Consider the following 57,671-nt stretch of genomic DNA (forward strand, 5'->3'; position numbering starts at 1 on the left):
GTGAAGGAAGATATTAGCCTTAATAGTATAATAAAAGCAGATGTTGATGTTGCCGTAATATTCGGTAAGTCATGGTCACTACATGCTACTGAAGTCCTAAAGGTATCTAAGCAAGAAAATTTAGATATAGTATATGATAGTATTAATTATTTGAAATCACATGGTCTTAAGGTGATATTTGATGCGGAGCATTTCTATCAGGGCTTTAAAGAAGATCCAGAATATGCCCTCGAAGTAGTGAGAACTGCGGAGTCTGCTGGGGCCGATGTAATTACTTTAGCAGATACAAACGGTGGGACTCCACCATTTGAGGTTTATGATACAACAAAGAAAGTTAGAGAAGTACTACACGTTAAGTTAGGTATTCATGCTCACAATGATATAGGATGTGCAGTTGCTAATTCTTTGATGGCTATAAAGGCAGGAGTTAGGCATGTCCAAGGAACAATAAATGGAATTGGTGAGAGAACTGGTAATGCTGACCTAATACAGATAATACCAACATTAATGTTAAAAATGGGATTTAATGCATTAAAGGGTAGGGATAGTTTAAGGAAATTAAGGGAGGTTTCAAGAATAGTATATGAAATACTAGGATTACCTCCTAATCCCTATCAACCTTATGTTGGCGATAATGCTTTTGCACACAAGGCCGGCGTTCATGTTGATGCAGTAATGAAGGTACCCAGAGCATATGAACATATCGATCCTTCATTAGTAGGTAATGATAGAAAGTTTGTGATTTCAGAATTGTCAGGGACTGCTAATCTAGTCTCATATTTACAAGGAATAGGAGTAGTAGTAGACAAGAAAGATGAGAGGCTTAAGAAGGCTTTAAACAAGATTAAGGAACTTGAGGCTAAAGGATATAGTTTCGATGTTGGTCCTGCTTCTGCAATATTGATAGCACTAAAGGAGTTAGACATGTATGAGAATTATATAAATCTAGAATATTGGAAAGTAATAAATGAGAGTAATGGTCTTTCAATAGGGATAGTTAAAGTTAATTCTCAGCTTGAAGTTGCTGAAGGGGTAGGTCCAGTAAACGCGATAGATCGAGCGCTAAGAATTGCACTTCAGCGGATATATCCAGAAATAGGCGAAGTTAAGTTAATAGACTATAGGGTTATATTGCCTAGTGAAGTTAAGAATACCGAGAGCGTTGTTAGGGTTACTATAGAATTTACCGATAATAAAATGAGTTGGAGGACAGAAGGAGTGTCTAAAAGTGTTGTGGAAGCTTCAGTAATGGCATTGGTAGATGGACTTGACTATTATCTACAATTAAAGAAGACATTAAAAACATCTGTGGATAATTATATTGCGTGAGTTGGGACCCTGGCGGATTAAACAAGAATACTAAAAATAAATTTTATGTTATTTTACGATTCTTAAGGATAGAACAGACTTTCTTTAGTTTACCTATGGCCTATTTAGGAGCTTTCGTTGCAATTAGAGGAGTTCCTCCAATTTCAACGTTAATATTGATTTTTTTAGCTTTATTTTTCTTAAGAACTGCTGGGATGACTAACGATAACTTAGCAGACGTGGAGATAGATGCGAAGAATCCCAGAACCAAGAATAGGCCTTTAGTAACTGGTGCGATAAAAATAAGCGAAGCAAAGGCTATGATTACTATTTCTCTGATTTTATTCTTTATTACTTCATATTTTGTTAATATCTGGGCATTCATCTTATCTCCGGTCGTAGCGGTAATAGTAATGTCATACCCTTATATGAAAAGATATACTGCACTAGCTAACTATCATCTGGCATCAATCCAAGGATTAGCAGTATTTAGTGGTGCTGTAGCCGTATTGGGATTGTACTATGATTCTCTGGTTCAGATTCTTTTAAAAGTCCCATGGTTTTTCGTAATTGGGACAATTTTGTGGGCTGTAGGGTTCGATCTTTATAATCATATACCCGATGCCGAATTTGATAAGGAGATGGGTTTACATAGTTTTGCTGTAGTACTAGGGAAATGGGCGTTAATATTTGCTGGTCTTAATCAACTATTCTCTGTAATACTCGATCTTCTAGGTGACCTATATTATGGATTAGGTCCAATAGCAATATTCGCAACTATCCTTCATGGTGTTATAATGGCATATGCGTATTATTTAGCATCACAGAAAAATGATTTCGGTAGAGCATTCTATTATAATATATATTCATCTATTGTGTTAGGACTAGGGGTTGATATAGATATCGTTCTAGGTATTCCATTTTAGGAAAAAGTTAAAACCCCCTAATACAAAAAATAAAGTAGAGGTATCCAGGGACCTTAGGATAGATGAGAGGAACCCCTTGATATTTCCCCCCAGGGTCCCTGGATATCCTATAGGTTGTAAAGTATACCCATCTTTCCCTTTCTTAAAATGTAATATCTTTCTATAAATCTCTTCATCATTGCTCTTAGTTTCGATACTTTTACACTTTCAAAATTCCCATTCCACGGAACATTAGACCTTATATGTATAGCTTCTCCTCTACCAGTATCGATAATGTTAATGAAAAGAGGCTTAAAGCTTTCATTAATTTTTTTAGATAGCAACCTGCCTACATATATACCCTCTCTCATTGCTAACTCTCCTAACTTTGGATAATTCTTTATCATATCTCCAATTACGAAAACATCGTTCTTATATTCTAATTTGTCATTTATGGGTAAGAACTCTCCAATTACCTCATTAGGTTCACAAGCAGGAATTATATCATCAGATTTTTCTGAAAGTCTTATTCCATGCTTCTCTAATAATTCAAGAACTTTAGTACTTACTTTTTCTCCTAACCATTTTAGGACCGGGCCGCTATAAGAGACTTCCTTATTCAGCTTTCTTAAATAAAAAGCCAATTGAATTCCAAGATACTCGTCTAGATAATTTTCTACACCTATGCTAACTCTATCCTTAACCATGATCTTTCTTATAACGTCTAATTGATGTTCTCTTTTGCACCCTAGAGCTAGGATTAATTTATACCCCTGAATCTCTGTGCCATTTTCAATTTTTACTGTTTTTCTTTCTAAATCAATTTCCTTCACCGTGCTTATTATGCTTGGTTTTATACTAGCAGTGTATCGAATATTTTTACCAAATACGAGCTTTTGGAGATATGCAGTATAAAATACAAATTGTGCTTTATCAGCTATTAGTGTTTTATCTATATGTCTTGCTAATTCATAATATGCATTAAGCCCTGAGTATCCAGCGCCTACGATTACGACTTTTCTGGTTTCCATTTCGGTTATTAGTATAATCTTAATATTCCCTTTTAAAAGATAAGTTAAAATAATGGTTCAATAAAAGTTCTACTATGTGAGGCTACGTCTAGGATACACGAATGAGAAAGAGTTAGAGGTTATAGGACCTCTATTAAGCAATGAAATCAATAGAAGTGTGGAATTAGAGCCTATGCGTGTTAAAGAAGACGAATTAAAGTTCAAACTTAAAGAGTTAGACTTAGCTTTTATACCCTTACCCTTAACACTTTTTTATGAAAATATAAGATTTATAAGTAATGGTGCATTTGTAACTACTAAAATTGGATTAAAGGTTACAAATAATAGATTTGATAGGTTGTGTATTAGTAGCTCGAATTCAACAGAGTATTATTTATTTAAAATACTTACAAACTATAAAAACCCAATAGAGATAGTCAGAAGCGAGTCGTGTACTAGCACTGATGTATTAATAAGTTATGAGGATTACAATATTTCTTTAGACGAACTTTGGAGAAAGAACTGCGGTGATCTTCCAATAGTCATAAGCTTAATTGGTTCGTTACTTCTAGATGAGCAAACTCTATCTAAAGTTAAAGTAATTATTAGAGAAGCTGCATCTTTACAAGAGTCTAGGAGAAAAGTCTCACAGTATAGTAAAGAATTAGGCCTTAAAGGAAGACAAGCAGTAGAGTGTTTCTTCCAACTCTGTTTAAAAAAGGGTTTATGTAGGAGTATGATTTCTCCTCAGATTCTATGAAAATTCTTAGTTTTTCTGGTTAATACAAACATTGCTGCAGCTATGAAAATTGAGTTAACAGTTAATGCATATTGTAGTGCCTCATTATTTATTTTGATTGAAAAAAGTGATATTGATAACAAGATGAGTGTTATATAGATGAGTAGTGTAACTTTCATATTTAATTATATGTAGAATCTAATATAGAGTAATCTTAGGTAAGTCCTAATATTACCTTATGCCTAGATAACGATAAGAATATTAAACGTCAAACTTGTATTACACTTAAGTTGAGTGAGATAGTAAAGTTTTTGGCTACTGTATTATATTACGTGGAAAAGAAGAATTTTCCTTTAGCAGTTGCATTTAAACGAGCATATCTATACAACAAGCCAAGGAAGATAGATTCTAATCTTTTATACGATTATAGTAAAAGGTTAATACTATCGTACTATGCCTTACCTCAAGGCAAAAGGTCATTTAAGGTAAGATATTGGCTTGAAAATAAGGAAAATATCGAAATTAAGTTTCCTAACTGGATGGAGGAGAAACTATCCACATTATTAGATATTAAAGCTCTAAAGGGAAAATTAAAGGAAAGATGGGTGTGGGCTCGTATAAATCTCCTCAAGACCGATATTGATAAAATATATAGAGAGTTGGAGGGTAAAAATATAGAATTTGAGTCCGATAAGGATTTTTATTATATGATAAAGATTAAAAAGTCATCAGTGAGATTATCTTCTTTGAGCATAGTTAAAGATTGTAAATTAATAATTCACGATAAAGGTAGTTCTTTAGTGGTAGAGGCGCTTAAGCCAGAGATTGGTGAAAAAGTGGTTGATCTATCTTCAGCACCAGGGATTAAAGCTTCTTTATACATGATGCTCACGGAAAACAGAGCTGAAATTTTCCTAGCGGACGTTGATTTTAAGAGGTTACTGAAAGAGTATAGTTTGTTAAAACGATGTGGAGTAGATTTAAGTAAGATTCATATAATATATCAAGACTCCACAAAAAATAGTGTCATAAGATCAGATAAGATATTGTTAGATGCACCATGCTCCTCCTCCGGGATGATAAATAATGATCCTTCTATTTTATTGAAATTATGGGATAATGAAAAAATAGAAAGATTTGCTAAATTACAGAAATCTTTACTAAGTGAATCATTAAAGATTACTGCAAATAAGCTTGTTTATGCAGTATGTTCGTTGTTTCCAGAAGAGGGTGAAAAAGTAATAGAAGATTATTATGAAATTGCTGAGAAGCCATTCTCTAATTATCAATCCGGTTATTCATTATTTAAGGTAGGAGAGAAATCTAATAGGACTTTTCCTCATACTGATTCGACTGAAGGGTTCTTTATATCAACTTTAAATTTGACCAAATTATAAATTCACCTTGCTCTCCGTATTTTTATAAAGGATTAAAAAAGAATGTATGGAAATTCCATATTTTATACATTATCAGAAATTAGATTTAAATTTTATCTCAAAATTTAATTGTTGGTTTGAATTAAAGGATGACGATTACGTCCAGTTGATGTGTAACGTTTTACGTCAACCATCAATTACTATTAATGAGTCTGGAATAAAAATGAGTGATAATAAATGGATTTACAGAAAGGGCAACTTTCTCGTTATGGTTGAGGACGATAAGGAGACGATAATTAGGAAAGATGAAAACGAAAACGTAGTAGATTATATTATGTATAATGATAGTGAATTTTATCCAATCTATCTAAGGGGAAGAAAATATTACTTGAATGGAGAAGAGTATGAGAAATATGTATCTTATCTAGATAAAAAAATTTTGATAGGGAAACATAAGCTAACCATAATATTAGGAAACAAACAGCTGGATGTGGATCGTGGAGACCAAATATATGTTTCAAGATATTATATTTCTGTAACATATGATAGCGGTACTAAAGTTATTGATAGGGAAGGTAATGCATTATATTTTAATTTTAAAGGAGATTATCTAGGTTTTATTCAATCCTATGGTAATATATATAGGTCAAGTGAAGGAATAATAGTCTCTTCTAAGAAAGGAAATATTGGAATATGTATCGATAATGCATATTTAATTGGAGAGTTTTCTGGAGGATTGCTAATTTTGTGTGGTGAAAGCTTGAAGCAGTATTATAATACTGGTTGGAGAGAGATTGAGAGAAATATAGAGTCAGAGTTATTCGTTAACTCAAATAAAAACTTGCTTGGAATTCTAAAGAATGGTAAACTTTATATTTTTGATAATAATTTTCATAAAATATCCATTTTTGATAATGTAATTTCATTCAATTTTAACTCTAAAAGGATTTATCTGGTATCTAGTGATGGAATTATTGGAATAGCCAAATTCGAAGGGAATTATAAACCGATCAAAATTATAAATAGAAACAATAGTATCCAGAATCCAATTATTCTACAAGTTGACGAACATTATTTCCACAATTTTAATATAAAAAATGGAAAGGTATTAGATATTAAGGTTAGTGAAGATAAAAGGAAAATTGTATTAATAGAACCTTTTGAATATACTAAAGGTTTGCTAGAAATCTCTGCTGGAAATTTATTCTTCTCTTTTATGCATACTATTCCTTATACTTCTCAACTCCCAAAAATCGAATTCTCCGATGTGAAGATACTTGCAGCAGATGAAGGGGGAACATTAATTGGCAATCCAAACAAGAATGCGTTATTAGTGTTTAATATTAAATATTCCATTCCTACTAGATCTCAAATAACGTTTACAGTAGAGGCTCTAAGTCAAACATTTAAGTTTACTACTATGGAAAATCATGGCGAGAAATTACTTGAAATACCGCTAAGTATTAGTAATTTAAAGCTCCCAGATGTTCAGGTTAAGGTTTACGTTAATGTAGATGAGCGATTAGTTATGTCATTAGAATTTTTAGCACCTATAGAAATAGCTAGGAAGGAGGCTAATTTGAATAGAAGCAAAATTATAATTATAAATAATAGTATTGAGAAGGAAATTGCTATAGTAAAAAACGAAATTTTTGAATGGAAGGAGTTATTCGAATACCCTTTAGAATATACAGGGATATTATTTGGAAAAGTAGGTGAAGAAATTGAAGTTGATGGTGAAAAGATAATCGTAAAAGACGGATATAATTTGATCAAGATTGTAAAAAATAGTGGAAGTTATGTTAGAGAATACTTGTTAATTGGTGTTAAAAACCCCATTAAATCAGTCAACGCTGAGTTGAAAGGAGATTATCTAATAATAAAAATAAATATGGAGCCTAATATTCCTTTTGAGTTATTTTACGGACCTCACTCATTTAGGGGTATATCTAAAGAAGTAAATCATATTGTTTTTCCGATAGAGCCTACATATAATTCAATAAAAATCAGCGCTTATTCGTATGGTTTTAAGTGGGAGTCACGATATGATTTAGGTAATATTATTAACTTATCAATCTCTATAGCTTTAAGTGAAGCAATGACTATTAAGGAAATTTTGAGTAATTTCGGTATTGTCTGAGTGTATTTTTTCGTATCATCAATATTATGAATATTCTTCAAGAGTATTCTGTTCTAACTGCTAAAGTTATTATATATGAGGATAATGGAATTGGTTATTATAAAGTAGAGGAACCTAGCCTAGATCAGAAGGAAATTGAACTACTTAATTCTATACTAGAATATATCTATTCAACTCCTAATTTAACTAATATAGAAGAGACAGTAATTAAGATACTTAAAAATAAAGGTATCAGCGATCAAGGAATTATTGAAAAAATGATCTATCATTTGAGAAAAAGGTTAGCTTATGATGAGTTAACGGTTCCACTAGCAGATCCTTATGTTGAAGAAGTAGAATGTAAGGGGTTCTCATATCCTGTGACTGTAGTTCATAGAATTGTTACGAGATTTCCAAGATTGTATACCAACATAGTCTTTGAACAAGAGGATCATGTATTAAAGGTTATTGAAAAACTTGCAAATAAAGCAGATAAACCAGTCAGTATTGCTAAACCATACCTTGAATTTTCGCTACCTGAGGGTCATAGAGTTGCCGCTACGGTATCTCGTGAAGTTTCATTACCTGGCTCCACGTTTGATATAAGAAAATTTCCTTTGAAGCCAATAAGTCCTATATTACTGATTAAAAACGAATCGATAAGTTCACTAATGTTAGCTTACATTTGGTTTTTGCTGGATTATAAACCGTTCTATTTAGTAATTGGTTCTACGGGATCTGGAAAGACTACTTTGCTTAATTCGATACTTAGTATGGTTAATCCTTTCTTTAAGGTAATTACTATTGAAGATACTCCAGAAATAAACATAGTTCATGACAACTGGATAAGGTTTTTTGCTAGGCAATCAATTTCTTCCCAATTTGAAGTATCGTTAATGGATTTAGCTAAACTATCATTAAGATATAGACCTGATTATCTTGTAATAGGTGAGATTAGAGGCAAGGAAATAGAGGCGTTAGTTCATGCGTCAGCTTCTGGTCATGGCTCGTTGGCTACATTTCACGCGGGAAATCCACAGGAAGCTCTAACCAGATTAATTAGTCTTTTAAATAAGGATGTCGCTAAATTGTTTTTACAAAATCTATGGGGTATTATAGTTTTAGGAACGTTAAGAGATCGTAATGGAAACATAAGGAGGATTATAAGGTCGATTTATGAAATAGTTTACGTTAAAGGTAAATTAAGATTCAGACCAGTTTTCAAGTGGTCTTTTTCCTCTAACACATTCTTACCTAACAATGTTAATGATTTAGTTAAAAAATCCTATAGGATTAATTATATATCAAAAACATATGAAATACCAATTTCAGAAATAATTAAGGAGATTAGTAGCAGAGTTAAAATCCTAGAGAACTTAGTAAACAATGATGTCTTAGATCTAGAAGATTTTAGCATTTATCTAAAGAAAATAACTCAAGGTGGTCAAGTTGAGACAAAAGCTATTTGAAAAAATTAATTTATTTAACTTAATGGCTACAAGAATAAATGAAAATATTAAATATTATGGTGATGACATAGAAAAGCTCCGTAGAGAATATACTAGGATACTGTTTTTAATACCTATTATCTCCATTATCTCCGTTATCTTCTATTTGAAACTTAATCCATATTTTTTACTATTAAATATAATGAATTTTTTCATTTATTTTTATCCCGTATTGATTACTCAAATTAGAAAGGACGAACAAAGAAAGATTATAGAAAACGAGATACCTATTTTCTTACTATTTGCATATGTTAATAGCCTTTTAGGTAGAAATTTATATAAAACGTTTGAGGAAATAAAGAACTCTAAGGTATTTAAAGGTTTAAGAAGAGAGGCTATGTTACTACTCAAAGAGGTAGAAGTTTTAGGGAAATCCTCTATCTCCGCAATGGAGAGTAGAGCTAAGGTTCATAGAAGCGACTTCTTAGGTAAGATTTACACAACTTATACGAGTGGCGAATCAATAGGGATTTCTATGTCTGAAAGACTAAAGGATCTTTTAAATGAAACAATTGATGACTTAAATCTGAATTTTGAGAGCTATATTGAAAAAGTAAACGAAATAGTCGAGATCTTATTCATGCTGTTTTTAGTGACTCCAATGATTTTACTAGCTTTTCAGTACATTTCAGCATCTATAGATATTTTTGAGCTTATATTTCCTCTTTTACTCTCTCCAATTATTTTCTTTTATATCTCACTGATACAACCAAATATAGGATATAATATAAAAATTAATATCGAAGAGATTAAAAGGTCATTATATATAATCCCTATTCCTTTCATATTTATGTTTATCTTTCATCTCAATTTAGAATATAAAATATTACTATTTTATTCGATGTTTGTAGTGTTCTCCTTTATTATATATCGTAAGATATCAGATGCTGATAAGATCCTTAATAATTTGCCATATATATTGTCAGATATTGCAGACTATTTGAGAATAGGCTATAGTATAAAAAGTGCAATACTGAAACTTAATGTTGATAGTACAGAATTTAGGAATTTTTTGAGGGAGCTCGCTACAAAAATTAGGAAAAATGAAGCAATGTCTAATGTAAAAACAAATATCTGGATTATAAATGCTATTTTAGAACTTATGGAAAATATTGATAAAAAAGGTTTTGCTGACACCTACACTTTCAAAGATTTGTCGTTAATTCTTAATAATTATATTTCATTACGGAAAAAAGTATTGCAGAATCTTCGCATGTTCAATATTCTAGCAATCATAACTCCCATAATATTCTATTTTGCACTAGGGATAATGACTAAGATTAAGGCAGTGGGTAACCTAGATTTGATTATCGTTCTATATTCGATAGCGCTTAGTATAATGTACGCTAAAATATCTCGCTTTACTATTTTTAACTTCCCATTACTTGTTTTGGTTTTAGTGAACTTGATACTGATCCTATTTTTCGGAAACGCTATCCTAACCTTTATCTAGCAGAGGTAATATTATTTTCGATGTTCTCTGGGTAAGATATTTTTTGATATAGAAAATGATGAAAGGAGTTAATAATTTAAAAAAGAGAAAAGGTCTTTCATCAATTTTAGGTACGGTAATAGTATTAGCCATAACTCTGGTGCTAGGCGGTTTACTCTATGCCTACTCAAATGGTTTATTTAGCTCATTAACACAAAATACAAATCTTCAGACTCAACTAAGTATCTACGTCAATCCTAATACTGGACAAGCATATTTACAATATTATATCTCAAATACAGGGAACACGCAGGTATATCTAAACAGTATTATAATTCTCAATGGGACTAAAAATATTCAAATATCACTTAATAACGACCTCCTACAACCAGGCCAGTCAATTCAAAATATAACATTAATTAATGGTAAAATAACTGCCGGCCAGTATTATACTGTCGAAGTTGTTGGCAATTTACCTAATGGAAAACCATATAGTGTTGTTCAGAACGTGCTAGCTTCGATAGCATAAATAAGGTGGGTTTGTTTGAAAGCTATTTCATCTATTTTTTCAACATTAATAGTGGTTATGATTACACTCTCACTAATTGTTCCATTATACTTATTTTTCGTGCAGAATTATTCAACTAGTTCAATCCAGGCTAATAGTGAATACGATAGTTATCTAAACAATGTTAATGTAAAAATAAGTGTAATATATTTAGGGAATTCTACTAATACCACTTTCGTATATAACTATGGAAGTATCCCTGTCATGATAAATAAAGTTATAGTTAATAACGTGTCATACAACGTAAAATATGAGATATTACCCGGTAACTTAGTTCCATTAAGCGTAATAACAAATAATAACATACTCATTAATGAAAACGCTACAATAATTTTACAGATTAATGGAAACTACTACTATTTTAACTTTGGATCAGATTAGGTTTTACGAATACATGTAATTCATATCCCTTTTTTAATCCTTCAAGTATTTCTTCTCCTTTTTTAGTAAGTCGAAACGCCTTATGTGATCCCTTAGAGTATATTGGCTCTATTAAGCCTAATTCCTCTAAAATATGGAACAGAGCTAAAACCTCATATCTAGGTAGCCCAGTTTTGATTACTGCATCTCCAGGATTTACAGCACCTTCCTTTATTGCATTAAGAACTATCTCTATTTCGTACATCAAATAATAACTTAGCTTAAGAATTCCTTATAAGCTGAGTTGCTTATTCAAATTCGTGAATTGTACTCCCGAAATAGTTTATCGTAAACTTTCCGCTATCTATACTATAAAAGAGGAAGATTATATTGCATATTATGTCTGGCTTAAGACTAGGGATTGTTTCAAAGTACTTGTAGCCACTATCTTATCTCAAAATTCTACGGATAAATCAGCACTTAAAGCCTATTTAGAGTTGGAAAAGAAAGTTGGCGTTAGTCCGGAAAAATTATCCGGTGCAGATTTGAGCGATATAGAAATTGCATTAAAAATATCAGGTCTTTATAAAACTAAGGCCAGAAGGTTAAAAACAATCTCAAAAATAATTCTTGATAAATATAATGGATCGATAGACATTCTGTTAAATAGCACTAATGCGAGAGAGGAATTATTAAAATTCGAGGGAATAGGAGAGAAAACTGCAGATGTAATATTGCTAACTTGTAGGGGATACAAAGTTTTCCCCGTTGATACTCATATAACCAGAGTTAGTAAAAGGTTAGGGATAGTTCCCATGAACGCTAAATATGATTTAATATCATCTACTTTTAAAGAACTTTTTTCAGCTTATGATCTTCTCCATCTTCATCATTTGTTAATTGCACATGGAAGACTAACTTGCAAGGCTAGAAAACCTTTATGTAATTCATGTATAATTAAAGAATGTTGTGAGTACTATTCGCATAGAGATGGAGAAACCCGAAAATCTAATACCTCATGAGGACATAATACTTGATAAAGTTGCTAATATTTCTTTAGAAGTGCAGAAAGTAAGGGCTATAAAACCTATTATAGTGGATGAAAAAACACATGTTATCTTAGATGGTCATCATAGGTTTACTGCTGCTTTACGTCTTTCACTACAAAAAATACCTGTGATTTATGTGAATTATAATTCTACTTCTATTAACGTTAGTATATGGTATAGAAGATTTTCAAAGCCCTCTGTTGTAAAGAGTATATTATCATCAATTTACTCTAGTGGTGGAATATGTGCTAGATTTGATCATATCCGTATTTGTGACGATAGTTTGTATAAGCTTTATTGGAAACTAGAAAAATTAGAAAGTTTTCTACAGTCGATAGGGATAATTGTCGAAAAGGATACAGTTGGTCATTTAGAACCACCTTCGATATATAAGGAAGATGTTATAAGTATTGCTAATAGGGGCTTAAGATTTCCACCTAAGACTACAAGACACGTATATGAATTTATTATTCCCCAAAAGGCAATATCAATAGATGATATTTAACATTTTACTTAATCTTGCGATATTCATAATACCTTCTCTAGTAGTTTGGAATCAGATAATTTTCTATATTTATGGTAAGAATGATAATCTAGTTAATCTAGTTTTACATGGGAACGAGATTAGTTTACCTAAATTATCAATTATAGTACCGACGAAGGGAGAACGAATAGATGTGATCCAAGGACTAATTAATAATATATATGAGGCTGAGTGGGATAAAAATAAGTTAGAGATAATAATTGTATCAGACGATGATCAAGCATATTTTGATAAATTACTATCAACTTTAGTTATTCCTCCAGGATTAGATGTAAAGATATACAGAAGAGAGAAGAAACTTGGCTATAAAAGTGGTGCACTAGCATTTGGCTTACAGAAAAGTACTGGTGATTTAATTCTAACATTAGACGTAGATGCTAGGATCGAAAAGGATTCTTTAATAAGAGCTTACTATCATATGTTAAATTTGGGTTGTGATGCAATTACTATGGAATGGCACGGTTACTCTAATGTTAGCACATCTCTAGCAAGAGCGTTAATGGTATCAACGTTACTTACTAGTAGATCTATACTGAGAGGAAGGTATAAATTAGGGTTAAAAGTATTGCCAATAGGATGTGGAACAATCTTTAAGCGTAGTGCGCTAGAGGCGGTAAACGGATGGGATTATACTATGATTCAAGACGATTATGAACTTGGAACTAGACTAATAAATAGGGGATTTAGGATTTGCGCATCTTCATCCCCAGTTTATGTGGAAGTTCCAGGTGATCTAATAGCGTTTTACGTTCAGCAGACTAGATGGGCAATGGGGACAATGGAGGTTCTTTTAAGGAGATTTAAATATATTGTTAGTAGCAATATGAAAATTTGGCAAAAAATAGAGATTATAGCTTATCTTTCTCAATACATTCCAATTCTACTAACATTTATAAGTGCTACCATTTTTGCAATAGCTGGTTTTCTAGGTATTAGACTTAGTATGAGTTTGCCAATGTTTGTTCTATGGGCTATAACATTATCAACTTATGCTATTATTTTTGTCAATAGTGCTAGGAAATCCGGATTGAATGCTGTAACAGCTATAAAAGCACTGGGAAGACTATCCGCTTACACTGTTGCAATTTCACCGTTTTTACTTATTGGTACTCTTAATGCATTCAAGAAAACTAGGACATATATTGTTACTCCAAAAGGTAAGAAGGCTAAGAGCAACATAGGTTATCCAATTTTAGCTTTTGGTGTTCTCTTTGTTTTGTCAGCTTTCCTTTATATGTTTAGAGGCGACTTTCTAACCTTTATTTGGCTAGCTTATTATTCGATAGCTTACCTTTACACCTTTATAGCATATATTAAAGGATTATGAAAGAAATATTTTTTAAATCATAATCTGAAAGGCACTATAGGTTGAGTGATACCTACTTTTACTCTGATGAAGAAATATACAATTTACTTAGACCATATGTAGCCAAATGGTTTAAAGAGAAATATGTTACGTTTACTCCTCCTCAGCGAGCAGCAATACCGTTAATAAAGCAGAATTATAACGTATTAGTATCCAGTCCTACAGGGAGTGGGAAAACTTTAGCAGCATTTCTAGGAATTTTAGATTCGTTATTTGAATTAGGTGATAACAACGAGTTGGAAGATAAGGTTTATGCGGTCTATATTTCACCGTTAAGGGCACTAAACAATGATATGCAAAGAAACCTATTAGAACCTCTTAGTGAGATAAGGCAGATAAATCCAAAATTACCAGACGTTAGGGTAGGAATAAGAACTAGTGATACGACATCCTATGAAAAGCAAAAAATGTTAAAGAAACCTCCACATATCTTAATAACGACACCAGAATCTTTCGGAATCTCCATAACTTCGCCGAAATTTAGTCAGAAATTAACTGATGTGAAATGGGTTATAGTCGATGAAATTCATGAACTAGCTAATAGTAAGAGGGGAGCTTATCTTTCTGCAATGTTAGAACTATTTAGAAGCTTAGTTGCTAAGAAAGAATTTGTAAGAATAGGTCTGAGTGCAACTGTATCACCTCTTGAAGAAGTAGCGCAATTTCTTGTGGGTAAAGGAAGAGAATATAGAATTGTTGATGCTAGATTTGTAAAGCCTATCGATATTAAAGTGATTTCCCCAGTTAAAGATCTAGTTCACTCTTCTGAAAGCGAGGTAGATAAGGGAATATATAAGACTATCTTAAATGAAGTAAAAAAGCATAGGACTACTCTTATCTTTACTAATACCAGACATGCTACGGAGAGAGTAGCGTACAAGTTGAGAAAGTTAGCTGAAAGTGAAAAAGTCTTTGATGCTGATGCGATAGAAGCTCATCATAGTAGTCTTAGTAGAGATGTGAGACTGGAAGTTGAAGATAAGCTTAAGAAAGGAATTTTAAAAGTTGTTGTCTCTTCAACTAGCCTAGAATTAGGAATAGACATAGGCTATATAGATTTAGTTATTTTGCTAAGTAGTCCTAAGAGCGTAAGTAGATTATTGCAAAGAATAGGAAGAGCTGGTCATCATATAAGGAGTATCAGTAAAGGAAGAGTGATTGTCGTTGACAGAGATGATTTGGTTGAGTGTTCTGTATTAGCTAGGTTGGCTAGAGAAAGGAAGATTGATAGTATTCATATTCCTAAAAATCCATTAGATGTTTTATCACAAGTAATAGTGGCTGCTAGTTTAATTTCTCCGATAGATAAGGAAGAGTTATTTAATATTCTAAAGAGGTCATATAATTTCTCTGATCTTAGTGAATCTGAGTACTCTTTAGTATTAAGATACCTTAGTGGTGATTTCTTTGGAGTTGAGTTAAAAAACGTTTATGCTAAAGTAAGACTAAAAGAGGAGAAGATTATATATCCCAAGAAAGGTAGTAGATTAATATTTTATACGAATAGTGGAACAATTCCAGATGAGGCTATGATAAGCGTAGTTACTGAAAATAATAAATATGTTGGCAATTTAGAAGAAGAATTTGTTGAAATATTATCACCCGGCGATATTTTCGTATTAAGTGGTAGGACTTATGAATTTATTGGAAGTAAAGGTTCTAAAGTAATTGTAAAAGAGGCCATAGGTCAAAGACCAACGGTTCCGAGTTGGTTTTCAGAAATGCTTCCATTAGCCTATGAATCAGCACTAGAGGTTGGTAAGTTTAGAAGAGAGGTAGCTGACATGATCAAGAAAGGGGTAACACATGCAGAGATAATACAGAATATTTCTAAGGAGTATGAAATTGATAAACATGCTTCCACCTCAATATATACCTATATTTTAGAACAGTATCTTTTCACGAATGGAAAAGTTCCCTCTGATAATTTAATTTTAATAGAAATTTACGATGACGAAGAAGGAATTAGGAATTATATATTTCACGCACTATATGGAAGAAGAGCATTAGATGCTCTTTCTAGAGCCTTCGCATACATGCTTAGTGAAGAATTGAATACAGACGTTAAAGTTTCTGTTACTGATAATGGATTTATGCTTAGTGTAAAAAGAGACATTCCCTTAAATTATGACATTAAGAAACTATTTGAAAAGGTTAATCCGGATAACGTTTATGAGATAGTTACAAAGGCCATTATGAGGACAGAAATGCTAAAGAGAAGATTCAGACACTGTGCAGAAAGATCATTTATGTTATTGCGAAAATATAAAGGAAAGGAAACTAATCTAGAGAGAAGAGAGTTAAATTCTGAGACGCTATTAAAGGCTCTACGAGAAATTGAAAATTTTCCAGTTATTAAGGAAACTATTAGGGAAATTTTGGAAGATCATATGGATATAGTAAGGGCTAAGGAGATTCTCAGAAAAGTTGCTGATCATGAAATAGCGGTTGATGTATTTGGACCAACTACCATTCCTAGTCCATTCTCCCATAGTATAATACTTAAAGGGCATTCAGATGTAGTATTAGCTGAAGATAGAAGAGAATTAATGAAGAAGCTTCATGATAGAGTTGTAGAGTTCTTGAGACAGAAAGGAGTTAATATCGAGCTCGAGTATACTTCCGTTTGAATATAGTATACCTTTTATACATTTTTTAGATATAATGATCCAAGGTACGTTCCATATTTTCATTGATATGATATCTTTGTAGCTAGGTTCACAACTTTCCTCATGAGTGTGGACTATTGCTTGTATTTTGTTATCACATTCACTTTTTATAAGGGTATAAAAATCAGAGGGGTCACATATAAATTCATATTCTAGGCGACTTATATTTTTTAACTCATAAAAAGTATTATTGCAGATTATTCCGCACTTCTCTTTCAAGATGTCCACAAGCCTTCTAGGCCCGCAATAGATCTCAAAATATCTGTTCTGGTTACAATACCTACTGCTTTATTATTACTATCCAACACTAGTAATCTACCAACATTGTAAATTATCATTTTCCTAATTGCATCTAACAAATCTTCATTTTCATTTATACTTATTACATTGGTCTTCATATAGTCTGAGACTTTAGCTGTATAATTTCCTTCAAAGAAGGCTTTAATTATATCTGCTGTAGTTAGAATTCCTACAACTTTTTCGTCTTTATTGATAACAGGCGCACCTCTTATTGCCTCCTTGTAGAAGATCATGGAGGCCTCTCTTAAGCTAGTTTCCGGCTTTAACGCAATTAGTTTCTTGGAGATAAGATTTTTTACTTTCTCCTTTGGAATACTTATCATTCTTTTTACATCTACTACGATTTCTTTACTGTTCTCATCTAAGTGCAATACTAATCCTTCTATAACTAACCTACTATAGGGTGTAGGACCCAATCTTACGGCATCTCCTATTTTTAATTTTCGTAGATCTCCCTCTACCTTTAGGAGAACCCTATTTGCCGAAGGATTAGTAATATCAATTATTTCAATATTTTCTACTTTTATATCAGTTTCTATCATTCCTTTATAGAGATTTAGCTTATCCAGTATTGGAGTTAATGTAGGATTACTGATAATTTCATACGCTTTTAGTGTTGGCATATAGCCTCCATTAGGTCCTGGTTTAGATTCTACTAGACCTAATACCTTTAAGCTTAGTATAATGTTTCTAACCGTTCCCTCATCTTTTCCTATAATATCAGCTACTTCCTTACTTTTTATCATTCTTTTTTGCCTATTATAAAGATCTGTAAGGGCTAACAATATTTCCCTTTGTGTAGGCGAGAGATTCTGCATAACTCAATTATAATTTATTTAGTAGTTTAAAATATCTATGCTTATACCTTTATACCTAAAACCTTATTCAAAATCTTCTTATTTACGTTAAATACCTCTTTAGCTATTAACGCGACATAATTAGCTTTTGGTAAAGGATACTCAATACCTATTGATATAGCTATAGCCTTTTTAGTAGCAATATAAGTTAGCCTATCCCTCACTATTCCCTCAGCTATACCTTCTGCGAGCTTAAATGCAGTATAAAATCTTGAGAAACTTCTTGAAGTATGCTTTATTTCGTCCTTTTCTGAACTGTTTAGATTTCTTAGTGATTTATACATTTTATCTTCTGATTCAAAAGAAAATATTATTTTGGTAAATGTTGTTCTTAATGCTCTAGCTAATACCTCTTTGTTATTACCAGACTTCTCAAAGGCTTCATTTACATTTCCATTTATGATTAACTTTGAGATCTTATCGTAGTCTTCCTCTCTAGATAATAATTTATCAAATATTTCTTTATTATCTTCAAAAAGACCTAGTCCATATTTTCCTACCACAAACAAGCTTATTAGCTCCTTCTCATATAATCCATCCGCATTAAACCCTCTAAAAGGCTTAAGATTTTTCTTAGTGTAAGCATTTTTAACGATTTCAATAACATCTTCTCGACTCAATGATTCCCAACTTTGCATTAATAAACTCCAAATGTCAGTAAGTACTTTTATCCTCTCTCTGTAAATTTCCTTTACCATTCCTGACTACCTCGTTAAGTTTATGTGCACATTTCTTTATAAGGTATACTATATTAAGTAGTTTATCATGAGTTCAGAAACAGAGGATAATTTAAAGCCAAATATTGTGCTTCTTTCAACTTCTGATCTAGAGCAAGAAATAAGACAACTAACAGAGGAACTAAAGAGCATGAAAGATGATAATGAGGAAGAGCATAAAAAAATCTATGTTATGATCGATAATATAGCGAGAACTTTAAACTGGATTAATATAGCAAAATCTCAAAGCATATGGAAATCAAAAACCTGCAAACATGCTATAAACTTTGTATGCCAAGCATGGAATATAAGCGATGAAAATAAGCTTGGAATTCCCAGTGATGTAATAGTAGTAAATAATGATGGTACTAAAAGAGTTGTTGTATCTAAATTTTCAGAAATATGCATTGCATGCCCACTATACGAACCTAGAAGAAGTTGATAACACTTTATCAAATGCTTTGTCAAGTAATTTTTTAAGTTTCTGTACATTTTCATTTTCCAATATGTTTTCTATATTTACGTTTCCTAATAGTTCTAATAAAGCCTCACTTATATCATTGATTATTATTTTAACTATCTCATAATATTCCTCCTCATTAGCAATTTCAATACACTTCTCTATTATTTCATCACTCGGATGCGTAGTTCCCTTTAAGTATTTAGTAATTGCTGCTGGAGTTATACCAAGCTCCTCAGCAAGTTCTTTTTTGCTTCTGTTTTGCAAAAGAATGTGGATAATGTGTAGTCTAGCATCTTTCCCCAGATTATGAATTGCCTTTTCCATCGTAGAATGAATTCAATTATAAAATTTAATAAGCAGTAAGAGTTATGTCCCTTAAATGAAAGCTGTGGTATTTAATTTAGGTATTACAATAAATGATGTTCCAGAAAAACAAGTTAATAGAGATTATGTATTATTAAAGCCAAAAAGAGTGTTAGTAAATGGATTAGAAAACTCAATATATGTAGGGTTATTATGGATAGAACCAACTAGAATACTAGGTTCAACTGGAATAGGTAGAGTTGAAAGCGTTGGATTAGATATTGACAAGAGTTTAGAAGGAAAATTAGTTCTCGTCTTACCATATTCTCAGACGTACGGAGGGATTGGGACTGAGATAGATGGTATTTTGGCAGAAAAGGCTACCGTACCTTTAGACAGTATAGTAATCCTTCCTCAATCTAATTTCAATGAGAAATATGTACTTTATCCTTACGTGAGTTTTGCATTACAATTACCTAAATATATTAACAGTGGCAATACCCTAATAATAGGTAGTGGACTTTACGGAATAATCTCCGCCCTTTATTTAAGAGATATAGTCAGTAAAGTTGCTGTATATAGAGAGGATGGGATTAATCCACATATAGTAGGGGTTGAGGAGATTCGACATCTTTCTCAAGAGTGGGATAATATAATAATTACAACCTTTAGGTCTTGGATCAGAGCTTTCGTAGACGACATTTCTAAATCAAATACTAAGATAATAATGCCTAAGTTGATGAATACATGGCCAATAGTTTCATCTACCAAAGCGATATTTATTCCTCCTAAAGAAGTTGATGGTGTTCTTGAATTTATAGACAAAAAAATCACCGATAAATTATTTAACGAGATTGTATCATTTTCCAATGATCTTTTGGCTTCTTTTCCATCACCAAAGGCTGGGGTAATAATAAATGTTGAAGAAGTTTTTAAGTAGAGAGCTCTTGTTTTATTGTATCTCCTAATCTCTTAATTCCCTCTACTATCTCTTCTCTCTTAGGAAAACTGAAATTTATCCTCATGGTGTTCTTTCCGCTATAGTCGGCATAAAAGCTAGAACCCGGTACATAAGCTACACCTCTTTGTAAAGCTTTTTCTAGCATCTTAGTGGTATCTATTTTTTGTGGTAGCCAAGCAAATACAAACATTCCACCGACTGGCTTTGTCCACCTAGCATCCTTGGGGAAATAAGTTTCGATAGCCTCTAACATTATGTCTCTCTTTTCCTTATATACTCTCCTTATCTTAGGTAAATTATTTTGAATTATACCTCTCCTTATAGCCTCCATTGCGATATATTGTGATAATGAAGGTGTATGTAAATCAACATTTTGTTTGTATAATTCCATTTCCCTAATGAAATCTTCATGAGCAACTACCCATCCTAATCTTAAACCTGGTGCAAGTATCTTACTAAATGTGCTAGTATAAATTACTCTTCCTTCTTTGTCAAAGGCCTTAATTGGTGGAGGACTCTCTCCCTCGAACACTAAAAACCCATAAGCATCGTCCTCAAAAATTAGGAAATCATATTTTGATGCAATTTCCAAGAGTCTTTTCCTATCTTCTGTACTTATTGTCGTACCTGCTGGATTCTGGGCTGTTGGTATTACATACATTAACTTGATTTTTTTACCATCGTTATGTGTATTTCTTATTTTTCTTTCTAACTCATCCAGATCTGGTCCTCTTTCCGTTACGGTGACCGATATGAAATTCGGTTTTCTGGTTCGCATTGCATTTAAAGCAGCTAAATAAGTTGGTGCTTCGACTATCACATTGTCTGCAGGATCTATTAATATATTAAATAGCATGAAAAGTGATTCTTGGCTTCCTACCGTGACAAATATATTTCTTTCGTCTATTCCACCAATTCCCCTTAATCGAGATAAGTTCACTAGTTCTTTTCTAAATTCAGATATTCCAGAAGTTGCAGTATATTGTAATGCTTTATCAGCACTATTCAATAAAACATCATCTACTATTTTTTTGATCTCTTCTACCGGAAAAGTCTGAGGATCAGGTAAACCGCCCGCAAGGCTAATTACATTTCTACCTTCGGTTAACTTTAATAAATCTCTTATTTCTGATGTGCGTAAATACTTGGTTTCGTTGGATAAAAATCTCTCAAACATGAAGGTCAATTTTTAATTGGCCCCGATAGTTAATATTTTTATGGATTATTGGTTAGCGGAAATTATAACTATAGGTAATGAAGTATTAAGTGGAAAGACTGTAAATACTAATGCTTCACATATCGGTCGTAGACTTACATCATTAGGGTTCACCGTGAGAAGAATAACTGTAATTATGGATGATGCAGACGAAATTGCATCAGCCTTCAGAGAGGCAATAGATAGGAGGCCGAAAGTCATAATATCTTCTGGTGGTCTTGGGCCTACATGGGATGACAAGACAGCGGAAGGGCTGGCGAAGGCATTGGGAGTTGATTTGGAGTTAAATAAAACAGCCTTTAATATGATTCTGGAAAAGTATACCAAAAGAAATATTCCTCTTACGGAAGAGAGGAAGAAAATGGCTTATATGCCGTATGGCGCTATTCCCGTTGAAAATAATGAGGGAATAGCTCCTGGGATTTATATTTATCACAATAACATTGATATATTAGCTGTACCAGGTGTACCTAGAGAGATGGAAAACGTATTAGAGAATTTTATAAACAAAATGCTAAGGAATAAGCCTAATTTGAAATATCTGGAGGACTTCATATACGTTGAGAACGTGATGGAATCTGCATTGGCACCATATGTTAAGGAACTGGTGAAAAAATATGATATTTATATAAAAACACATCCAAAAAGTTATGAGTTGTCACGCCCTATACTAGAAATACAGATAGCGGGAAGCGGGAGAGAGGAGGAAGAAATTAAAGCAAAAATAGAAAAAGTAAAAAATGAATTAGTAGATGTTATAAAGAAATTAAACGGAATTATAAGAAATTCTTTATGATATCAGATAACAATGACGGATTCTCGAAATTAAGAAAGTGACCATAGCCTTCTATAGTTTTCAATTCCACATTTTTCATGTTATTCTTAAATACATTTATATTTGTTATTAATCCGTCATAAGATCCGTACACTAGAAGAGTGTTAACGTTTATTTTCTTGAGTTCGTCTGAATAGTCTTTTGCCTTCAATAACCCTTCTACTGCGTTTTTATAACCTATTGGCGTTGTTTCTTCATATACTTCTAAAAGAGAATTCCATGCATGATAGTTACTTACTAATGTATCTGCAAACTCTTTATGTAATCTTCTATATTCTGCTAAGGCTCTTAATCCGAAATTCACTGCTATTCTTACATACTTCTCATAAACTTCTGGGGATGGTGCTTTATATAAAGCACCAACTAATATTAATTTCTCCACTGGATATTTTAAAGCATAGTCTATTGCAATTAAAGAACCTATTGAATGTCCTACTAATATTGGTTTTTCTATACCTAGTTGAACTAATAAACTTCTTAAATCACTGGAGTGATCTTCGATACTATAAGGCGAATTTGGAGCTGAAGATCTGCCATGTCCTCTTAAGTCGTAGGCAACTACAGTACTATCTAATGTCAATTTTGGAATAACAAATTTCCAGCTCTTATAGCTTCCTGCTAAATGGTGGATTAGTACAAGCGGTTTTCCATTCCCTCTTACTTCATAATATAGCCGAATATCATTTGTAATTATAAAGGGAATTTAGTATCACCTCGTCTATTATCTTTGATTGTGAAGTTTTTTAGCTATTTGTGAAATACATAATTCAGCAATTACTGTAGGATATTCGATACCAAATTTTATTAATATGTCAGGGTTAACTTCACCTATTATTCCCATTTTTTCGTTCTCATAAACTATAGACGCTGAACGCCCTTCGATGAAAATGTTATTATTTTCTTCCTTATAAGTTACTTCCAAGCCTAAGGATTTTAGAATGTAATGGATTGGTGCTTGTATGTCCTCATAGCTTACCTCGTTGTCCATTATTGCATACGTAGCTCTTTTATCATTTCTAAATCCTGTATCTGTAGAAGAGTCATAAATTACCACATCTCCAGTCTCAAAAACTCTAATAGGGAATTTCGCATGTTGATTTTTAGATAGGAAATCTAATATTACCGGAATTAGCGAATCCCTTACTGCATTATATTCCTCAGTAATAGGATTGAGAATTTTTACATATTCATTACTGAGTAGCTTTCTATCTTTAATCAATACGAAGTTAAATATTTCTACAAATCCTGCTCCGATACCTAGTTCTCTTATTTTCCTTTCTACCAATGTTATGTAATCATAAGAACCGTAATTAATTGAAATATACTTATTAGGTTCTAGGTTATTATAACCGATACTCATTGCAATATCCTCTACTACGTCAATTTCATTTAGAATATCTACCCTATATTGAGGCACAGTTACTCTTATAACTCCGTTTTCTATGTCGCAATTCATTCTCATCCTCATAATATGTTTACATATCTCTTCTTCACTAATTTTAATTCCTAAAACTCTCTTTACATAGTCCTCTCTAACGTTCTGAATCTTATGTATAAGCAAGGGAGAGGATGATTGAGAAGAATTAGTAGATTTTAAAACTTTTACTCTTCCTATAGTCCCTCCTGCTTCTGCTAAGTTTGAAACAATTATATCCAGAGTTTGTGCAACGGCTTCAAATGAAGTTCCAGTTACATCTATAAAGAAATCCTCTGTGCTTTCATCCAGTTTGGTTTTATTAGAGTTGATTATTGGAGGTATACTCAATACTTCTCCATTTTCTTGGACTATAGCTGGGGATACTCCATTAGCTATTGAGATATTTCCATAAAGTTTTCCTTGCTCAGTTTTATCTAATATCTCGCTAATTGTGAGTTCTTTATTTCCATACAATGGAATAAATTTATAGGAAAGAGGAACTTCCTTATATTCTATCGTCTTCGTATCTACTTTCCTTAGATCATGTATACCTATTGCTACCTTTTTTCTCTTTCTTCCTATAGTACCATGAAGTTTTTCTTGAAACTGTATCAATTCTTCAAGGTCTATTTTAGCGTTATAGACTACAGCAGCTAATGCATAAGGCCTTGTTCTAACATGATCGACAATCAGAGTATATTCCGTATCTATAACATTATATTTTGCTTCGCCTAGCTCTTTTTCTAATAAACCTTTGATCGCTCTAGCTATTCCATCAGAGGAAAGTAGATCTAGTCGATCAGCGTTTATTTCTATTTCAATATTACTTTCATCGATAGGTTTCACTTCTGATTTTAAGTTAAACAATAGATCCTCTAGTTTCTGTTGACCAATACGTATTTTATCTAATAATTTATATTTATTTAATATTATAGTTACCATTTATATCACTCTATTTTCACTTTTACATCTCTTATATATTCTATATTATTCGAGTAAAGTAGTCTAATATCACTAATGTTCAGAAAACTCATAGCAAGCCTTTCAATTCCGATTCCCCAGGCTCCAGCCATGCTGTGTATTCCAACCGAACTTAATATTTCTGGCCTTAACAGTCCGGCTCCACACATCTCCACCCAGCCTAATTTTTCTAGATATCCGTAAACTTCTACGCTAGGTTCTGTAAATGGGAAGTATGCTGGTTTAAATTTAATTTCTTTAATTCCTAACCTATAAAATATTTCCTTCAGAACACCTAATAAGTCTCTAAACGTGAAATTATCATCTATAACTACACCATCTAATTGGTGAAACTCTATCAAATGAGTCGCGTCTATTGCATCTGGTCTGAAGACTTTACCTAAAGTAAACACTTTTTGAGGAGCCTTTGGTCTTGAGGCTAGGAGCCTCGCAGTAGTTGCAGTAGTTTGACTTCTTAACATTAACCTTAGCGTAATATCTTGTTTCCACTCATACTTCCAGAATTTCTCGTGAATCTCCTTTACATTATTTAACAACTCTTTATCCTCTATTTTTCCCAAACCTTCTACTGAAAAGCTATCGTGAATTTCCCTGGCGGGATGATCTTGCGGTTGGAATAGAAGGTCAAAATTATAAAATTCCATTTCAATATAACCTGTATTAATCTCTTTAAATCCTAAGCTAATCATAATATCCTTAACTTTTTCTAGGAATTCTTTAAAATAGTGTTTTTTACTAATAGTATAATAGGGAGGAAATGCTTCTACATTATACTTTCTAAGTTTATACTTTTTCCACTCTCCACTAACTATCATTTCTCTATTAAGATTTGAAATCCCTACCTCAAACTCTTTAGGTTCTTTTATTAACTCTATGTTTACTACTTTCCTTTCCTTTTCTTCTATGAGCCCCCTTTTTTTAAGCAAGTTTATTGTATTAGTATCAGCTTTTTCGAGATTTGACAGAGCAAGATACTCAGGTGACGTGTAAGTTTTTACTTTAGGTATTACTTTTCCTTCTTTTATCTCTATTAATCCTTTTCTCCTTGCCCAACTGATTGCAATATTAAAGTCCTCATCAAGAATATTTTTTATCTCGTTTAGATCTTTTTCTTGTCCATTTAATGTATTTATTAAAATGTCTTCGGGCAATCCGCTTTCCTTTCTTTTCCTTCCCTCTTCAGTCAATATGTAGTATTTTTCAGATTTTATCTCTGTTTTTACATACCCCTTTTCTCTCAGTAGCTCGATTAAACTTAATACCGAACTTTCTGGAATACCTATTTTTGTCGCAATTTCTAGAGAAGTTGCTCTTTTAAGATCCCTTAAAAAAAATAATATCTTAGCTTCGTTCTCACTTAACATCAATATCACAACGTTATAGTTTGACCGGGCTGTAGCACTATGGGATTATATCCTTTAGTTTTAACTAGTTTAACGAAGTCATTTACGTCAACTTTAATTAAATCCCAAGTATTATAGTGTATTGGTATTACGCCTTTTTTGGGCTTAATAAACTCGACGCTTATTGATGCTTGATAAGGATCCATCGTGAATCTTCCGCCAATAGGTAATAGTGCGTAATCAGGCTTAAATACTTCTCCAATTAATTTCATATCCTCAAATAATCCAGTATCCCCTGCATGATATACGGTAATTCCTTCTGCAGATACTATTGCACCAGTTGGATCGCTATGTGTGCTTGAATGTACAGCTTTAGTTAATGCTAGCTTTATTCCATCCACTTCTACAAATCCCCCTACATTAGCTGGTATAATGCTTTCCTCGGATATCTTGTAGGTCTCTGCCAAATATGCTTCTAGATCGTAAGTTGCATAGAGTTTTGCTTTAGGATTCATTTTTAATAACTCTACAGTATCTCCTAAGTGATCGTAGTGGTCATGAGTTACAATTATAATGTCCAAATTATTTTTAAAATAGTCTATTTTTACCGGGCTTAATGGGTTATTCTTTATCATCGGGTCTATTATTATATTCTTATTTCCAAATGTTAACAAGGTTGCAGCATGGCCTAACCATCTTAACTGTGCCATACAAAAGATTTTTATGAGAAAAAAATAAAGCTTATACCCCGAAAACTACATTCATGACTGAGGACGAACTTAATAAGCTCTTATTAGCAGGGAAAATTGCAGCTAAGGCAAGAGATGAGGTTTCCTTAAACATTAAAGCGAATGCAAAAGTTTTAGATATTTGTGAAGAGGTCGAGAATATAATAATCGAAAATAAGGCGTTTCCATCGTTCCCATGCAATATATCCATTAATTCAGAAGCAGCTCATTATAGTCCAGTTATAAACGATGAAAAGAGAATCCCAGAAGGTGCAGTAGTTAAGTTAGATTTAGGAGCTCATATTGATGGATATATTAGTGATACCGCCACTACAATCAGTTTAGATGCTAAGTATCAAAGGTTGTTAGACGCTTCTAAAGCCGCTCTTGAAGCTGCAATTGCCAATTTTAAGGCTGGATTAAGTGTAGGTGAGATAGGTAAAGTTATTGAAAGAATGATAAGAGCTCAAGGCTATAAGCCGATAAGGAACCTAGGGGGACATCTTATAAGGCGCTATGAACTTCACGCCGGCGTCTTTATACCCAATGTCCATGAAAGGGGATTTGGAGTTATACAATCTGATTCTGTTTACGCTATAGAACCATTCGCTACCGATGGTGGTGGTGAGGTAATAGAAGGAAAAGATGTTACGATATATTCTTTAAAAAATCCTAATGTAAAAGGCCTTTCTGCCAAGGAGAATGAACTTCTAAATTTTATATACACGCATTTCAATTATCTGCCATTTTCAGAGAGATGGCTTAAGGAATTTTCTACAAATGTCGACGAATTAAGAAATAATATAAAAAATTTAGTTAAAAAAGGTGGATTAAGGGGATATCCTATCTTACTTGAGATAAAAAAAGGCGTTGTTTCCCAGTTTGAACACACTGTTATAGTCAAGGGTAATTCAATTATAGTATCTACAAAGTCCCTTTGAAAAAAGTTTAATTAATTCGAATGAGTAAAGGTTAGCGATAAAAATGAGTTTAATTGCTTTAGCACAAACATCTTTAAATCAAGCAAGTTCTCTTTACTACGTTTTAACGTATGTACTATTCTTTGTTTTATTATTTCTACTATATTTACCTGGTGTTAATACAAGGCTAACTGTATCGATGCTAGCTAGAGGTATAGAAGGTCAGCTAAGTATGATTGAAAAATACTTGAATGAGTCCAAGAGTAAAATGGAGCAGCTATTAAAAGAAAGAGGTGTTCAAGATCCAAAACCATTTATTGAAAGAGTGTCTGAAATGTTTATAATAGATCCAGTAAATGTAGAGCCAACGGATATAATAAGTAGAATGAGATTACTACTTAGAAGTGGAGAAGATAAGATAAGAGACCTTATAACGCTTATGGTTCCAAATATAGACAATGTTAATAGAAGTAAATTGGAAGTCTCTGCAGAAGTAGTGAATTCGTTAAATCTAATATACAAAATAGTAAGGCATTACTTAATTTTAGCTAAAAAGCTAAATAGTGTGGTTCTCCTATATCAATTACAGTTTGTTGTTCCACAACTTGTCAAGATATCCGAAGCATACTCAAAGGCCATGAATACTTTCATAAGAGGAATACCAGTAGGGGATTCATTAGGTCCGTTAGTGGCGGCTTATCTATTTATGAAGGCTGATAAAAAATGGAATCCTAGTAGAGATACTGTTGCAGGAGAGGTAGAATTTGAAGGTAGAAAATTAGTTGTAATAAAGGCTGAGGGTCCAATGGCTACAGTAGGAAGACCTGGAGAGGCGGTGGAGAATGCTGTAGAGGAGTATAAAGGTAAAGTTACAAGAATCATAACCGTAGACGCTGCGTTGAAATTAGAAGGGGAAAACACTGGGGCTATAGCTGAAGGTACTGGAGTTGCAATGGGTGATCCGGGTCCAGAAAAGATAAGCATAGAGAGGGTTGCCGTAAAATATAACATACCGATAGATGCAGTAATAGTGAAGATGAGTATGGAGGAAGCAATTACCGAGATGAGGAAGGAAATTTATCAGGCTGCATCTAAGGCATTAGAATTAGTAAAGAAGATAATTCTAGAAAGAACTAAACCTGGAGATGTGGTGGTGGTAGTAGGAGTGGGGAATACAGCAGGGGTGGCTCAGTAAATGTCCTCTAACCAACAACAAACTGTAAACGTTTATACGGTAATAAAATGCGTTAATGGGGATTATGAAACGGAAAGATCTTTCCAAGATGGTGATTATGTTCTTAAATTAGTTGGCACTTGTCCAAAAGATGGAGGTAACTTGTATATAGTAGGTATATATGCAGTAGTACCAGAAGAAAAGAAGGGTAGTTAATTTTTTATATGCGTTATGATTAGTTTTTATTGCCCACCCGGCCACAGTGAGCGGGCAACACCCGGACTCATTTCGAACCCGGAAGTTAAGCCGCTCACGTTAGTGGGGCCGTGGATACCGTGAGGATCTGCAGCCCCACTAAGCTGGGATGGGCTTTTATATTTCTCTGATTTTAAGATTAGTCTGAGTTCAATGAAGAAAGTATATGACGAGATTTATGGTTATATTAAACTTGACGATAGAGAGGCGAAGATAATTGACATGCCTGAGCTTCAGCGCTTAAGGAGAATAAAACAGACAAGTTTAGCGTACTTAGTATATCCCGGTGCTACCCACACTAGATTCAGTCACACATTAGGGACCTTTTATCTCACCACAATTTTAGGTGAAAAATTCAAGCAATCAGGAGTAATAACTGATGAAGAGTCAACTTATCTAAAGTACTCTGCATTACTCCATGATGTAGGTCAATTTCCTTTTAGTCATAGCCTTGAGCCTCTATATCTAGAAAAAGGATTATCAAATAAGGATTTAAGATATATGATAATTTCTAAATCACCTAACCTTAGGGATTTTTTTGACAAAGAATCAATTGACTATAATAAGATAATAGAAATTTTAAATGGGAATTCTATGATTTCATCAATTATAAATAGTGATGTAGATGTTGATAGAATGGATTATCTAGTCAGAGATTCAAGGCACACTGGAGTACAATTAGGCAATATTGATTTATATAGACTTCTGGATACTATTTTTTACGGAAATAATAACGAAATTATTGTTCAAGATAAAGGTATATACAGTTTAGAAAATTTTTTCATATCCAGACTTCACATGTATCAAGCTGTATATTATCATAAGACGATAATAGGTTATGAGTTAATGCTAAGAGAAATTTTTAGAACTATTTATGATTGCTGCGATTCGTCAATTTTAAGCGTTAGGAATTTAAGAGATCTTATATACGACTCCTCAATATCGTATTGGGATGATGAATGGGTCTTCATGATTCTTTATACATATCTATATTCCTCTAACTCTCCCCTTTATTTAAAAGAGAAAATAAGGAATTTCTTGAATAGAAGAGGTCCCAAGGTGGTTTATGAAGAGGTTTCCTATAATAATGAGACGAAAGGAGGAGATATTGAAATTAAAGAGTTGGTTGAGAGATTGGAGAGAAATCAAATACCTAGAATTTCAATATATCCAATTGAAGAGAAAATAAAAATACTCAGTAAAGATAAAATAAATATAATTTCGAAGAATAATGAGATGAATATAATCAAGTATAAATCCACTTTAATTAATCACATACCAGAGACTTTAACTATTAGAAGAATTTATGTAGATTACGAATACGCCAAGAGAGCTAGAGATGTGGTTTCATGATAAAGTTAGTTTTAATGGATTTAGATGGAACGTTAACCGAAGATAGAAATTCTACGAGAATTGACCTACATGCGATTTATGCAATAAGGCTCTTGCAGAAAAAAGGTATTAAAGTAGGTTTAGTTAGCGGAAATTCTTATCCAATCCTTAGAGGGCTTTACACATATCTTTATTTGGATGGAGGATTAGTTGCAGAAAACGGATGTATAGTATTTTACAAGGAAAAATATAGGTTATGTAAACAAATGGAAAAGAGTTTAGTGATTGAATTTAAATCTCTCTTTAAGTTAAGGGATACATGGCAAAACGAGTATAGAGAATGTGATTATGGTTTCGTTCCCGCAAAATTAACTGATGAGATGATAAATTGGGCTAAAGAAAAGAATCTGTATATTAAAAGTAGTGGATACGCGGTTCACATTGCATATAATCCAGCTGGGAAAAGTGTAGGAGTGGAAAAGTTACTTCAATTACAAAGTTTAAAGAAAGAAGACGTAGCAGCTATCGGGGATTCGTCAACTGATGTAGAATTGTTTCAGCAAGTAGGATTTAAAGTAGCAGTGGGAAATGCAGATGATGAACTGAAAAATATGGCTGATTATATAACAAGAAATAAAAGCGGAAAGGGCGTAAGGGAATTTGTGGAAAAATTACTAAAAGGGGAACTTAATGGCATCAAATGACTTACGAGAGATCATATATAAATACGCTCTCCAGAACGCAGTAAAGCATAATGGTAAAGCTGAGACTGGCCCGGTGATGAGTAAGATAATAGCGGAGAGACCAGAATTAAGATCGAATGCAAAAGAGATTGTAAAGATTGTCAAGGAGATTATAGATCAAGTTAATTCATTAACATTAGAACAACAAATAGCTGAAATTGAAACAAAGTATCCGGAGTTGTTAGAAGAGAAGAGGCATGAAGAAAAAAAGAAAACACTACCACCCCTTCCTAATGTTAAAGGACAAGTAGTAACTAGATTTGCACCTAATCCAGATGGTCCTCTTCATTTAGGAAATGCCAGAGCTGCTATCCTATCTTATGAATACGCCAAAATGTACAACGGTAAATTCATACTGAGGTTTGACGATACAGATCCTAAGGTTAAAAGGCCAATTCTAGACGCATATGATTGGATTAAGGAGGATCTGAAATGGTTAGGTATTAGATGGGAACAAGAGCTTTACGCTTCAGAAAGGCTCGATATATATTACAAGTATGCCCATTATTTGATAGAAAAAGGATATGCTTATGTTGATACATGTGATAGCAGTACTTTCAAGAAGTTTAGGGATAGTAGAGGTAATATGAGAGAGCCAGAATGTTTACATAGAAGCTCTTCAGTAGAGGAGAATCTAGAACTTTTTGAAAAAATGCTAGGAGGGACATTTAAAGAAGGAAAAGCTGTAGTTAGGTTAAAGACTAATTTAATGGACCCAGATCCCTCTCAAATAGACTGGGTAATGCTTAGAATAATCGATACTGATAGAAATCCTCATCCACGAGTAGGGAGTAAATATTGTGTATGGCCTACCTATAATTTCGCTTCTGCAATAGATGATCATGAACTTGGTGTTACACATGTATTGAGAGCTAAAGAACATATGTCAAATACAGAAAAACAAAAGTACATTTCCGAATATATGGGATGGGAATTTCCAGAAGTCTTACAGTTTGGAAGACTAAAACTTGAGGGATTTATGATGAGTAAGTCTAAAATAAGGGGAATGTTAGAGAAAGGTACCAATAGGGATGACCCTAGATTACCAACTTTAGCTGGACTTAGAAGAAGGGGAATCTTACCAGATACTATTAAAGACGTAATAATTGATGTCGGAGTAAAGGTAACTGATGCTACTATAAGTTTTGAGAATATAGCAGCAATTAATAGGAAAAAACTAGATCCTATAGCAAAAAGAATACTGTTTGTAAAGGACGCCGAAGAGTTTACTATCGAACTACCTCAAACAATGAAGGCTAAGATACCTTTAATTCCTTCTAAACAAGAAGAAGGGGATAGAACTATCATTGTTACTTCTGGGGATAAAATTTTGATTGAATCTATCGATGCAGAAGATGATAGCATATTAAGGCTAATGGAATTGTGCAATGTCAAGGTTGATAAACGTAATCGTAAGCTTGTTTTTCATAGCAAAACGTTAGACGAGGCTAAGAAAGTCAATGCAAGAGTAGTTCAATGGGTAAAAGCGGATGAAAAAGTTCCAGTAATAGTAGAAAAAGCTGAAAAAGACGATATAAAAATAATAAATGGGTACGCAGAGAGAATTGCAAAGGATTTGGTGATAGATGAAATTGTGCAATTTTATAGGTTTGGATTTGTAAGAGTAGATAAGAAAGACGGTAATAAGGTATCTGTAGTCTTTTCACATGATTGACCTCCTTTATACTATCCCAAGGAGATTAACATAATCGTTCTCATGTCACAGCTGAAAGCCTGACCCATTATGACAGGGAGAATGTTAAACTTACTATTTAACTAGCATGTAAGAAGAACAGTGAGTAAAAACTCTCTCATATAAATACAGAATTTATTATTTTTATAGACTTTAAGACCTTGACGTTAACTCCTCTCTCTAAAAGGGTTAAGCTTTTGCCTTGTTCGGTAGTAAACTTTATTTTTGCTCATTCTTTTAAAGACTTGCGTGACGAAATAGGAGGAGGATGAACGCAATGTCAAAAGCTAGTTATGTGAAATTTGAAGTACCGCAAGATCTAGCAGATAAGGTGTTAGAGGCAGTAAGAAAAGCTAAGGAAAGTGGAAAGATAAAGAAAGGTACAAATGAGACGACAAAAGCAGTAGAAAGAGGTCAAGCTAAATTAGTAATTATTGCCGAAGATGTACAGCCTGAGGAAATAGTCGCACACTTACCGTTGTTATGCGATGAGAAAAAGATACCCTATGTATACGTTTCCTCTAAAAAAGCTTTAGGTGAAGCTTGTGGATTGCAAGTGGCTACAGCATCTGCTGCTATCTTAGAGCCAGGAGAAGCTAAGGATTTAGTTGATGAGATAATTAAGAGAGTAAACGAAATTAAAGGTAAAACTTCAAGCTAAATTCCAACAATATTTTTTACCATTAAACTTATTTTGTTTTTAGTCTTATCTAATACTAGTAAGGGCCCGTAGCTTAGCCAGGTAGAGTGCTGGGCTCCAGATATCAATGCTAGACATTGGGTCTAAAGACCCTTTATGGGGATGAAGTGTATCTGGAGAGGAGAGACCCAGTGGTCGCGGGTTCGAGTCCCGCCGGGCCCATACATTTAAACGAAAAAGAAGACAGACTTTAATTTTTGCTAAGTTATCTAATTGTTGATGAATTGGGACGAAAGGAGGCTAAAAATCGTTGAAGAACTAAGAAAAAATGGTATTGAGCCATATCCTCATAAATACGAAATAACCCATTCGATCAAAGATATTAAACTTCTTGCCTTATCACAAGGTAACAAATCTCATGAACCGTTTATGTTTAATATATCTACAGCGGGACGTGTAGCTAACATAAGAAGGCATGGAAAAGCATCATTTGTAGATATATTTGATGAAGGTGAGAAATTACAAATATATTTGAGGGTTGATGAGCTTAAAGAGAAATATGACAGATTCTTCACATATGTTGGTAGAGGAGATATAATAGGTGTAAAAGGCGATTTATTCTATACGATGAAAGGAGAATTAAGTCTACTTGTAAAGGATTATCAGTTATTATCGAAAGCCCTTATAGAGCCTCCAGATTGGTCTAAGCTTTCCCCAGAATTTAGATATGCACATAGATATGTTGATTTCCTCTATAACGATAACGCTAGGAGGGCTATGGAAATAAGATATATGATCATAAGAGAAATTAGAGAGTTTCTCTATTCTAAAGGCTTTATCGAAGTTGAAACGCCTATAGTTCAACCAGTATATGGTGGGGCATTAGCAAAACCGTTCAAAACGCATGTAAATTACTTAAATGAAGATTGGTACTTAAGAATAGCATTAGAATTGTACTTAAAAAGATACATAATAGGTGGATTTAACAAAGTTTTCGAAATAGGGAAGGTCTTTAGAAATGAAGATATCGACGTAACTCATAACCCCGAATTTACTCTCTTAGAGCTCTATTGGGCGTACGCCGATTACAATGATATAATGAATTTAACTGAAGAGTTGCTTAAAAGTGTGATCAAAAAGGTTACAAATAGTACTAAGATAGTATATGGAAAATATGAAATAGACTTCGAAGCTCCCTTTAGGAGAATTAGCATGTATGATTCTTTATCTGAAGTTTTAGGTAAGAATATTGAAAATATGAGTGATGATGAACTTAAGGAGTTAATGAAAAGATATAATTTGATTCCTAGAGGAAATCAGTATGTTAGAGGACTAATGATAGAGAAATTATTCGATAAACTAGTTACACCTACTTTAACCAACCCAACCTTTGTAACTGATTATCCAATAGAGACTACACCTCTTTGTAAACCGCATAGGAATAAACCTGGACTAGTAGAAAGATTTGAGATGTTCATAGCGGGCATGGAAGTTGCAAATGCGTACACGGAACTAAATGATCCTATATTGCAAGATAAATTGTTTAGAGAAGAACAAGAGATGTTTAGAAGAGGTGATGAGGAGGCTCATCCTTACGATAAGGACTTTGTTAGAGCCTTAAGTTATGGAATGCCACCTACTGGAGGTTTAGGTATTGGCATAGACAGAATAGTTATGTTAGTAACAAATAATTATAGCATCAAAGAAGTTATTCCTTTCCCCATGATAAGTAGTAAGGTTATCCTAGAGGACGATTAGAGAGGAATATAGCAAATATGAAAATCAGGAGGAACAGTGACTGTAAATAATACGAAATTTTTTCACCATTTCTTTCACCTAATACTCTCTTTAATAATTCAGTAAAGAGTTTTCCTCCATCGGTTATTATAAGAGGAGCAGCGTTAAACACAGCCAAGCTGAAATTCACTATAAACAACCATGTAAAGAAAGTTAAAATCACAACTAAATAATCTGGAATATAGTATGTTACATAGACACCTAAAAGGTGATCAGGAATGTTAACAGTTACGTTACTTAAAGTACCATTAGGATGTTTAAGAGTTATAAGGACGGTATTGTATTTATAAAGAAGTTGATGAAGCTGAGATAATGTCGTTACACGATAACCATTTATGTAATATATTACGTCTCCTGCGTGAATTGATGCGTTAGCAGCCGGAGATCCATTAACTATCCCCTCTATTATTATTCCTTGAGAGAGTGATGAGGGTAAATATGGAAGTTCGAATGATAACGGAAGCGCTATTAATGCCAAAACTAAATTAATTACTATTCCTGCAGCAATTATTTTAAGTTTTGCATCAGATGTGGATTTATTAAAATCATCTTCATCTGGTTCTACAAATGCTCCAGGGAATATTCCAAGTAACAGAACTCCTCCATTTTTTACCTTTACGTTATTTGATGTGGCAGATAATGCGTGAAAAATCTCATGTATAGCTACTGAAACCCCTATCGCTAGTAGTATATATGGTAATTGAGAAATACTTATCGTTAAACCTGGAATTATTGGTTTTAGTGCTATTGTTGGAGTTTGATTGGGTTTGATGGTCAACATTTCTACTATTACATATAATATTGTTGAGATCCCCGCTATCATAAGTAAGAAACCTACAGGTAGGGCAATTTTTTCATAAATCCTATAACCTTTTGATCTGGAAAATTTTGGAAACCAATATTCTCTGGCTTTTTTCCTCCATAAAATAAAAAATGGATAAACGGTTAGGTTATATTTCTCTAGTTTTCTTCTTAAAATATAGATGATCAGCCAAAAAGATAAGAAAATCGTTACAGCTAGGTATATTTGATCCACAAATCTAATAATGTATTTAGAAATTAAAAAGATGTGCAAATAGAGTATACTAAACGTCATTGGAAGGTATTAAATGACAAGAGGAAGAAGGCTATTGAAGTTCTTTCGCTTATAAAACAATATGGAATGGAAGGGTACGTTTATGGTTCTGTAGCCCGAGGTGATGTAAATGAGAAAAGTGATATAGATATTATAGTTTTTAACCCCAATCAAATTCTATTGGATACGCTAAATGTACATCATAAATATATTATTCAGGCTACGCCTAATTCCATACCTAAGGCCTATCTATCATTAGATGAAGAGGAAACTGTAGTTATTTCCTTTCCATTAGGCAGATTAAGAAGAAATGAGATTGAATTTTATTCATTTGGTGGTTTAGTAAATTTAAAGGATCTTCTAGAAAATAGACGAGTCCCTGGCGTTAATAAGAAATTAATGTTAATAATCCCAACAGAAAATGGCCATATGGAAATTCCATTAGAAGGAAATGAGGATTACGCTTCAAAACTTCTTAAGATATCATTAGATACTATAATGGAAAGAAAAAAGCTATTGACAAAGAGAATTGAACGAGGACATACCGGCATCTTTTTAAGATATGATTTAAGCGGCAATGAAAGTATTTACGACGCGTTTAATAGGATGTATAAGTCCAATAAATTTTTCAAGAGGATGGTAGATGTCTGAGCTTAATGGAGTAAGTCTTAGTTCCTACTATAAGTTAAAAGTAAGAGATTTGAAAAACACTCATATAAAGGAACTTGTGTCATTTAATCTTGTATTAAGTGATGATAGATTAATAGGTAAATGCAATTATTTTAAAGGCAGGGGTTATTACACTCCTTGGTTAGAGATAGACTATTATCCTATTTTAAGAAAGGAAAATCTGGAGGAAAATTTTTTCAAAATCATCTATAACTTCCTCTCTCCGGGAAGCAAACTATTTGTAACCTACATTAGGGATAATGAAACTCGTGAGATGTTATACAAGGGTGCTCATCCAGTTGAAACTCCTTTAGGTTTATCACTATTATTAGCAGGTTTCACCTGGTTTAAGGATTGGTATTTTCCCGAGGGTGGTAATGAGGGTTTTCCTAAGCTGCAGTCAAATAAACCCCTTAACGGTGATGAGGGGATTAGGCAGTTGGAAATAATAAGAGAAGAAATTAAAAACGTGAATATACTCAAAAGAATAGATGAGTTAATTGACCATTATAGGAAATCCAGAGATAGGATTATACACTGGGAAATTACCTAAAGGATGTGAACTCTGTAGACTAGGAGGTAAATTAGTCCTCTTTATCACTGGTGAATGTGATGATAACTGTTATTATTGTCCCGTAAGTGACGATAGATTTGGAAAAAATAGGATATTTGCAAATGAAACCGAAGTAAAAGACACTATGGACATAATATATGAGGCATATAGGATGAAAGCTCTAGGTGCTGGAATAACAGGTGGTGATCCTATTCTTGAAATAGGCAGAGTAACTCAGATTATTGAGGAGCTAAAGAATGAATTCGGTTCGGATTTTCATATCCATCTTTATACTACTGGACGTTATGTTAATGACGATGTAATGAAAGAGCTGGTTTATGCAGGATTAGATGAGATACGATTTCACCCAATAAAAGAGGTATATTTAAATGCAGTAAAGATAGCTTTAAAGTACGATATTGATGTAGGTCTAGAATTACCAGCTATTCCTAATGAGGGGGATAAAATTGTCAGATTGGTTAAATGGGCTGAGGAAAACAATGTTAAGTTTGTAAATTTGAATGAACTAGAGCTAAATGCTAGGAACTATTTAAATCTAAATAGTAAAGGTTTTCATGCTAAACATGGAATAACGGGAGTAGAAGGTAGTTTTGATACTGCCTTTGATGTTCTAAAAAAATTTGAGGAAAACAAAAAGATTACTGTCCATTATTGCAGTTCTATTTATAAGGATCTGGTCGAAACTAGAACTAGATTTTTTAGAATAATTAAATATAATTCAAAACCGTATGAGGAATATACTAATGAGGCCACGATTGTAAGAGCAATAGTTAAAACCAATTATAAGATTCCCTTATTGGAGAATTTTGGAGAATTTAATGGCTCAGGTGAATATTCTGTTTCGCCAAGTATTATCAAAGATCTATTAAATGAGTACGCTAATTTAATAGATGAAATCTATATAGTTGAGGAACATCCGGATTCCAGAAGATTGAGAGTAGGAGAAAAACTAATTTATTCTAAATCTAAGAATTGCTAATATGCCAGTAAGATTCTTTAGCTCAAAATAGATTGGTGATTCCCTAGGCACTAATATTATTTCTCCTCTTTTATTTTCTATATCTTCAAGGAGTCTTTCAACTGTTAGCCTCTCTTGATCATTTGAAGATAATAGGTCTTCGATTATTAAAACTGTTTCTACTGCACCCATTTCAACAGCATTCTTTACTTGTTCTAAGCCATAGGTTACTAGTTCTGGCTGTTTAGCCAAAAGTTCCATAGCCTTTTCCATTTTCTTGGTTCCAATTGCAATCTCATAATCTTCCATTATCTTGTCTATTATATCTCTCTTTAATATCTCGTGAAGGCCAGCTCTAGTGGCAGATGATACACTATCAATATAAATCTTTTTATTTTTTAAAATATTATTTAGTTTTTTAGCTACTTCCTCTTTAAAGAACCCTGGGCCAGCTAATAGTATAGCATCTGGATTGTATTGTTTTACATATTCTGCAACCTCTATTGCAACTTCTAACGCATTTTGGTCTATTATTCCTTCTTCCTCACTTAACGATCTTAATAATTTCTCCGAGAGTATTTTTATTCCTTGGTCAAACGGTATTGCAATTAAATATTCATCAAAATCTGCTAATACAATTATTATCTTGCTTCTCTTACTACTTTGCCTCTTAAGTTTATCTAACGCATACTTACTCCATTGTTGTTTTACGATGATAATCTCATCTCCTATATCCAAATTGATAGTGTGATGAGCTCCCCTTATTCCAAATTTTTCGGGTGCGTCTTCTATAATTCCATGGATTCGTAATCTATTGGTAAACTCTTGGAACTCTGTATAATCTACTTTAAGAACAATTGTCATTGGTATTCTTCTACTCTCTTTTCCTAATCCTATGTCTCGAGTAGTTTTTGCTACTACTTTATCATCTTTTTCTATAATTAAATGTAAAATCCACAAATCGTCTTCTGACTCTACATGTAATTTGATTGCTTGACGCTTCTCATCAAATTCTAATATTCTCACAAATTATAGTTTCATAGTATGGTAATTATAACTGATGCAACAGAGGCAGATTTAGGTCAGATATTCCAAATAGAGAAGGAAAGCTTTGAAGATCCGTATCCCTATTCGTTATTAAGAGCGTATTTGTTTATTGCGACTAAACTTTATTTAGTTGCTAAAGAGAGAGAGAAAATAATAGGATATATAATAGGTGTAATTCAATATGGTTATAGAGGGCACATAATTTCAATAGCTGTAAGACCCGCATACAGAAAAAAAGGTGTTGGTACTAAACTATTGAATGAGATTGAAGAAAGATTTAAGCAGAATGGAGTAAAATACTCCTATTTAGAAGTCAATATTAATAACCTTTCCGCAATTTCCTTCTATCGAGAAAATGGTTATCTTGTAGCTTATATACGTAGGAATTATTATGGTAAAGGTAAGCATGCATTTGTGATGATGAAGAATTTATATTATAAATTTTTAGATTAATTGTTAGAAACTTTGAATAAATTAAAAAGCCAGTCATTTGGTTAGTAATATATGATTAAGGATTTCTTTATATTAGACTTCTCCTATGAAATCAAAGAAAACACCCCATTAATTTACATTTGGGCCGTTGACAATGAAGGGAATAGTTGCGTTGTTATAGAGAGAAATTTTAAACCATATTTTTATGTTGTATACGAGGGTAATGAGAGGGAAATAATTGAAAATATAAGAAAGAATTGTGAAACTGTCCAAATTACTAAAGTTAAAAGGAAATACTTAGGCAATGTTGTAGATGCTCTACTTATACAAACTTTCACACCTGCTCAAATTAAGAGATGTAGAGAAAAGATCAGTAAGACAAACAATATAAAGGGTGTATTTGATGCCGACATAAGGTTTACTATGAGATACTCAATCGATTTCGATTTAAGACCATTTACTTGGTTTAGAGCTGAAGTGAGCGAGATAAAGCCAGAGGGTTTTCGCACAAAAAAAGTATATATTTTAGATAAGATTCTCTCGCAATATGAAGGTAAGATACCAGAATTAAAGGCTATTGCTATCGATTTTCAGATCTATAGTAAATATGGATCCTTGAATCCTAGAAAAGATCCAATAGTAGTTTTAAGTTTGTGGAGCAAAGAAGGTGGCATACAGTTTAGCTTAGATGAAGATGTGGACGATCTCAAAATTATAAGAAAATTTATTGACTACATATTAAATTATGATCCTGATATAATATATGTCTTTGATATAGATATTTTTCACTGGAAATATATTATGGAAAGAGCCAATTCGTTCGGAATAAAAGTAGATGTAGGGAGGAAAATAGGCTCCGAAGTGAGTCAAGGTAGCTATGGACACTACTCTGTTTCTGGAAGGCTTAACGTAGATTTAGCTGGTTTACTAATAAATGAGAAGTCGACTTCCCATGTAGATTTGAACGACATAGCAAATTATTTAGGTATATCTCCTAAGCGTTACTCGTTAAAGTGGTACGAGATTTCGAGATATTGGGATAACGAGAAGAATAGAGATTTAGTCAAACAATATAGTCTAGAAAATGCTAAATCTATTTATTTATTAGGTAACTTTCTATTATCAACTTATAGTGAATTGGTTAAGGTAATTGGCCTACCTTTAGATAAATTATCAGTAGCGAGTTGGGGAAATAGGATCGAGGCTTCACTAATAAGGATTGCTGCAAAATCTGGGGAGTTAATCCCAATTCGAGTGGATAATCTTAATAGTTCTTCAAAAATAAAGAAAATCGTTATTGAACCAAAAATTGGTATCTATAATGATGTTTATGCTGTTGATATATCATCAATTTATCTATCAGTAATAAGAAAATTTAATGTAGGCCCAGATACTTTAGTCAAAGGAGAGTGTGACAATTGTAATGTTTCCTCAATCTCTAATCACAAATTTAAGAGAGAACCGTCGAGTCTTTATAAAACATTTTTGCAAGAACTAAATAATATTCGTGATACTAAAAACTCAAAGGCAATTGAGGAATTAATGTCATCATTTTACGATTATATTCATTGGACAAACTCAAGGTGGTACTCAAAAGAGATTGCAAGTGCAGTTGACGAGTTGAGTTATGAAATAATTAATTCTATCGTAGAGCTAATTAAAAACTCGGGTTTTGAAGTCATTTTAGCTAATGATCTCTTATTATTTGTGAAAGGAGGATCTAGAGATAAACTTAATGAGTTAATATTGAAGATAAATAGCCTATATGATCTCAGCCTTAGGGTAATGAAAACCTACAGCTCATTGCTAGTTTTAGGCAATGATAGGTACGCTGGGTTATTAGAAGGAGATAAGATAGATATTGTAAGAATAGGTAAAGAAGATATGTATCTTTGTGAATTACTTAAGAATATAAAAAGAAAAATTGTAGAAGAGATATTAACTAGCAAAGATATTAGGAAAGCAGTAAAGTTAGTTAAGTCCACTATAATCAAGCTGAGAAGAGGTGAATTCGATATCGAAGAATTAATAACTTGGATTAATATAGAAAGAGATCTTAGTGAGTATAATAATCAATTACCTTTTGTAGCTGCTGCAAGAAAAGCAATTCAATCTGGTTATTTAATATCTAAAAATTCAAAAATAGGTTATCTTATAGTAAAAGGTCATGGTAGCATTCATGATCGTGCCGAACCTTTCTTTTTTGTCAAAGAGAAAAACAGGGTAGATATTGAATATTACATTGATCAACTGCTCAAAGAATCTCTAAAGATTCTTGGACCTTTAGGAGTAACTGAGGAGAGTTTGAAAAAAACTAATATAACTGATATATTGGATATGTTCGGAGCTTCTAAGAAGAAATAATGTCAATAAACGTTAATATGTCAACGTTTGGTGGTCTCTTGTTTATTCCACCAATTCTAGCCCCTATTATCATCTTAACATTCTTCTGAGACGCCAGATCTAATAGTCTCTGAGTTATCACTCCGTCAAATACTATGTATGCCACCTTATTGTCTTCATAAGCCTCTAGTTTAGGTATTATATCTCGCACCTGAACTCTCTCAATTAAATTCCAATTATTATTATAGAGAACGCCTTCTAGAGTCCCTGGAAGTTTTTTGATCTCTTCTAAAACGTTCTGTGGCAAAGTTATCTGTACGAGCTGTTGCGAAGCTTCAGATTGAATTGGCTTTTCCTCTTTTGCAATCACGTTTTTAGCTATTGCTTCTTCTGCCTCTTGAATCTTCTTCAGATATTGAGTTAGTGGCATCATATTAGATAGCGCTTTTGCGATCTCTTTCCCTGTTAGCTCCTCTACTTCTCTTCCTACCGGTGCTCTTGCCACATAATCTATCTTTACATTATTGCTCAATAATTCTTTGAGTATTAGATCTCCACCGTGATCTCCGTCTAAAAACGCTATTACTGTCTTCTTCATCTTAGATAGGTTAACGACTGTGTCTGGTATCCTTGATGTTGCTCCCTCTATAGCTATTACGTTTTTATAACCATATCTTAATAAGTTTATTACATCAGCTCTTCCCTCTACAATTATCAAATTAGGATCTTTATCTACGTCTGGACCGGCAGGTAATTTCTCTGGTCCATACTCTGTTATTTCACCTACCTTTACTGCACTACTTATCTCGTTTATTACCTCCTTTATATCTAACGATTTCTCTTTACTCCAGCTTGATAAAATTCCTTTTGCTCTTTCTATGATTTTTTTAAGTTTTTCAGCTCTAATGTCTTCTATTTCTATAAGTTCAAATTTTGAATTATATGGCCCTACCTTATCTACACTTTCAACCATCGCAGCAATTAACGCAGTCTCAATCCTATCTAAGTTAGATGGTATTATTATTTCTCCTTCGCTTTTTCCTCCTTTGGTTTTAATCTCTACGATAATTCTTCCTAATCTTCCTTTATCTTGTAATTCTCTTAGGTCAAATTCATCTCCAAACAAGTTTTCAGTCTGACCAAATATTGCTCCTATTACATCGGTTTTTTCAACTATACCATCTACTTCAAATTTTAACTTTATATCATATTTCATTTGTAAGCTCACCTTTACATTACCTTGTTACACTTTTAGATATCTTCTGAATCATTTCCTCGAATTCGGGTTTCTTTTCTAAACTCTTTCTTATAGGTTCTAATATCTCATTTAATCTTCTAACAGTGGCCTTCTTTAAATCCATCGGATGTATTTTCCCTTCAATGTAAGCTCTTTCTAACTCCTCGTAATCCTTAAATTCAACGTCCCCACCATATCTGATATCTCTTTCAATCTTTACAAAATTATAGCGTGGAAATATAATATACTTTAGTATTTGAAGAATTGGATTGTTTTCTGCTATACCTTTAGGACAATACGCACTCATTATTTTTTTCTCCACATCCTCTCTACTATCATTAACGAAGATCGCAGATTCTGGCTTCGATTTGCTCATCTTTATCTCAGCCTGGATGTCATCTTCTTCCATTCCTTCCGTTATGCTCATTCTCTGCCCTCCTTGAAGCCCAACTAAAAGAGGTGTATGTATTGATATTACCTTCTTCTTGCCCATTTTTTCTGCTACGTCTCTTGCTAACATGTGAGCTTTTCTCTGGTCTGTTCCTCCTAATGCAATATCTAAATCTAGGTAAAATATGTCACTAACTTGCATGGCTGGATATATCAGTTTTGATGCATCTATTTCAGCCTCTTCTGCTCTTCTTCCCATTATTGTTAGTGCTCTTTTTATTCTGGCTAGACTAGCGTTTTTAGCTACTTTTATTACAAGAGCCCAATAATCTTTCTCCTTAACTATATCGTCAGCATCCACTATGTTTAACTTAGTTGTATCAACTCCGTAATTCTTTATTACCTCAATTGCGTAATCAGCTGCTATCTTTATTAGGTTAATATCTCCACCTAACTTATCGTTAATCCATGCATGCCAAGTTGCCCTTAATAAGGTCATATTAACGCCTGCTTCCACTAAATCTTTTACTTTTTGTGTCCATATCAACCATCCAATGTGAAAGAGCCCGCTTGGCTCAAATCCTATATAACCTTTTAATTTTTCGCCAGATTCCAATTTTTTCCTTAATTCATCTATAGTTATTATTTCGGCTGTATTTCTCGTTATAAGCTGTAACCTTTGATCGATACTCATAATCAGTTTCCCCAAAAAGTAAAGAGAAGTTTAAGTAAAAAAGCACTAATCATCTTTGAATTGTTTCAAAAAGAGAACAATTGGATGCGTATTTCCTAGTTTTTTCTCGAGATCATCTACTACATATTCAAAATCTAGGTCCGTCTCAAGTATTCTCCTTAAAAGTACTTTGATGAATAAGTAACTATTTAACATTACTTTTTCATTTAAAATAAATTTGTGATCACTATCATCGTCATCTTTAAATAATTTAAACGAAGCGTAGTTATTGTTATTGTTATTATTAGTTAGTAAATTGTAAATATAATCATCTACTAGTTTTTGAATACAACTCTCACTTTCACAATCATACAATTTTTCAAAAGGAGGTTTGTTTGTGGGTGGCAATTTTTTGTCCCATATTTATTACGCTGATACTACTAAAAAAGCTATTATTATCCCGTTATTTTACGATAAACTCGTCCTTAATAATTACATGGATCCTATTTGGTTGCTAATTGAAAAAATTATAATATAGTAGTTTAGTTAATATTGTATTTTAAAACAAAATATATCTAATCATCTGATGAGAAAAATATATTATAACGCAATACATACTGCCTTTAATGGATTTAGAGGGAGTAGTAAGAAGACTTTATCCGGATGTTGAAAAAGCAAAGAGGAAACTAATAGAAGAAATAAGGTTTTACAAGGGTGATAATTATAATGCAGAAGAGATTTCTAATGTTATTTTAACAGAAGTTATAAATTCCATGAAAGCCGATAGCATGTTTAGTTTTCCTAAGACTACCATAAGAGCTGGAGAAGCAGGATTAGGATCAAGAGGAATAGGGGACAATTTAATACATACCAAGTTATTTGAGTTAGCTGGAAAGCAAATTGAGGAGTATGATGATGCTGGGATAAGGGAAAACATAGTTGTCTCTATAGACGGTATTCATTCGAGATTATCTTATTTTCCGTTCCTAGCCGGTTTCTACGCTACAAGAGCAACATTGAGGGATATAATGGTTAAGGGTGCTTATCCATTGGGTTTAATCGTAGACATACATCTTTCTGATGATAGTGATGTAGGAATGTTAATAGACTTTGAAGCAGGTGTTACTACAATTAGTAAAGCGTTAAATGTGCCAATATTGAGTGGTAGTACGTTAAGGATAGGTGGAGATTTGGTTTTAGGAGATAGGATAAGTGGGGCCGTAGGTTCAATAGGAGTATTGAAGTCTAAGGATTTCTTAAGGAGAAGAGTAAGGAAAGGATTAAACATAGTCATGACTGAAGGAAATGGCGGTGGAACCATTGCCACTACAGCCATTTATAACGGTATGCCCGAGGTGATTTTGGAGACGCTGAACATTAAGGACTTGCTCACTTGTATCGTAGTTAGGGATCATTTGTCGAGTAATGTTTATTCTATGACAGACGTTACTAATGGTGGGATACGTGCTGATGCTCTAGAGGTTTCAAAAATAACTAATCTAAGTTTTGTGATAGATGACGAGAAGTTTCTCTCATTAATAAATCCAAAAGTAAGAAAAATGCTAGAAGAGATTAACATAGATCCTTTTGGTATATCAATTGATTCAATACTTATATTTACTGACAATCCAGATTTAGTTAAAGAGAGATTAACTCAACATAATATTAGAAGTGAAGTCATAGGTTATATAGACGATTTTAGACAATATCCTATAATTACATATGGAGGAAAAGAACTTAAACCACAATTTAGGGAAAGTCCTTATACTCCTATAAAGAAATATATTGGGAATTATTCTCCTTATAGTATAGAATATATATCAAATCGTTTAGATTATGCAATAGCCGAGGCAAAAACAAAAATGGAAAACGTATTGAAAAACTTAAAAACTAGTTTTACATAGACCATACAAGCTGATACTTAATGAGTCAACAGTTTAAGTACGTTGTTAGGATTTTCGGACAAGATGTAGATGGAACTATGAAATTACCTTACGCCTTAGCGATGGTAAAGGGAGTTGGTTATAATACTGCTAAAGCAATTATACGAAAACTAGGAATGGATCCGAACGCGAGATTAGGTGAACTATCCGATGCCGATATAAAGAAAGTTGAGTCTGTAATAAGTGATCATACAATTAAAGGTTTACCTAGTTGGTTATATAATAGGCGTAAAGATTACGAGAGTGGTTTAGATATGCATTTAGTGACTTCTGATCTAATCTTTTACGTAAGAAATGATATAGAAAGAGAGAAGAAGAGTAGAAGTTGGAGAGGAGTTAGACATTCGTTAGGCTTAAAGGTTAGAGGTCAAAGAACTAGGACTACGGGAAGGACTGGTATGACTGTAGGTGTGGCTAGAAAGAAAGCTGCGCAACCACAAGCTCAACAATCTTCTTCCCAACAACAGCAGAAATCCTCTTAAGGTGGTCTAGATGGGAGATCCGAAAAAAAGTAGGAAAAAATGGGAAAGTCCAGGTCATCCATGGATAAAAGAAAGAATAAGCTATGAGCAAGAACTATTAGGAAAATACGGTTTAAGAAATAAAAGGGAAATCTGGATAGCGCAAACAATAATTAGAACGTTTAGGCATCAAGCAAGATCATTATTAGCATTACCACCTGCAGAAAGAGTGGTCAGAGAAAAACAGTTAGTAGGGAAGCTGTTGAAGATGGGCTTATTAAAGAGAGAAACTGCAACTGTTGATGATATTCTAAGTTTAACCGAGCAAGATCTATTGGAGAGAAGATTACAGACTATAGTGTATAAGAAAGGATTGGCAAGTACAATCTATCAAGCTAGGCAGTTAATAACTCATGGTCATATTGCAGTTAACGGTAAAAGAGTTACATCTCCAAGTTATATTGTTAATGTAGACGATGAAAATTTAATAGATTATTATGTTACTTCCTCATTTAAATCAAGACCACCAGTAATGTCACAACAAGAGGGAGGTGAGGTAGGTGTCAAGCAGGCGTGAAATTAGATGGGGTATAGCTCATATTTATGCATCACAGAATAACACTCTAATAACTATAAGTGATCTTACTGGCGCGGAAATAATCTCTAGAGCTAGCGGAGGAATGGTAGTGAAAGCTGACAGAGAAAAGTCATCTCCCTATGCAGCAATGTTAGCTGCAAATAAAGCTGCTAGCGACGCTCTTGAAAAAGGTATAATGGCACTTCATATCAAGGTTAGGGCACCTGGTGGGTATGGTAGTAAGACTCCTGGACCTGGTGCACAGCCTGCAATTAGAGCATTGGCTAGAGCCGGGTTCATTATAGGAAGAATTGAAGATGTGACACCTATTCCTCATGATACTATAAGGAGACCTGGTGGAAGAAGAGGAAGAAGAGTATAGGCGGCTTATGCATGTCAATTAATTTACTATATAGGAATGATAAGAGGATAGATCTAGTTTTTGAGGGTTATCCTTTAGAATTTGTAAATGCAATTAGGAGAGCGGCGATGCTTTATGTGCCAGTAATGGCTATTGATGATGTATATTTCATAGAGAATAACAGCCCTTTATACGATGAAATATTGGCACATAGGTTAGCTTTAGTACCATTTACGTCAGAGGAAGCTTTAGATACGTATAGATGGCCAGAAGAGTGTGTCGAGTGTACTGAAAACTGTGAAAAATGTTATACTAAGATTTACATTGAAGCAGAAGCATTAAATGAGCCTAAAATAATATACTCTAAAGATATAAAGTCAGAGGATCCATCAATAACTCCAATATCTGGAGATATACCAATTGTGTTATTAGGTACGAATCAAAAGATATCACTTGAAGCTAGGTTAAGATTAGGCTACGGCAAAGAGCATGCTAAGTTTATACCAGTTTCTTTGGCAATACTTAGATACTATCCGAAAGTTGAGATACTAGAAAATTGTGAAAAAGCAGTTAATGTTTGTCCAGAAGGTGTATTTGAATTAAAAGATGGTAAAGTCTTAGTAAAGAATGAATTAGCTTGTACACTTTGTGAAGAGTGTTTAAGATATTGTAATGGTTCAATTAGAATTTCCTCTGTAGAAGATAAATATATTCTGGAGCTTGAAAGCGTTGGATCTCTCAGACCAGAGAGAATTTTATTAGAGGCTGGTAAAAGCATTATTAGAAAGATTGAAGAATTAGAGAAGAAGCTGGTAGAGGTGATCAAATGAAGGTAACTGGTAGTACGAATATAATGGTTAGAAAGCTTATTAGAAATTTGGAAAAATCTAAGAAACCATTGTGGAGAAAGGTAGCCGAAGAGTTATCGGTGCCTTCCAGGAAAAGACCCTATATAAATTTATACAAGATAAACAAGTACACTAGACCAAACGATATAGTTGTTGTTCCAGGAAAAGTCTTAGGTATAGGTAAACTAGATCACGTAGTGACGGTTATTGCACTAGATTTCTCAAAATCTGCTATAGAAAAAATTAGGGCTTCAGGAGGTCAAGCTATGAGTATATATAAAGCTTTGGAAACCTTTAAGGATTTTAAAGGAAAAAGTGTGAGGTTGATGAAACAATGAGTACACAAGTTCAGGAGCAAGAAGTAGTAATCAATGCTGAAGGTCAGATCTTAGGTAGGATGGCGAGTAATGTAGTTAGATTGCTAAAGGAAGGTAAAAAGGTAGTTATAGTCAATGGAGAAAAAGCAGTAATAAGTGGGGACAAAAACAGAGTTATTCAGTCCTATAAATTACTTTTAACAGTAAGAACACTTTTCAATCCTTATAGAAATGGGATTAGAAGGCCTAGATCACCAATAAATATTGTTAAAAGGACTATTAGGGGAATGTTACCTAAAAGTAGTAAAGGACGTAGAATGTTAAAGAATGTTAAGGTATATATTGGAGTACCAAAGGAATTTGAGGGGAGACAATTTATTAAATTTCCAGACGCTGATGTGAGTAGACTTAAAGGTAAGTATGTTACAGTAGAAGTGGTTTCAAAAGAACTAGGGTGGAGTAGATGAGTGAAGAACAGAAAGTAATTATTTCAAGCGCTAGGAGGAAGACTGCTAGAGCCACATGTTATATATTCCCGGGAAAAGGAAGAGTGTTAGTAAATAATGTACCAATTGAGTTAATACCAATTGAGATGGTAAGATCAAAAATCATGGAACCATTGCTTTTAGCTGGAAATGATGTTAGATCAAAAATTGATGCTAAAATAGTAACTTATGGAGGTGGAATAATAGGACAAGCTGATGCAGCCAGAATGGCTTTGGCTAGGGCACTAGTTAAGTTTACTGGTAGTGAGGAATTAAAGAAGATATATAGGGCTTATGATAGGACAATGTTAGCTGGAGATCCTAGGCAGACGGAATCAGAAAAATGGATGAGATATAGCGCCAGGAGATGGAGGCAGAAATCATACAGGTGAATTGAAATGATGATCCCAATTAGATGCTTTACATGCGGTTCATTGATTGCTGATAAGTGGCAGCCATTTATAACAAGAGTTAACGCAGGGGAAAATCCAGCGAAGGTTCTTGATGAATTAGGCGTGAAAAGATACTGTTGCAGAAGAATGCTTTTATCTCACATAGATATAATTAATGAAGTGATACATTACACTAGACCAATTTGAAAGGGTGAGCAATTTGAGCGAAAAGGAAGAAAGAGAAGGGGAATTAACTGAGGCAGAGAAAGAGGAGTTGAAAAAATCCGAAAAAGGTACAATAATAGAGTTATTAGTCCCAGTAGAGACTTATCTTTCAGCTGGAGTTCATATAGGTACCCACAGTTGTACTAAATATATGCAGAGTTTCGTATACAGAGTAAGAGCAGAAGGACTGTATGTATTAGATGTTAGAAAGATAGATGAAAGATTAAGAGTAGCTGCTAAGTTCTTATCAAGATATGAACCACAAGATATAATTGCAGTAGCTAGTAGACCTTACGCATATAGGCCAGTCCAAAAGTTTGCAGAAATTGTGGGAGCTAGAGCATTAGTAGGTAGAATAATACCGGGAACTTTTACAAATCCATACTTATCAACATATACAGAGCCAAAGGTGTTATTAGTATCCGATCCTAGAACTGACACTCAAGCAATAAAAGAAGCTGCTAAGGTAGGAATACCAATAGTTGCCTTTGCCGATACTGATGCTAAAATTGATTATATTGACCTCATAATACCTGCAAATAACAAAGGTAGAAAATCATTGGCACTACTATATTGGGCGTTGGCTAGGCAAATACTTAGGGAGAGGAGAGTAATTCCTCCAGATGGTGATTTGTCAGTACCCGTAAGTGAATTCGAGATGAGGCTTGTTCAATGAAGAGGTTACCAGCAGTTGCGGGTTCTTTTTATGAATCAGATCCAAAGAAACTTAAAGCACAGATCGAATGGTCATTCAGACATAATATAGGTCCAGGGAATATTCCTGAACAATCTAATAAGGAGAAGAAAAGAGATAATCTATTTTTTGTTGTACCCCATGCGGGATATATTTATAGTGGACCTGTCGCAGCTCACTCGTATTTCCACTTAGTTTTAGAAGGTAAGCCAGATGTAGTAATAATATTAGGCCCTAACCATACAGGTTTGGGTTCTTATGTTTCAGCCTGGCCTAAGGGAGAATGGGAAACTCCATTAGGTAGTGTGAAAATAGATGAGGAAATTTTAATGCAATTAGTAAGGGAATCTGAGGTAATAGACTTAGATGAGAAATCGCACTTATACGAGCATTCAATAGAGGTTCAATTGCCATTTTTGCAGTACTTTTTTGATGATAACTTTAAGATAGTTCCAATTGTTATTATGATGCAAACTCCCGAGATTGCGGAATTCCTAGCTGATGCAATTTATAAGGTTATCCAAAGGAATCCGGACAAGGATATAGTAGTATTAGCAAGTAGTGACATGAATCATTACGACCCACATGAGATTACGGTGAAGAAGGATGAGGAAGCAATAGAAAAAATCCAGCAATTAGATTATAAGGGTTTATATGAGGTTGTAGAAAATAAAGATGTTACTTTATGTGGTTATGGTCCTATAATGGTTAACCTAATCCTAGCTAGGAAGTTTGGTAAAAAAGCCTATATCTTGAAACATGCAACTTCTGGTGATACCTCGGGTCCTAAAGATTCAGTTGTGGGCTATCTTGCAACGCGATTTGGAAGTTAAAGTTCCGTTTCTCGGAATCCCTCTTAAAGGGGTAAACAATCCAATTTTGGTACTTGACGGAATCATAGAGCCATTAAAGATTTTTGTGAAGACTGAGGCAATAGACCAGTTTATAAGACAATTTAATGAGGCAATTGGCTTTCAGTGCGTTAGAAAGGAGGAATATTGGGATTCCTCTGTTCCTTTCTCTTCTTATTATATTTACATTACTGAGAAGTTGGCAAATGATGCGGCAAAAAATTGTGAGGTCCCAATAAGTGAAGAAGAGAAATTTGAAATTCTTCACTTGGTAGATGAGGCAATATTTCCCCAAAACTCTTTAGTTAAGGCACTTAGAACTTCGCAACAACTTAATTCTCCCATCCTCTTTAGAGATGGTGAAGAGCCAATTAGGCTTCAATATGAACCAATTAAAATAAAAGTAGTTTCATCATATCCTTTTGATGGTAATCCTAAACACTTAGATAATTCGTTAATTCATTTAACTGGTATTATTCCAGTTGAATATGCTGAGAGTAAAACACGAAATTTAATAGAATTTGAAAATGGGCTATGGAGTGCTATATATTCTTTACCGTATTTACAAATAAATAATTGGAAATGGATATGGGATCTAAATTGGCTTACGATTATAGAGTTCTCAAATTAGGTGGAAGTCTAATCACGTGCAAAGATGTCCCTAGGTGTATTAGATTAGACTTACTGAGAAAAGTTTCAGAAGAAATTAGGAAATTCATTGATGAAAATCCTAACAAAAAGATTGTACTATTACATGGTGGTGGGAGTTTTGGTCATTATGAGGCATCAATATTTAATGATAGCAGAACTGTAAGGACTTCTGAAGCTATGCAAGAGTTAAATTATATGATAACCAAACAACTGTTAAAAGCCGGTATTAACGTTATTAGTATTCCCGGAAAGTTCTATACTTTTGATACAGTGCTAAATGCCCTAGAGAAGGATCTTGTGCCCTTAATATACGGAGATATTAAATTTGATGGATCGATAGTTTCTGCAGATGATATGAGCATAGATGTTGCAAAGAAGCTCAATGCTAGATTACTTTTCGCAATTGATAAGGCAGGAATTTTAGGAAGGGATGGAAGAGTCATAAGCGAGTTAAGTAGTATAGATGAGGTTGGTAGATTTTTACAAGAGAATTATTATGATGTTACCGGTGGAATACTTTCTAAGATAAAAAAGATATTTGAAAACAATTTGAATGCAGTGATTTTTGATGGGAGTAAAGCTGGAAATATATATTTAGCATTAAAGGGATATAATATAGGTACTTTGGTAAGAGGTAATCCGAATGCCTGATATAGTAAATAGGAAAGTAGAGCACGTTGAAATTGCCGCTTTTGAAAACGTAGATGGTTTATCTTCATCAACCTTCTTAAATGATGTAATTTTAGTTCATCAAGGATTTCCGGGTATATCATTTAGTGAAATAAATACTAAGACAAAGTTTTTTGGAAAAGAGATAAGTGCGCCAATAATGGTAACCGGGATGACAGGTGGAAGGAATGAACTAGGAAGAATAAATAAGATTATAGCGGAAGTTGCTGAAAAATTCGGAATACCTATGGGAGTAGGTAGTCAAAGAGTTGCAATAGAGAAGGCTGAAGCTAGGGAAAGTTTTACAATAGTTAGAAAAGTTGCCCCTACTATACCTATTGTTGCTAATTTAGGGATGCCACAACTAGTTAAGGGATATGGCTTGAAGGAATTCCAAGATGCTATACAAATGATAGAGGCTGATGCAATAGCTGTTCACTTGAATCCAGCTCAAGAAGTATTTCAACCAGAAGGTGAACCGGAGTATCAGATTCATGCTTTAGAAAAGCTGCGAGATATCTCTAAGGAGCTATCTGTGCCGATTATAGTAAAAGAAAGCGGCAATGGTATTTCAATGGAAACTGCAAGACTTCTTTACAGTTATGGCATAAAGAATTTTGATACTTCTGGACAAGGAGGTACTAATTGGATAGCAATAGAGATGATAAGAGATATTAGAAGAGGGAATTGGAAGGCGGAAAGCGCAAAAAAATTCTTGGATTGGGGTGTGCCAACTGCGGCGTCGATAATGGAAGTAAGATATACAGTTCCAGATGCTTTTTTAGTGGGTAGTGGAGGTATTAGGAGTGGGTTAGATGCAGCTAAGGCTATAGCTCTAGGTGCAGACATTGCTGGAATGGCATTACCAGTGTTAAAAAGTGCGATAGAAGGTAAGGAAAGTTTAGAACGATTCTTTAGAAAGATAATATTTGAATTAAAAGCTGCAATGATGCTTACTGGTTCTAAAGATGTTAATGCACTAAAGAAGACTAATATTGTTATTTTAGGCAAACTTAAAGAATGGGCCGAATATAGGGGGATAAATTTATCTACATATGAGAAAGTTAGAAAGAGAGAATAAAATGAGTGATGAGTTAAGTTTATATTTTAATGATATAATTAATAATGTAAATTTCTTGATAAAAAATTTTGTAAAGAGCAATGTTAGAACGCTCGAGGAAGCGTCGTTTCATTTGTTTACAGCTGGAGGCAAAAGACTTAGACCTTTAATTCTAGTTTCATCATCAGACTTAATTGGCGGAGATAGGCAAAGGGCATATAAGGCAGCAGCAGCCGTGGAGATTCTTCACAACTTTACTCTGGTCCATGATGACATAATGGATAGGGATTACTTAAGAAGAGGATTACCAACTGTTCATGTAAAGTGGGGTGAACCATTGGCAATACTTGCGGGGGATTACTTACACGCCAAGGCGTTTGAAGCCTTAAATGAGGCACTAAAAGGTCTTGATGGAGATACGTTTTATAAAGCCTTCTCTGTATTTATTAATTCTATAGAGATAATATCGGAGGGCCAAGCAATGGATATGTCATTTGAGAATAGGATAGATGTAACTGAGGAAGAGTATCTCCAAATGATAAAAGGAAAGACTGCAATGCTATTTTCATGCTCAGCAGCATTAGGCGGTATAATTAACAAGGCTAGCGATGACATAATCAAAAATTTAACTGAATATGGATTAAATTTAGGGATATCATTCCAAATAGTAGATGATATTTTAGGGATTATTGGAGACGAAAAGGAATTAGGGAAACCAGTTTACAGTGACATTAGAGAAGGTAAAAAGACAATTCTAGTTATAAAGGCTTTAAGGGAAGCTACGGACGATGAAAAGACAATTCTGGTCTCTACTCTTGGGAATAGAGAGGCTAAAAAGGACGATCTTGAGAGAGCATCAGAAATAATAAAGAAGTATTCATTGCAATATGCATACAATTTAGCTAAAAAGTACTCAGATCTAGCGTTAGACTACTTACGTAAAATTCCAGTTTCCAATGAAACTGCTGAAAAGGCTTTAAAATATCTAGCACAGTTTATCATTGAAAGGAGAAAGTAAATGAGAATATCGGGAATACTCCTTTCAATTTTTATATCCTTTTTCATAAGCTATGCTACAACAATCTGGGTAATAAGACAAGCAAAAAAGGCTGGACTTGTAGGTAAGGATGTAAATAAACCAGATAAACCAGAAATACCCCTAATGGGCGGGATAGGTATAATAGCTGGGTTTATAGCTGGATCCTTCTCCTTATTACTAACTGATGTAAGAAGTGAGAGAGTAATTCCCTCGGTAATACTTTCCTCATTGCTTATAGCATTTCTTGGGCTTTTAGATGACATATTTAACGTTAGGCAATCAGTAAGAGCATTTCTGCCGGTTTTCGCGTCAGTTCCGTTAATAATTTACAGCGTTGGACATTCCATAATATCCATTCCATTTATAGGTCCAGTAAATTTCGGAATATTATATTATGTCATAATAATACCTTTTGCACTAACAATAACATCTAATGCCTTCAATATGCTGGAGGGTCTAAACGGGTTGGGTGTAGGTATGGGGATTATAATGTTATCTGCATTAGCATATATAGGGCTAACTCATAGTGGTCCTACGTATCAAGCTGGCTTAATAGCACTTTCAGCAACTTTTTCACTAGTAGCGTTTCTCATATTTAATAGATATCCTGCCAAAATATTTCCGGGTAATGTTGGTACGTATTTCATAGGAGCATTGATAGGAGCCATAGGAATTGCGGGCTTCATGTATACTGCGTTAACGATTCTCTATATACCATATGTTGTGGAGTTCATATTAAAGTTAAGAACAAGCTTCAAAGGTGTATCGTTTGGCAAAGTGGACTCTAATGGAAGATTATATTGGGATGAAAAGCCTCACTCATTAACACATGTAGTAATGAAAATGGGAAGATTTAAGGAGTATCAAGTGGTTATAATTTTATGGGGAATAGAAGCAATATTCGCAATAATAGCTGTGATTCTGCAAAGTACAACAATAGTAATATAGTAGAACTCTTGGCCTCTATCAATACTCTTAAAAATCATTAAAAGAAATATATAGATGGGGCCAGGGAGGGTGGGGGATCTCGCCAATCCCTGTGACCCGCATGGCGTAATGCGGGCACCAGTAACTCCTACTCTATGGTGTCTCCTATCTATAGGTCCCAGTGGAGCGATGAAGGCTGCCCAGCGGGGCTTGGTGGTCGTGGGCTTCCTCTCCGGAGGGAGGGGAAGTACCACGTTAGCTGGGGGAATCGGTGAGGCCCGGAAGGGAGCAGCCGTGCCCGGACGCCAGCGTTCGCTGGTCAACAGCCAGAGTAAAACTGGGGTAAGCCTATAGATAGGTAGGCCATGGAGTAGGGGGTCTGGCCCCATAAAGCATAAAAGGGATAAAGCATACTATTAAAGTAGTGCCGAGGTCGCCTAGCCAGGTAGGGCGGCGGCCTGCTAAGCCGCTGGGGATTCTCCCCACGCGGGTTCAAATCCCGCCCTCGGCGCATATCTTCCATTTCTATTTTGGTTAAACTCTGAGTGATAAGATGGCGGTAGCTAAATATGAGAGTGAAAGTGAGTATATAACAAATTGTAGGAGAAGGTTGTTAGAATACTTAGCAAAGAGTGCTCTGTATGTTTTTCTCAATAAATGAATAGCCATTTTGAAGACCAAGAAACAATCTCACCTTGTCTTTATCAAAAGAGTAAATCATTTATAGCCTTTAGAAACTATTATTAGAGGGGGCCGTAGTCTAGCCTGGACTAGGACGCCAGGCTTGGGCCCTGGTGATCGCGGGTTCAAATCCCGCCGGCCCCATATCGCGGGTTTGAAATTATGACAAGAGATAAAGCAAAAGCACTTATTACAAATTCAATGAAAAGAATAAAGGTGAGCCTGTTTTACCTTGAGAATGACATGATCGAAGAGGCTCGTAAAGAAACACAAAAATCTTGGAGGCAAATAATGTCATCGCTGCTGATCCTAAATATATATAACAAAGAGGAAAAACAAATTACACAATATAACGTGCCTAGGTCAAAGATTTTCAGCGTATCAAAGTCACTAGAAGATAAGGGCTTTAGAGATCTTGTTAAAATCTCATCAATGTACTTTTCTTCCTTGCAAGATTTGCCTAAA

The 57,671-nt window shown here is 33.8% G+C and carries 61 protein-coding genes, 3 tRNA genes, 1 rRNA gene and 1 other RNA gene (2 of these 66 only partly in view); 51 read left to right on the top strand and 15 right to left on the bottom strand.

Annotated features, from left to right (window positions below):
• Both cimA and GFS03_RS10950 read left to right on the top strand, forming a co-directional pair.
• Positions 1-1,329: the 3' portion of a citramalate synthase gene (gene cimA, locus GFS03_RS10945; protein ID WP_181443756.1), read on the top strand. It extends 321 nt beyond the left edge of the window; 1,329 of the gene's 1,650 nt are visible here — the last part of the coding sequence; its start codon lies off the left edge, out of view; it ends in the stop codon at positions 1,327-1,329.
• Positions 1,326-2,234 (top strand): 4-hydroxybenzoate octaprenyltransferase, encoded by a 909-nt coding sequence (locus GFS03_RS10950; protein ID WP_153424115.1) that lies wholly within the window; start codon positions 1,326-1,328, stop codon positions 2,232-2,234. The genes cimA and GFS03_RS10950 overlap by 4 nt, the downstream gene beginning before the upstream one ends.
• A 107-nt stretch (positions 2,235-2,341) precedes the next feature.
• On the opposite strand, the gene GFS03_RS10955 is transcribed toward GFS03_RS10950, so the two are convergent.
• A complete protein-coding gene (locus GFS03_RS10955; protein ID WP_153424116.1) occupies positions 2,342-3,244 on the bottom strand; it encodes an FAD-dependent oxidoreductase in 903 nt (300 codons plus the stop codon).
• A 76-nt stretch (positions 3,245-3,320) separates the two neighbouring features.
• On the opposite strand from GFS03_RS10955, the gene GFS03_RS10960 reads away from it, so the two are divergent.
• The 7 genes from GFS03_RS10960 to upsB all read left to right on the top strand — a co-directional run bounded on the left by GFS03_RS10960 (position 3,321) and on the right by upsB (position 11,346).
• Positions 3,321-3,983 (top strand): hypothetical protein, encoded by a 663-nt coding sequence (locus GFS03_RS10960; protein ID WP_153424117.1) that lies wholly within the window; start codon positions 3,321-3,323, stop codon positions 3,981-3,983.
• Between the two features lie 269 nt (positions 3,984-4,252).
• A complete protein-coding gene (locus GFS03_RS10965) occupies positions 4,253-5,359 on the top strand; it encodes an RsmB/NOP family class I SAM-dependent RNA methyltransferase (protein WP_153424118.1) in 1,107 nt (368 codons plus the stop codon).
• Between the two features lie 46 nt (positions 5,360-5,405).
• Complete coding sequence (gene upsX / locus GFS03_RS10970; protein ID WP_153424119.1) at positions 5,406-7,478, top strand: protein UpsX; 2,073 nt, start codon at positions 5,406-5,408, stop codon at positions 7,476-7,478.
• 26 nt (positions 7,479-7,504) lie between these two features.
• Entirely contained in the window at positions 7,505-8,926 is a 1,422-nt protein-coding gene (locus GFS03_RS10975) for a type II/IV secretion system ATPase subunit (protein ID WP_153424120.1), read from the top strand.
• A complete protein-coding gene (upsF, locus tag GFS03_RS10980) occupies positions 8,907-10,418 on the top strand; it encodes a membrane pilin protein UpsF (RefSeq protein ID WP_153424121.1) in 1,512 nt (503 codons plus the stop codon). Before GFS03_RS10975 ends, upsF begins: the two co-directional genes overlap by 20 nt.
• A gap of 58 nt (positions 10,419-10,476) precedes the next feature.
• Positions 10,477-10,926: a pilin subunit UpsA gene (gene upsA / locus GFS03_RS10985; protein ID WP_153424585.1), complete on the top strand. Its 450-nt coding sequence runs from the start codon at positions 10,477-10,479 to the stop codon at positions 10,924-10,926.
• Positions 10,927-10,941: 15 nt separating this feature from the next.
• Positions 10,942-11,346 carry a pilin subunit UpsB gene (upsB, locus tag GFS03_RS10990; protein ID WP_153424122.1) on the top strand — a complete coding sequence of 135 codons (405 nt, stop codon included), beginning with the start codon at positions 10,942-10,944 and terminating at the stop codon, positions 11,344-11,346.
• Here the strand turns inward: upsB and GFS03_RS10995 are convergent.
• On the bottom strand, positions 11,327-11,590 hold the full coding sequence (locus GFS03_RS10995) for a hypothetical protein (RefSeq protein WP_153424586.1): 264 nt from the start codon (positions 11,588-11,590) through the stop codon (positions 11,327-11,329). The genes upsB and GFS03_RS10995 overlap by 20 nt on opposite strands.
• 55 nt (positions 11,591-11,645) lie before the next feature.
• Between GFS03_RS10995 and GFS03_RS11000 the strand changes: the two genes are divergently transcribed.
• The 4 genes from GFS03_RS11000 to GFS03_RS11015 are packed head-to-tail and all read left to right on the top strand — an operon-like array spanning position 11,646 to position 16,914.
• Positions 11,646-12,347: an endonuclease III domain-containing protein gene (locus GFS03_RS11000; RefSeq protein ID WP_153424123.1), complete on the top strand. Its 702-nt coding sequence runs from the start codon at positions 11,646-11,648 to the stop codon at positions 12,345-12,347.
• Positions 12,316-12,879 (top strand): ParB N-terminal domain-containing protein, encoded by a 564-nt coding sequence (locus GFS03_RS11005; protein WP_153424124.1) that lies wholly within the window; start codon positions 12,316-12,318, stop codon positions 12,877-12,879. The genes GFS03_RS11000 and GFS03_RS11005 overlap by 32 nt, the downstream gene beginning before the upstream one ends.
• Entirely contained in the window at positions 12,872-14,245 is a 1,374-nt protein-coding gene (locus GFS03_RS11010; protein WP_181443809.1) for a glycosyltransferase, read from the top strand. Before GFS03_RS11005 ends, GFS03_RS11010 begins: the two co-directional genes overlap by 8 nt.
• 41 nt (positions 14,246-14,286) lie before the next feature.
• Positions 14,287-16,914 (top strand): ATP-dependent helicase, encoded by a 2,628-nt coding sequence (locus GFS03_RS11015; protein WP_153424126.1) that lies wholly within the window; start codon positions 14,287-14,289, stop codon positions 16,912-16,914.
• A 254-nt stretch (positions 16,915-17,168) separates the two neighbouring features.
• Here GFS03_RS11015 and GFS03_RS11025 read toward each other — a convergent pair whose 3' ends face one another.
• Together GFS03_RS11025 and GFS03_RS11030 are read right to left on the bottom strand one after the other, a co-directional pair.
• Entirely contained in the window at positions 17,169-18,071 is a 903-nt protein-coding gene (locus GFS03_RS11025; RefSeq protein WP_153424128.1) for a CBS domain-containing protein, read from the bottom strand.
• 41 nt (positions 18,072-18,112) lie between these two features.
• Positions 18,113-18,808 (bottom strand): DUF2192 domain-containing protein, encoded by a 696-nt coding sequence (locus tag GFS03_RS11030; protein WP_153424129.1) that lies wholly within the window; start codon positions 18,806-18,808, stop codon positions 18,113-18,115.
• Between the two features lie 67 nt (positions 18,809-18,875).
• Here GFS03_RS11030 and GFS03_RS11035 point away from each other — a divergent pair, with 67 nt between their 5' ends.
• Complete coding sequence (locus GFS03_RS11035) at positions 18,876-19,268, top strand: hypothetical protein (protein ID WP_153424130.1); 393 nt, start codon at positions 18,876-18,878, stop codon at positions 19,266-19,268.
• Here the strand turns inward: GFS03_RS11035 and GFS03_RS11040 are convergent.
• Positions 19,245-19,613, bottom strand: a complete 369-nt coding sequence (locus GFS03_RS11040) for a helix-turn-helix domain-containing protein (RefSeq protein ID WP_153424131.1) — start codon at positions 19,611-19,613, stop codon at positions 19,245-19,247. The genes GFS03_RS11035 and GFS03_RS11040 overlap by 24 nt on opposite strands.
• 55 nt (positions 19,614-19,668) lie before the next feature.
• Between GFS03_RS11040 and GFS03_RS11045 the strand changes: the two genes are divergently transcribed.
• Positions 19,669-20,532: a zinc-binding alcohol dehydrogenase family protein gene (locus tag GFS03_RS11045; RefSeq protein WP_153424132.1), complete on the top strand. Its 864-nt coding sequence runs from the start codon at positions 19,669-19,671 to the stop codon at positions 20,530-20,532.
• Here GFS03_RS11045 and GFS03_RS11050 read toward each other — a convergent pair.
• Positions 20,525-21,730 (bottom strand): PLP-dependent aminotransferase family protein, encoded by a 1,206-nt coding sequence (locus tag GFS03_RS11050; protein ID WP_153424133.1) that lies wholly within the window; start codon positions 21,728-21,730, stop codon positions 20,525-20,527. The two genes, GFS03_RS11045 and GFS03_RS11050, sit on opposite strands and share 8 nt — an antisense overlap.
• 40 nt (positions 21,731-21,770) lie before the next feature.
• Between GFS03_RS11050 and GFS03_RS11055 the strand changes: the two genes are divergently transcribed.
• Complete coding sequence (locus tag GFS03_RS11055; protein WP_153424134.1) at positions 21,771-22,565, top strand: nicotinamide mononucleotide deamidase-related protein; 795 nt, start codon at positions 21,771-21,773, stop codon at positions 22,563-22,565.
• On the opposite strand, the gene GFS03_RS11060 is transcribed toward GFS03_RS11055, so the two are convergent.
• The 4 genes from GFS03_RS11060 to GFS03_RS11075 are packed head-to-tail and all read right to left on the bottom strand — an operon-like array spanning position 22,546 to position 27,055.
• Positions 22,546-23,307 carry an alpha/beta fold hydrolase gene (locus tag GFS03_RS11060; RefSeq protein ID WP_181443810.1) on the bottom strand — a complete coding sequence of 254 codons (762 nt, stop codon included), beginning with the start codon at positions 23,305-23,307 and terminating at the stop codon, positions 22,546-22,548. The two genes, GFS03_RS11055 and GFS03_RS11060, sit on opposite strands and share 20 nt — an antisense overlap.
• An 18-nt stretch (positions 23,308-23,325) precedes the next feature.
• The gene (pheT, locus tag GFS03_RS11065; RefSeq protein ID WP_153424136.1) at positions 23,326-24,963 is read right to left on the bottom strand and encodes a phenylalanine--tRNA ligase subunit beta; all 1,638 of its coding nucleotides are present in this window, start codon (positions 24,961-24,963) and stop codon (positions 23,326-23,328) included.
• Between the two features lie 5 nt (positions 24,964-24,968).
• Complete coding sequence (locus tag GFS03_RS11070) at positions 24,969-26,366, bottom strand: phenylalanine--tRNA ligase subunit alpha (RefSeq protein ID WP_153424137.1); 1,398 nt, start codon at positions 26,364-26,366, stop codon at positions 24,969-24,971.
• Positions 26,367-26,371: 5 nt separating this feature from the next.
• Positions 26,372-27,055, bottom strand: a complete 684-nt coding sequence (locus tag GFS03_RS11075) for a metal-dependent hydrolase (protein ID WP_153424138.1) — start codon at positions 27,053-27,055, stop codon at positions 26,372-26,374.
• A gap of 53 nt (positions 27,056-27,108) precedes the next feature.
• On the opposite strand from GFS03_RS11075, the gene map reads away from it, so the two are divergent.
• The 10 genes from map (at position 27,109) to lysS (ending at position 35,588) form a co-directional block, all read left to right on the top strand.
• Positions 27,109-28,014, top strand: a complete 906-nt coding sequence (map, locus tag GFS03_RS11080; protein WP_153424139.1) for a type II methionyl aminopeptidase — start codon at positions 27,109-27,111, stop codon at positions 28,012-28,014.
• Positions 28,015-28,057: 43 nt separating this feature from the next.
• Positions 28,058-29,188 carry a DUF1512 domain-containing protein gene (locus GFS03_RS11085; protein WP_153424140.1) on the top strand — a complete coding sequence of 377 codons (1,131 nt, stop codon included), beginning with the start codon at positions 28,058-28,060 and terminating at the stop codon, positions 29,186-29,188.
• Positions 29,189-29,383: a hypothetical protein gene (locus GFS03_RS11090; protein WP_153424141.1), complete on the top strand. Its 195-nt coding sequence runs from the start codon at positions 29,189-29,191 to the stop codon at positions 29,381-29,383.
• A 36-nt stretch (positions 29,384-29,419) separates the two neighbouring features.
• Positions 29,420-29,531, top strand: a 5S ribosomal RNA gene (gene rrf, locus GFS03_RS11095).
• A gap of 44 nt (positions 29,532-29,575) precedes the next feature.
• A complete protein-coding gene (locus GFS03_RS11100) occupies positions 29,576-30,775 on the top strand; it encodes an HD domain-containing protein (RefSeq protein WP_153424142.1) in 1,200 nt (399 codons plus the stop codon).
• Complete coding sequence (locus GFS03_RS11105; RefSeq protein WP_153424143.1) at positions 30,772-31,458, top strand: phosphoglycolate phosphatase; 687 nt, start codon at positions 30,772-30,774, stop codon at positions 31,456-31,458. Before GFS03_RS11100 ends, GFS03_RS11105 begins: the two co-directional genes overlap by 4 nt.
• Positions 31,445-33,172: a glutamate--tRNA ligase gene (locus tag GFS03_RS11110; RefSeq protein WP_153424144.1), complete on the top strand. Its 1,728-nt coding sequence runs from the start codon at positions 31,445-31,447 to the stop codon at positions 33,170-33,172. Before GFS03_RS11105 ends, GFS03_RS11110 begins: the two co-directional genes overlap by 14 nt.
• 295 nt (positions 33,173-33,467) lie before the next feature.
• Complete coding sequence (gene rpl7ae, locus GFS03_RS11115) at positions 33,468-33,851, top strand: 50S ribosomal protein L7Ae (protein WP_009988903.1); 384 nt, start codon at positions 33,468-33,470, stop codon at positions 33,849-33,851.
• A 62-nt stretch (positions 33,852-33,913) separates the two neighbouring features.
• A tRNA-Trp gene (locus GFS03_RS11120) sits at positions 33,914-34,052 on the top strand.
• Positions 34,053-34,109: 57 nt separating this feature from the next.
• A complete protein-coding gene (lysS, locus tag GFS03_RS11125) occupies positions 34,110-35,588 on the top strand; it encodes a lysine--tRNA ligase (RefSeq protein ID WP_153424145.1) in 1,479 nt (492 codons plus the stop codon).
• Here lysS and GFS03_RS11130 read toward each other — a convergent pair.
• Positions 35,569-36,723, bottom strand: a complete 1,155-nt coding sequence (locus GFS03_RS11130) for a site-2 protease family protein (protein WP_153424146.1) — start codon at positions 36,721-36,723, stop codon at positions 35,569-35,571. The genes lysS and GFS03_RS11130 overlap by 20 nt on opposite strands.
• Between GFS03_RS11130 and GFS03_RS11135 the strand changes: the two genes are divergently transcribed.
• Genes GFS03_RS11135 through GFS03_RS11145 form a run of 3 tightly spaced genes read left to right on the top strand, consistent with a single transcriptional unit; the run spans position 36,697 to position 38,924 of the window.
• On the top strand, positions 36,697-37,353 hold the full coding sequence (locus tag GFS03_RS11135; protein WP_153424147.1) for a nucleotidyltransferase domain-containing protein: 657 nt from the start codon (positions 36,697-36,699) through the stop codon (positions 37,351-37,353). The genes GFS03_RS11130 and GFS03_RS11135 overlap by 27 nt on opposite strands.
• On the top strand, positions 37,346-37,924 hold the full coding sequence (locus tag GFS03_RS11140; protein ID WP_153424148.1) for a DUF1122 family protein: 579 nt from the start codon (positions 37,346-37,348) through the stop codon (positions 37,922-37,924). The genes GFS03_RS11135 and GFS03_RS11140 overlap by 8 nt, the downstream gene beginning before the upstream one ends.
• Positions 37,872-38,924: a radical SAM protein gene (locus GFS03_RS11145; RefSeq protein ID WP_153424149.1), complete on the top strand. Its 1,053-nt coding sequence runs from the start codon at positions 37,872-37,874 to the stop codon at positions 38,922-38,924. The genes GFS03_RS11140 and GFS03_RS11145 overlap by 53 nt, the downstream gene beginning before the upstream one ends.
• On the opposite strand, the gene GFS03_RS11150 is transcribed toward GFS03_RS11145, so the two are convergent.
• Positions 38,895-39,929, bottom strand: a complete 1,035-nt coding sequence (locus tag GFS03_RS11150; RefSeq protein WP_153424150.1) for an mRNA surveillance protein pelota — start codon at positions 39,927-39,929, stop codon at positions 38,895-38,897. The genes GFS03_RS11145 and GFS03_RS11150 overlap by 30 nt on opposite strands.
• Before the next feature lie 18 nt (positions 39,930-39,947).
• Between GFS03_RS11150 and rimI the strand changes: the two genes are divergently transcribed.
• Both rimI and GFS03_RS11160 read left to right on the top strand, forming a co-directional pair.
• The gene (gene rimI / locus GFS03_RS11155) at positions 39,948-40,403 is read left to right on the top strand and encodes a ribosomal protein S18-alanine N-acetyltransferase (protein WP_153424151.1); all 456 of its coding nucleotides are present in this window, start codon (positions 39,948-39,950) and stop codon (positions 40,401-40,403) included.
• Between the two features lie 51 nt (positions 40,404-40,454).
• Positions 40,455-42,746, top strand: coding sequence for a DNA-directed DNA polymerase (locus GFS03_RS11160; protein ID WP_153424152.1), 2,292 nt, complete (start codon positions 40,455-40,457; stop codon positions 42,744-42,746).
• Here GFS03_RS11160 and dnaG read toward each other — a convergent pair.
• The 3 genes from dnaG to GFS03_RS11175 are packed head-to-tail and all read right to left on the bottom strand — an operon-like array spanning position 42,733 to position 45,448.
• Positions 42,733-43,941 (bottom strand): DNA primase DnaG, encoded by a 1,209-nt coding sequence (dnaG, locus tag GFS03_RS11165; protein WP_153424153.1) that lies wholly within the window; start codon positions 43,939-43,941, stop codon positions 42,733-42,735. The genes GFS03_RS11160 and dnaG overlap by 14 nt on opposite strands.
• Positions 43,942-43,960: 19 nt before the next feature.
• A complete protein-coding gene (locus GFS03_RS11170; RefSeq protein WP_153424154.1) occupies positions 43,961-45,046 on the bottom strand; it encodes a tyrosine--tRNA ligase in 1,086 nt (361 codons plus the stop codon).
• Positions 45,047-45,091: 45 nt separating this feature from the next.
• Complete coding sequence (locus GFS03_RS11175; protein WP_153424155.1) at positions 45,092-45,448, bottom strand: hypothetical protein; 357 nt, start codon at positions 45,446-45,448, stop codon at positions 45,092-45,094.
• Between the two features lie 203 nt (positions 45,449-45,651).
• Here GFS03_RS11175 and GFS03_RS11180 point away from each other — a divergent pair, with 203 nt between their 5' ends.
• The 20 genes from GFS03_RS11180 to GFS03_RS11275 form a co-directional block, all read left to right on the top strand.
• A complete protein-coding gene (locus tag GFS03_RS11180) occupies positions 45,652-46,929 on the top strand; it encodes an AIR synthase related protein (RefSeq protein ID WP_153424156.1) in 1,278 nt (425 codons plus the stop codon).
• A 20-nt stretch (positions 46,930-46,949) separates the two neighbouring features.
• Complete coding sequence (locus tag GFS03_RS11185) at positions 46,950-47,450, top strand: 30S ribosomal protein S13 (protein ID WP_153424157.1); 501 nt, start codon at positions 46,950-46,952, stop codon at positions 47,448-47,450.
• Positions 47,451-47,460: 10 nt separating this feature from the next.
• Positions 47,461-48,006, top strand: a complete 546-nt coding sequence (locus tag GFS03_RS11190) for a 30S ribosomal protein S4 (protein ID WP_153424158.1) — start codon at positions 47,461-47,463, stop codon at positions 48,004-48,006.
• Complete coding sequence (locus GFS03_RS11195) at positions 47,990-48,388, top strand: 30S ribosomal protein S11 (protein ID WP_012712014.1); 399 nt, start codon at positions 47,990-47,992, stop codon at positions 48,386-48,388. Before GFS03_RS11190 ends, GFS03_RS11195 begins: the two co-directional genes overlap by 17 nt.
• Positions 48,389-48,399: 11 nt before the next feature.
• Positions 48,400-49,197, top strand: coding sequence for a DNA-directed RNA polymerase subunit D (locus tag GFS03_RS11200; RefSeq protein ID WP_153424159.1), 798 nt, complete (start codon positions 48,400-48,402; stop codon positions 49,195-49,197).
• Positions 49,194-49,553, top strand: coding sequence for a 50S ribosomal protein L18e (locus GFS03_RS11205; RefSeq protein ID WP_153424160.1), 360 nt, complete (start codon positions 49,194-49,196; stop codon positions 49,551-49,553). Before GFS03_RS11200 ends, GFS03_RS11205 begins: the two co-directional genes overlap by 4 nt.
• Positions 49,550-49,999: a 50S ribosomal protein L13 gene (locus GFS03_RS11210; RefSeq protein ID WP_153424161.1), complete on the top strand. Its 450-nt coding sequence runs from the start codon at positions 49,550-49,552 to the stop codon at positions 49,997-49,999. Before GFS03_RS11205 ends, GFS03_RS11210 begins: the two co-directional genes overlap by 4 nt.
• Complete coding sequence (locus tag GFS03_RS11215) at positions 49,996-50,409, top strand: 30S ribosomal protein S9 (protein ID WP_153424162.1); 414 nt, start codon at positions 49,996-49,998, stop codon at positions 50,407-50,409. Before GFS03_RS11210 ends, GFS03_RS11215 begins: the two co-directional genes overlap by 4 nt.
• A gap of 6 nt (positions 50,410-50,415) precedes the next feature.
• Positions 50,416-50,616, top strand: a complete 201-nt coding sequence (locus tag GFS03_RS11220; protein ID WP_153424163.1) for a DNA-directed RNA polymerase subunit N — start codon at positions 50,416-50,418, stop codon at positions 50,614-50,616.
• 13 nt (positions 50,617-50,629) lie between these two features.
• Positions 50,630-51,310 (top strand): 30S ribosomal protein S2, encoded by a 681-nt coding sequence (gene rpsB / locus GFS03_RS11225; RefSeq protein ID WP_181443757.1) that lies wholly within the window; start codon positions 50,630-50,632, stop codon positions 51,308-51,310.
• The gene (gene amrB / locus GFS03_RS11230) at positions 51,307-52,161 is read left to right on the top strand and encodes an AmmeMemoRadiSam system protein B (protein ID WP_153424165.1); all 855 of its coding nucleotides are present in this window, start codon (positions 51,307-51,309) and stop codon (positions 52,159-52,161) included. Before rpsB ends, amrB begins: the two co-directional genes overlap by 4 nt.
• Positions 52,088-52,810 (top strand): hypothetical protein, encoded by a 723-nt coding sequence (locus GFS03_RS11235; protein WP_153424166.1) that lies wholly within the window; start codon positions 52,088-52,090, stop codon positions 52,808-52,810. Before amrB ends, GFS03_RS11235 begins: the two co-directional genes overlap by 74 nt.
• Positions 52,762-53,481: an isopentenyl phosphate kinase gene (locus GFS03_RS11240; RefSeq protein WP_153424587.1), complete on the top strand. Its 720-nt coding sequence runs from the start codon at positions 52,762-52,764 to the stop codon at positions 53,479-53,481. The genes GFS03_RS11235 and GFS03_RS11240 overlap by 49 nt, the downstream gene beginning before the upstream one ends.
• Positions 53,474-54,580 carry a type 2 isopentenyl-diphosphate Delta-isomerase gene (gene fni, locus GFS03_RS11245; protein WP_153424167.1) on the top strand — a complete coding sequence of 369 codons (1,107 nt, stop codon included), beginning with the start codon at positions 53,474-53,476 and terminating at the stop codon, positions 54,578-54,580. The genes GFS03_RS11240 and fni overlap by 8 nt, the downstream gene beginning before the upstream one ends.
• A gap of 1 nt (position 54,581) precedes the next feature.
• Complete coding sequence (gene gds / locus GFS03_RS11250; protein WP_153424168.1) at positions 54,582-55,577, top strand: geranylgeranyl diphosphate synthase; 996 nt, start codon at positions 54,582-54,584, stop codon at positions 55,575-55,577.
• The gene (locus GFS03_RS11255) at positions 55,578-56,546 is read left to right on the top strand and encodes an MraY family glycosyltransferase (protein ID WP_153424169.1); all 969 of its coding nucleotides are present in this window, start codon (positions 55,578-55,580) and stop codon (positions 56,544-56,546) included.
• 57 nt (positions 56,547-56,603) lie between these two features.
• Positions 56,604-56,911: signal recognition particle sRNA (gene ffs, locus GFS03_RS11260), an RNA gene on the top strand.
• A 40-nt stretch (positions 56,912-56,951) separates the two neighbouring features.
• Positions 56,952-57,036: transfer RNA gene (locus tag GFS03_RS11265), tRNA-Ser, on the top strand.
• A gap of 238 nt (positions 57,037-57,274) precedes the next feature.
• Positions 57,275-57,350 (top strand) — tRNA-Pro (locus tag GFS03_RS11270).
• Positions 57,351-57,368: 18 nt separating this feature from the next.
• Positions 57,369-57,671 carry the 5' portion of a hypothetical protein gene (locus GFS03_RS11275; protein WP_153424170.1) on the top strand. 135 nt of this gene lie beyond the right edge of the window, so 303 of the gene's 438 nt are visible here — the first part of the coding sequence; the start codon lies at positions 57,369-57,371; its stop codon lies off the right edge, out of view.

Origin of the sequence: Sulfolobus sp. E5-1-F (assembly GCF_009601705.1) — an archaeon.
Taxonomy (GTDB): domain Archaea; phylum Thermoproteota; class Thermoprotei_A; order Sulfolobales; family Sulfolobaceae; genus Saccharolobus.

Bases quoted from the DNA above. Each gene is read 5' to 3' on its own strand.
- GFS03_RS10955 (WP_153424116.1), bottom strand. From the start codon at position 3,244: ATGGAAACCAGAAAAGTCGTAATCGTAGGCGCTGGATACTCAGGGCTT.
- upsX (WP_153424119.1), top strand. From the start codon at position 5,406: ATGGAAATTCCATATTTTATACATTATCAGAAATTAGATTTAAATTTT.
- GFS03_RS10975 (WP_153424120.1), top strand. From the start codon at position 7,505: ATGAATATTCTTCAAGAGTATTCTGTTCTAACTGCTAAAGTTATTATA.
- upsA (WP_153424585.1), top strand. From the start codon at position 10,477: ATGAAAGGAGTTAATAATTTAAAAAAGAGAAAAGGTCTTTCATCAATT.
- GFS03_RS10995 (WP_153424586.1), bottom strand. From the start codon at position 11,590: ATGTACGAAATAGAGATAGTTCTTAATGCAATAAAGGAAGGTGCTGTA.
- GFS03_RS11005 (WP_153424124.1), top strand. From the start codon at position 12,316: ATGGAGAAACCCGAAAATCTAATACCTCATGAGGACATAATACTTGAT.
- GFS03_RS11025 (WP_153424128.1), bottom strand. From the start codon at position 18,071: ATGCAGAATCTCTCGCCTACACAAAGGGAAATATTGTTAGCCCTTACA.
- GFS03_RS11030 (WP_153424129.1), bottom strand. From the start codon at position 18,808: ATGGTAAAGGAAATTTACAGAGAGAGGATAAAAGTACTTACTGACATT.
- GFS03_RS11035 (WP_153424130.1), top strand. From the start codon at position 18,876: ATGAGTTCAGAAACAGAGGATAATTTAAAGCCAAATATTGTGCTTCTT.
- GFS03_RS11040 (WP_153424131.1), bottom strand. From the start codon at position 19,613: ATGGAAAAGGCAATTCATAATCTGGGGAAAGATGCTAGACTACACATT.
- GFS03_RS11045 (WP_153424132.1), top strand. From the start codon at position 19,669: ATGAAAGCTGTGGTATTTAATTTAGGTATTACAATAAATGATGTTCCA.
- GFS03_RS11050 (WP_153424133.1), bottom strand. From the start codon at position 21,730: ATGTTTGAGAGATTTTTATCCAACGAAACCAAGTATTTACGCACATCA.
- GFS03_RS11055 (WP_153424134.1), top strand. From the start codon at position 21,771: ATGGATTATTGGTTAGCGGAAATTATAACTATAGGTAATGAAGTATTA.
- pheT (WP_153424136.1), bottom strand. From the start codon at position 24,963: ATGGTAACTATAATATTAAATAAATATAAATTATTAGATAAAATACGT.
- GFS03_RS11070 (WP_153424137.1), bottom strand. From the start codon at position 26,366: ATGTTAAGTGAGAACGAAGCTAAGATATTATTTTTTTTAAGGGATCTT.
- GFS03_RS11075 (WP_153424138.1), bottom strand. From the start codon at position 27,055: ATGGCACAGTTAAGATGGTTAGGCCATGCTGCAACCTTGTTAACATTT.
- map (WP_153424139.1), top strand. From the start codon at position 27,109: ATGACTGAGGACGAACTTAATAAGCTCTTATTAGCAGGGAAAATTGCA.
- GFS03_RS11085 (WP_153424140.1), top strand. From the start codon at position 28,058: ATGAGTTTAATTGCTTTAGCACAAACATCTTTAAATCAAGCAAGTTCT.
- GFS03_RS11090 (WP_153424141.1), top strand. From the start codon at position 29,189: ATGTCCTCTAACCAACAACAAACTGTAAACGTTTATACGGTAATAAAA.
- GFS03_RS11100 (WP_153424142.1), top strand. From the start codon at position 29,576: ATGAAGAAAGTATATGACGAGATTTATGGTTATATTAAACTTGACGAT.
- GFS03_RS11105 (WP_153424143.1), top strand. From the start codon at position 30,772: ATGATAAAGTTAGTTTTAATGGATTTAGATGGAACGTTAACCGAAGAT.
- GFS03_RS11110 (WP_153424144.1), top strand. From the start codon at position 31,445: ATGGCATCAAATGACTTACGAGAGATCATATATAAATACGCTCTCCAG.
- rpl7ae (WP_009988903.1), top strand. From the start codon at position 33,468: ATGTCAAAAGCTAGTTATGTGAAATTTGAAGTACCGCAAGATCTAGCA.
- lysS (WP_153424145.1), top strand. From the start codon at position 34,110: ATGAATTGGGACGAAAGGAGGCTAAAAATCGTTGAAGAACTAAGAAAA.
- GFS03_RS11130 (WP_153424146.1), bottom strand. From the start codon at position 36,723: ATGACGTTTAGTATACTCTATTTGCACATCTTTTTAATTTCTAAATAC.
- GFS03_RS11140 (WP_153424148.1), top strand. From the start codon at position 37,346: ATGTCTGAGCTTAATGGAGTAAGTCTTAGTTCCTACTATAAGTTAAAA.
- rimI (WP_153424151.1), top strand. From the start codon at position 39,948: ATGGTAATTATAACTGATGCAACAGAGGCAGATTTAGGTCAGATATTC.
- GFS03_RS11160 (WP_153424152.1), top strand. From the start codon at position 40,455: ATGATTAAGGATTTCTTTATATTAGACTTCTCCTATGAAATCAAAGAA.
- dnaG (WP_153424153.1), bottom strand. From the start codon at position 43,941: ATGAAATATGATATAAAGTTAAAATTTGAAGTAGATGGTATAGTTGAA.
- GFS03_RS11170 (WP_153424154.1), bottom strand. From the start codon at position 45,046: ATGAGTATCGATCAAAGGTTACAGCTTATAACGAGAAATACAGCCGAA.
- GFS03_RS11180 (WP_153424156.1), top strand. From the start codon at position 45,652: ATGGATTTAGAGGGAGTAGTAAGAAGACTTTATCCGGATGTTGAAAAA.
- GFS03_RS11185 (WP_153424157.1), top strand. From the start codon at position 46,950: ATGAGTCAACAGTTTAAGTACGTTGTTAGGATTTTCGGACAAGATGTA.
- GFS03_RS11190 (WP_153424158.1), top strand. From the start codon at position 47,461: ATGGGAGATCCGAAAAAAAGTAGGAAAAAATGGGAAAGTCCAGGTCAT.
- GFS03_RS11200 (WP_153424159.1), top strand. From the start codon at position 48,400: ATGTCAATTAATTTACTATATAGGAATGATAAGAGGATAGATCTAGTT.
- GFS03_RS11205 (WP_153424160.1), top strand. From the start codon at position 49,194: ATGAAGGTAACTGGTAGTACGAATATAATGGTTAGAAAGCTTATTAGA.
- GFS03_RS11210 (WP_153424161.1), top strand. From the start codon at position 49,550: ATGAGTACACAAGTTCAGGAGCAAGAAGTAGTAATCAATGCTGAAGGT.
- GFS03_RS11215 (WP_153424162.1), top strand. From the start codon at position 49,996: ATGAGTGAAGAACAGAAAGTAATTATTTCAAGCGCTAGGAGGAAGACT.
- GFS03_RS11220 (WP_153424163.1), top strand. From the start codon at position 50,416: ATGATGATCCCAATTAGATGCTTTACATGCGGTTCATTGATTGCTGAT.
- amrB (WP_153424165.1), top strand. From the start codon at position 51,307: ATGAAGAGGTTACCAGCAGTTGCGGGTTCTTTTTATGAATCAGATCCA.
- GFS03_RS11235 (WP_153424166.1), top strand. From the start codon at position 52,088: ATGCAACTTCTGGTGATACCTCGGGTCCTAAAGATTCAGTTGTGGGCT.
- GFS03_RS11240 (WP_153424587.1), top strand. From the start codon at position 52,762: ATGGATATGGGATCTAAATTGGCTTACGATTATAGAGTTCTCAAATTA.
- fni (WP_153424167.1), top strand. From the start codon at position 53,474: ATGCCTGATATAGTAAATAGGAAAGTAGAGCACGTTGAAATTGCCGCT.
- gds (WP_153424168.1), top strand. From the start codon at position 54,582: ATGAGTGATGAGTTAAGTTTATATTTTAATGATATAATTAATAATGTA.
- GFS03_RS11255 (WP_153424169.1), top strand. From the start codon at position 55,578: ATGAGAATATCGGGAATACTCCTTTCAATTTTTATATCCTTTTTCATA.